The following is a 56,753-nucleotide window of genomic DNA, read 5'->3' as shown; positions in this document are numbered from 1 at the left end:
CGGCGATGCGGAGCGCGTCGGCGACCGCCGTGAGGCGCGGGGCCCGCGGCGACGCCTCGACGCACCGGGCCCCGAGGCGCGCGGCCGCCTCGCGGTGAGACGAGAGCCGCGGCAAGAGCGGGAGCGCGTCGTCGACGCGCTTGCGCTGGAGGATCGCCCGCGACCGGGCGACGTCCTCGGCGTCGAACGGAGCCACGGCCTCCGGCGGCGGATCGACGGGTGAGGTGAGCAGCTCGGCCACGCGGGCCTGGACCTCGGCGAGCGCCGATGCCTCGAAGGGTGAGACGTCGGCAGAATTTTGCACCAAGGCGGCACGAGAGACGGGCAACCCCGGTCGGGTCGGCGCCAACGTGGATGCGGCCAGCGTGGGTCGGGGCAACGTCGGTCGGGTCAACGTCGGTCGGGTCAACGTCAACGTCGGTCCGGCCAACGTCGGTCGGGACGGCGCGGACCGGGCGATCGCCCTCGCGGTCGCGATCTCGGCGGCGAGCGCGGCGAAGGGCGGGAAATCGCCGTCGCGCTCGAGGAGGATCGGGAGCGGGCCGGTGCGAGCGACGACCTGCGCCAGCAGCTCGAACACCGGCGCGGGGACCGGATGGGCATGCGTGTCGAAGTAGAAGCCGTGCTCCAGGACGCCGCCGGCGATGTGGATCATCGCCACGCGCTCGAGCGGGTAGGAACGGACGAGCTCCCCGGGATCGACGCCGGCGTTGACGGCGTTCGCGTAGACGTTGCCGACGTCGAGGAGCAGATCGCACCCGGTGCGGCCGACGACCTCGGCATAGAAGTCCCCCTCCCCGAGGGCGTCGTCCGGGAACCGCAGCGTGCACGCCGCGTTCTCGAGCAGCAGGGGGATGTCCGGGAGCGCCCGACGGGCGGCGGCGACGTTCCGCGCGACGGCGCGCGCCGCCTCGAGCGTGTACGGCAGCGCGGTGAGGTGGCCGATCTCCCGGCCGCCGCCGCGCACGAACGCGACGTGCTCGCTCACGACCGGGGCCGAGAGCTCCCGGCAGAGCGCCCCGAGGCGGCGCGCGCGCTCCATGTCGATGCCCGAGGCGCTGCCGAGCGAGAGCTTCACGCCGTGGGGCACCACCGGCCAGATGCGCGCGATGGCCGAGGCCTCGCGCCGCGCGGCCGGGCTCGCGAAGCAGGCCTCGGCGACGACCTCGACGAAATCCACGGCGCCGGGCGCAGACAGGAGATCGGCCGCGATCTCGGGGCGGAATCCAACGCCGACGACGCCGACGCCGGCGAGGGGCGAGCTGGGAGCGGGCACGAGCACGCGGGGACCTGCCTCAGTCTGCCCTCGCGGAGGGATCCGGAACAGAGGACATCACCCATCCATGGCACGGGCATCAAATCTCGCCCTGCTCGATCCGGCCCCCCACCCCGAGGTGCGCGCCCATGACGTGGGCGACGGTCGCGGTGCCGAAGAAGGATCGAGCCTGCGGCGGGAAGGCCAAGACAGGTTCGGGAGCGCATCGCTCCGCATGCTCGGGGGAGATCTGCCCCTGATAGCTCCCATAGGAGCCCTGCATTCGCGGCCCGCGCGTGCTTTCTTGGCCCACCCTCCTGCCGTGTGGTTCGGATGACCGGAACAATGGAAGCTCACCTGGACCGGCCGTCCGCCGGCCCTACCGCCGAGCCGGTGGTGATCGAGCGGGGATCACGGCTCTCCCGGTCCATCCTGTGGAAGCTCCAGCGCGACTATTTCGAGCGCGCCGGCGTGGGCGCCTGGCGCACCGGGCAAGTCCCCCACTACATCACCAGCAACCCCTTCGTGGCGGGCGCCTACGCGCGCATCGTCACGGCCTTCCTGCGCGATCTCGCGGCCGCTGGAGCGCTCGCGCCCGGCGAGCCGCTCACCGTGATCGAGCTGGGCGCGGGATCGGGGCGCTTCGCGTATCACTTTCTGCAGAAGCTCCTCGCCGAGCCACGCATCCCGCTCCTCCAGGGGGCACCCATCCGCTACGTGATGACCGACGTCTCGCCGGCGAACCTCGCCTTCTGGCGGGCCCACCCGCAACTCCGCCCCTTCTGCAACGCCGGCGTGCTCGACATAGCCCGCTTCGACGCCGAGCGCGACACGTCGTTGATGCTCGAGATCTCGGGCGTGACGCTCTCGCCCGGCGGTGCGCAGCGGCCGCTCGTGGCGATTGCCAACTATGTTTTCGATGGGTTGCCGCAGGACGCGTGGGTCCTCCGGGGTGGCGTCCTGCACGAGAGCCGCGTCACCCTCGCCGCGCCCGCCGGGACAGGCGATCTCGCCGACCCGGCCCCGCTCGATCAGCTCGACGTCGCCTACGAGCACGAGCCCGTGGATGGCGCGCCGTACGTCGATCCCGACCTCGAGTTCCTCGTCGCCGAGTACCAGCAGACCATCGGCGAGGGCGCCCTCCAGCTCCCCATTGCCGCGCTCGAGTGCGTGCGCGCGCTCTCGCGGCTCGCGGGCGGCGGCTTCCTCCTGCTCTCTGCCGACAAGGGCTATTGCCACGAGGAGGAGCTGCTCCACCGCGATGCGCCGCGCATCGCGCGACACGGGAGCATCTCGCTGGACGTCGACTACCACGCCATAGGTCGCTTCGTGGAGCGCCTCGGCGGAGAAGCGCTGTTCCCCGCGCACGCTCCGCGGAGCCTCTGCTTCGGCGCCTTCTTGCTCGACGCGCCCGCGGGAGGCGCCGAGACGCGCGCCGCGTTCGCGGCGACCGAGGTCTTCGGTCCGGGCGACTGGTTCATGCTCAAGAAGGGTGTCGAGGCTGCCGCTGCCGGGATGGACTTACCCCACGTGCTCGCCGCGCTCCGCGCGGGCGGCGACGACGCGAAGCTGTTCATGGACGTCTTCGATCGGCTCCTTCCGCTCTCGCGCTCCGCCTCCCCCGCCGAGCGGCGCGCCTGCTTCAATCTCGGACGGCGGCTGTGGGAGCTGCACTACGAGATCGGGGAAGAGCGCGATCTGGCGTTCCACCTGGGCGTGTGGATGCGCGAGCTGGACTATCGCGAGGAGGCCATTCGCTACTTCGAGCGCTCGCGCGCGACGCGCGGGACGAAGGGGGTGACGGCCTTCAACCTGGCCTATTGCCACCTGGGCCAGCAGCGCGCCGCCGAGGCCCTGCGCTGCGTAGAGGAGGCGATCGCGGCCGATCCCACGCTGCCCGAGGCGCGGGCGCTGCGCACGGAGATCCGGGCCATCCTGCGCGACGAGGCGGCGTGAGCGACGAGAAGCTACCGCCGCACCCCGCGACCGTACGGGTGTCGAGACCGGCGCACCCGGCGACGGTGCAGAGGAAAGCAGCGCCGTTCTGGATGCCGAGGGCGCCGCCGCCGCACCCGGCGACGCTGCCGCGCGTGGTGGTGCAGCCGAAGGCGATCCAGCAGGGGCCGCCGCACACAGCGACGGTGCAGAGGACGGCGGCGCGAGCGCCGGCCTCGGACACGAAGGACGTGCCGGACGTCAAAGCACCGGCGGCAGCGAGCGACGTCACACAAGCTCTGCTGAAGATGCTCAAGAACGCTTACCAGATGAAGACCTTCAAGCGTCAGGGCTTCACGAAGGACCAACGCCTTGATGCCTGGCTGGCCGAAGCAAAGAAAGACGCCGAGGCGCTCAAGGCAGATTTCGACAAGAAGGCGGCACAAGAAGCGATCACGAGCATGAGCGAGACGCTCGCCGTCAAGGGGATGCACCTGCGCCATGTCATCCCGTATTCCGACATCGCCGGTGTGTTCTACATCGCGACATCGGACGCATCCTTCAAGCTGCTGGGCGAAGACAAGTACAGAGAGCTTCGCCAGCTCGTCACGACGCTCGTCGACCTCCTCGGCGAGAAAGAAGATCAGGCGACGTGGAGAGGCCTCGTCAGCGCGACCGGCCTCCTGACGAAGAGCGCCACGCGATCGGCGGTGAGGGTGCTCTGCCGCAGGATCGCGAACGCCAAAAAGAACCTCTTCGAGGGCAGCGGGACGGTCAACATGGCCATCCAAAACAGGCTGGACCCCAGCGTCTACGCCGCAGCGCTCGAGAGTTCTCATCTGGAAAGCCTGTGCAAGTGGTGGTTCGACTGCTTCACTCTCTTGGGTATGAACCCGCGTCTCGAGAAGGCGCGCATCTACAGCATCACAAAGAAGACATACATCGATACCGAGGTCTACTCGCACGAGGGCTCGCGCCCCTTGGGGACTGTGTACGAGCCGGATGAGGAGCTAGAATGGTTCGATTTCGATCTCAAGGAATTTGATGCATGAGCAAGGTCATGCCCTCCGCGACGTCACGCGAGATGAGCGCGCCCACGCCCGGTAGCGGCGTGTAAGTGAGGGATTTTGCGCGCTGCGAACTGAGGGAATTTTGCGGCCGACTGGGGTACCTCCCTCACTCCCCGCTGCCGAGCGAGAGCTTCGCGCCGTGGGGCACCACCGGCCAGATGCGCGCGATGGCCGAGGCCTCGCGCCGCGCGGCCGGGCTCGCGAAGCAGGCCTCGGCGACGACCTCGACGAAGTCCACCGCGCCGGGCGCGGACAGCAGATCGGCCGCGAGCTCGGGGCGGAATCCAGCGCCGACGGCGCCGGCACCGGAGAGGGGCGATCTGGGGGCGGGCACGAGCACGCGGGGACCTGCCTCAGTCTGCCCTCGCGGAGGGATCCGGAACAGAGGCCATCGGGATCGGCTAGAAGTCGAGCTCACCCGAGATGCGAGAGGCAGCACCCATGCGCGTGGCGATCCTCGACGACTACCAGGGCGTGGCGCTCCGGATGGCCGACTGGCGGAGCCTCCTCCCGGCGGCCGAGGTGCAGGCCTTCACCGACCACCTCGACGACCTCGAGGCCCTGGCCGCGCGGCTGCGCCCCTTCCAGGCCGTGGTGCTGATGCGCGAGCGCACGCCGTTCCCGCGCGCGCTGTTCGAGAGGCTCGACGGCCTCCGGCTGCTGGTCACGGCGGGCATGCGCAACGCCTCGATCGACCTCGCGGCCGCGACCGAGCGCCGCGTCCAGGTCTCGGGCACCGACATGCTGCCCTACCCGACGGCGGAGCTCACCTGGGGGCTCATCCTCGCGCTCTTCCGGCACATCCCGGCCGAGGACCGCGCCGCGCGGGCGGGCCGCTGGCAGACGACGCTCGGCCTCGGCCTCAAGGGCAAGACGCTCGGGCTCGTCGGGCTCGGCAAGCTCGGCGGCCAGGTCGCGCAGGTGGGCCGCGCCTTCGGCATGGAGGTCATCGCCTGGAGCCAGAACCTCACCGCCGAGCGCGCCGCCGAGGTGGGCGCCCGCCTCGTCCCGAAGGACGACCTCTTCGCCGGCGCGGATGTCGTCAGCATCCACCTCGTGCTGAGCCCGCGCACCCGCGGGCTGGTCGGCGCGGCCGAGCTCGGGCGGATGAAGCCGACCGCGTTCCTCGTCAACACCTCGCGCGGACCCATCCTCGACGAGGCGGCGCTGCTCGCCGCCCTGCGCGCGCGGCGCATCGCCGGCGCGGCGCTCGACGTCTTCGAGCCCGAGCCGCTGCCCGCGGATCACCCGCTGCTCGCGCTCGACAACACGGTGATCACGCCGCACCTCGGCTATGTCACCGAGGAGGGCTATCGCCTGGTCTATGGCCAGGCGGTCGAGGACATCCGCGCCTTCCTCGATGGCAAGCCGCTGCGGCCCTTGAACCAGCTCCCCGTCGATCCGGCCCCGCTCGGATAGACGCCGCCGCCGCGCCCCGCGCGTCAGAGGAACTGGCTGCTCCACTTGCGGAACGTCATGATGCCTTTCTCCCCGGCGCACAGGACGGGCTGAGCGCGGTAGATCTTGTTCTCCCAGATCGGGATGTCCTCCTCGAGCTGCCGGCAGATCTCCGCGGCGAGGGCCTGGCCGAGGCGCTGCGCGCCGTCGTTGCGCAGCCAGAACGCGAAGCGGATGTCGACGAGCTCGTCGTCGATCGGCGTGACCGTGTTCACGAAGAGGAGCTCGACGATGCCGGTGAAGCGGATCGTCCCGTACCCCATGCCGTGGCCTTCCCATGTGATCGTGCCGTCGACCACCCGCCCTCCCGGGCCCTTCTGCTTCACCGCGGACCTGGATCGGATGATGTGGCCCTCGATCTCGATCTCGGTCCGGGGCGGCTCGAGCATGCCGTGGACGGTGACGAAGTGGGCCGGATCCACGATGTTCTCGAGGGTCTCCTGGATGTGCGTCCGGACCCTCCAGCGCTTGATCAGGTTCAGGGACCACTCCGTCGAGCGCGCCTCGGCGAGCGGCGGGATCTCGAAGGCGGCGGGCTCGCCGCCGAGCGCGTGGTGGACAAGGATCAGGCCGTCGAGCTCTCGTACCTCCCAGGCGCGGGTCCTCGCTTTCGGCGGGATCGTGTCCGCATAGGGGATGTGCACGCACTTCCCTTCGCCGGAGATCACCCACCCGTGGAACGGGCACCGGATGCCGCCCTGCTCGACGCGGCCCCCCACCCCGAGGTGCGCGCCCATGTGAGGGCAGTGGGCGTCGAGGACCCGGGCCTGTCCGTCCTGCGTCCGGAACAGCACCAGATCCTGCCCGAAGCAGCGGAGCGAAACGGGCCCGCCCGCGGGCAGCTCGTCCGAGGTGGCGACCTGGAACCAGCCTTGGGGGAAGGGCTGCAGAGGGATTCGAGCGCTCACGTGGGTCTCCTCGGCTCAACGTCTGTCGGGGTCGCCCGTACGCTCATGCAGCGCGGGGCGGAGGGGCCTTGTCGTACCGGTGATCGCGGCATGAGCTCGTCATCTTACGAGACCCGGACGCGCCGAGGTACTGCCAAGCTGGCTCCTGCGGGCCTCGCGCGCCCGAGCGGGCGGCCGCGCTCCTGCGGAGGCCGCTTGTCCGCCGCTTGCCCTGCCCGCCCGCGAGCTCTCCGTCGATCGCCGCCCGCGGCATCCCCGGCGCTCACCGCCCGCGGCTCGTCCCCCTGTCAGCGCGCCGCCGAGAGCTGGTCCAGCCCCTCTTCCACGCCGATCACAGGCGCATACCCGAGCTCGGCGCGGGCGCGGTCGGTCTTCACGGTCACCGAACGCGACATCATGGCCGCGGCGAAGCGGGTCATCGGCGGTGCCCGGCGGACGCCGAGGAGGCGCCAGGCGCCCTCGATCGCGGCCGCGAGCGGGAGGACGACGGCGCTCGGGATGCTGCGCCCGGGCAGCGCCACCCCTTGCGTCCGCGCCAGGGCCGTCAGGAACTCGCGAAGCGTGCGCGTGCCGTCGTCGGCGACGAAGTAGGCGCGCCCGCCCTGGCCGCGCTCCAGGGCGAGCAGCAGCGCGTGCACGAGGTTCGCGACGTGCGTCGTCGACGTGCGCGCGCCGCCGCCGTCGAGCCAGGCGAAGCTCCCCTCCCGCGCCATGCGCAGCACGACGGGCAGCACCGTCGCGTCCCGTGGGCCCCAGACGAAGCGCGGGCGAATGGAGACGGTGGTCATGCCTCCGGGTTCGTGCGCCGCGAGCACGCGCCGCTCCGCCTCTGCCTTCGTCTCCGAGTACAGGAAGCGCTGCCTCTCGGGATAAGGGTGCGTCTCGTCGATATCGATGAGATCGTGGCCATCGAAGAGCGCCGCCTCGGTGCCGACGTGGACGAACCGGCGCACACCGGCGGCGCGCGCCGCGGCGAGCACCCGCCCCGTCCCCTCCACGTTGCCCTCCCAGAACTGCGCGCGCGTCCCCCACTCCTCGACAACCGCGGCGCAGTGCACCGCGGCCTCGGCGCCCGCGAGGTCCTCGCCCTTCAGCGTCCCGAGGTCGGCCGCGACCGGCGCCGCCCCATGACGTCGCACGACATCGGCGCTCCTCGGCGAGCGCGCCAGCGCGCTCACCTCGTGACCGGCGCGCACGAGCCCCTCGATGAGATGGCCTCCGATGAACCCCGAGCCCCCTGTAACGAAGACCTTCATGGCCGCCACGATGCCCCCTCGCCTACCGGATGTCCAATGCGGCCTGCGGCGAGGCGGGGACGGGCGCAGCGGTCGCGTCGGATCGAACTACGGGGAGGAGTTGACTGGATTGCTGTGCCCGCGGCCAATCGGGCATCTCTCCCGGACGCATTGTCACAACGTCTCCCCGCATGACGACCTGGGCTTCTGCCGCGCGCGGCCCAATGTCGTCGGAACCACCCGCCGCGAGCGGGTAGAAGTGATCAATCTCCAGCTCGCCTCCCACCGACGTTTCGGAAACGCCGCAGTAACCACACCGTCCACCGAAGGTGGCCCGCACGATTGCGCGCGCTTCAGTGGAGACGGCCATTCATGCAGCGGGGAGCGGCCCGCCGGCGACGCGGGCAAGTCCGTCGAGGATGGACGCGCGGCGCCGATCGAGCTCTTCGAGGAACCTGCGCGTGTCGGTCACGAGGGCCTGTTGCTGTGCCATGAGCTGGGCCAGTTGCTCGTTCTCGCCCTCGACGCTGGCCAGCTCGACCGCCAGCTCGCCGGCCTCGGCACGCAACCGAGCCATCTCCGGGGCAAGCACCGCCGCCTCCTCCGCCTCGATCCGGGCCATCAGCGCCGCGAGCTCCTCCTGCTCAGGCTGTGTCAGCGTGCCGGAAAGCTCCCTGTCACGGAGGCGGTCGAGCTTGCTCTGGTCGTCCTCGGTCCAGCTCATGGCAGCCACCCTACCCATACCAGGCTGGGAGCGCAGGGGCAACGGCAGGCGCTCGCGACGTGTGGCGACGCAAATGGCACAGCCGCCGCCATCTCCAGTCTGGCAGCACGCGCATGCAGGCTGACTGCACACGCACGTGGCCCCCGGTGCCGACTCGTTGGTCGCGACCCACTTATCGTCGGCGGGATCGTCGGAGGGAGTGCTCCGGCGCCAAGACCGGTCCTGCCGCCGAGCTGCGCAACCCGAGCCATTTCGCCTGGTTGCACGAATGTACAACTTCGTGTACATCTATGGAATGGCGCATCGCTACTCCGTCGCAGAAGCTCGGGCCCATCTCCCCTCTATCATCGAGCAAGCGGAAGCGGGTGAGGTCGTCGAGCTCACCCGGAGAGGTCGCCCCGTGGCGGTCGTCTTGTCCCGGGAGGAGTTCGAGCGGCTGCGCTCGGATCGACCGAGCTTCGGCGACGCGTACCGTGCATTCCGGAAGAGGCACGACCTCGATGAGGTGGGCCTGGAGCGCGACTTCGCCGCGTCCGTTCGCGACCGTTCGCCGGGTCGACAGGTCAAGCTGTGAGCCCGCGCTTCTTGCTCGACACCTCCACGATCTCGGAGCCGATGAAGCAGGCGCCCGACGAGGCGATGCTCGCGAAGATCGAGGCCCACGCGCACGAGAGCGCGCTCGCCGCCCCCGTGTGGCACGAGCTGTGGTACGGCTGTCGGCTCCTGCCCTCAGGCAAGCGGCGCACGGCGCTGGAGGCGTACCTGCGCGAGGTCGTCTACCTGTCTCTTCCCATCCTGCCGTACGATGCCGCGGCCTCGGCATGGCATGCCGACGAGCGCGCTCGGCTTGATGGAAAGGGAACGCCGGCACCGTTCGTGGACGGCCAAATCGCCGCCATCGCGAAGAGCAACGACCTGATCCTGGTAACGGTGAACACCCGAGATTTTCGGCGATTTCAGGGCCTGCCGATCGAGAACTGGTCGAGCAGAAAGAAGCAGTAGGCGCCGAGTCATCGTATCGACAGCGAAGGCAGGTGCCGCCGCGCAGCCGCGCGCGACAGCCGCTCAAGGGCGGCGCGGCTCAGCCGAGGAAGTCGAGGACATCCTCGTTGAACTTCTCGGGGTTCTCGAGCCACATGAAGTGGCTGCCCCCCTCGTCCGCGCCGAAGATGAGGAGCTCGGCGCCGGGGATCTGGTCGGCGACCCACTGCTGGGAGATGGGGTTGAAGATGCTCGCATCTCCGCCGACGACGAGCGTGGGCACGTCGATCCGCGGGATCACGTCCCTCCAGTCCTGCTCGGCCTGGTTTACGAGCAGCTTGGCGGCGTACTCGCGCGGGAGCTTCAGGTTCTGCTCGACGACCAGGGCGAGCTGATCCGCCGGGTAGCCGGGGGTGAACATGGTGGCCACGAGCCCGTAGGTCGTGGCGATCCCGTCGGGCCCGCGCAGCGCGGCCGCCGTCTCGTGGAGCGTCTGCGGGGTGAACAGGGCCCCCGCCTCGACCGCCTCTTCCGCGGACCAGTCGGGCCAGGCCGTCATCGCAGGGCCCACGTCGACAAGGATCAGGCGGTCGATGTAGCGTCCCCCGTAGTTGTCCCAGTAGCCGTAGAGCGCGCCGCAGCCCATCGAGTGACCGAGGACGGAGAGGTGCTTGAGCCCCATCCCGCGGATGAATTCGTAAAGATCCCTGCTGAAGCGCGCCATGCGGTAGCCGTGCTCGGGCTTCTCCGACTCGCCATGTCCGCGCCAGTCGAGCGCGAAGACATGGTGGTGCCGCGCGAAGGCGAGGATCTGCGCCCTGTACAGCGCGGCCGACTGAGACCACCCGTGCAGGAGCAGCAGCGGCCTCCCCCTCCCCGCCTCCAGGTAGTTGAGGGCGACCCCATCGCTCGTCGTGAAGGTCCCGGAGCGGATGCGCGGCGCCGCCGACGCCTCGCCACCGAGCAAGCTCGTGGCGGCCAGCCCCGCGCCGAGGCCCACCGCCTGCTTCAGCACCTGGCGACGGGTAGGGGTCGAGCTGGACGAAGGTGCACCTTGCTTCTTGTCGGTCATGGCTCTTGATCTCCACTGCCGGCCGCGCGCGAGGCTGCCCCTCGATCACACGCTGCCACAGCCAAAAGGAAGAGTCTCGACGCGACCGCGGCGATCGCCCGGATTGACGATCATCTCGACCGCGCCGTCGGGCAGATTGTTCACGAACGGACCAAGGCCGCAAGTAAATACAAATTATAAACGGCGCAAGCAAATCTCCGACGCCGGGGCGTGTCCACGCAGGAGACAGGCCGCGCGGCGCCGCGATCGCGACGGCGCGCGCTGTATCATGCCATGAACCGGACGCGATAAATCGGAGGGGGGTGGCTTGAGATCAGCTGCCATGAATCGCCTTGATCTTTTCTGCGCGGTAGCGTCGCACGCCCGTGACATGTCACGGTCGCGGCGTGACACGTCACGGTCGCGGCGTGACATGTCACGGTCGTGGCGCGTGGAGCGCCGCGGTCACCCCCGAGGCGCCGGCAGAGCGCTGGCCCTGCGCGCGGGATGGAAAGCGCCTTCTTCGGTCGATATCCCCAGCATCTGCGGCGTGCGGCGCCCCGAGCGCGTCCGCCAAGGCACCAGAGCCGCCGAGCAGAACCACGGCGGGCACGGCCGTTGCTAACGCGGTTGCTAACGCTGCTGACGACAGTTCAGGAAGCGGATTGACCGGCGCTTCCACGGTATTCTGAGCCATGCAACACGACCTCCTTGCCCGACGCGCGGCGCGCGCCGTGCCATTCTTCTTCTCCCTCTCGGCCCTCTCGGCGAGCTGCTCTCGCGGCGCGCCCGAGCCTCCGAGCGTCGACGGCACCGGCGGCACCGGCGGACATCCGGCGACCGTTGACGCGACCCAGGCCAGCACGCACGGGTCCGGGACTGCAAGCGAGGCGGCGGCCGGCGCCGGCGTCCCGGGTGACGCTGGCCCGGACGCTCCCCCCGATGCGCCTCAAGATCCAGGCGACAGCACCTGGAGAGCCACAGGTTGGCTCGAAAGGTGCCAGGTCGACGTCGCCGACGAGCCCAGCAAGGCGCTGCCGTCGTTGCGCTGGGAGCAGTGCCCGGGCAGCGCTCCGGGCTGCACGTCGCTCGTCGTCGACTGGGACGCCGGCAAGTATCCGTGGACCGCCTCGCCGACCGTCGTTCGATGGGGCGACGGCTACCGCGTCGGGCTGTATTTCGAGTACCGGGGTGAGCGACGGACCGGCGTCTACGACGCCGACGGGACACCGCTGGCCGCATGGCGCTACAAGGACCTCGAGCCGACCGTGCCCGAGACCAACCCGAGACAGGAGTACTGCATACCGACGGTGCCCAGCGTCGGTCATGAGCGGGTCTGGCTCGGCGCGCAGAGGGTGAGCGTCGAGGCGCCCGGCTCGGCCTACCTCGTCTCCGGCTACGACGCGCTCGCCACCGCGAGCCAACCCATCCCGGTCGACGCGCCGAGCCACGGCCTCTACACGACCGACGACACCCTCGCGCTATCGGGGCCCGGGTCCGGCACGGTCAACATCTACGACAGGATCAGCGGCCAGGCCAAGAGGTTCGGTCGCCAGTCAGGCAACGACGCGCCATCGTTCCGCCAGATGGTTCCAGTCGGCGATCATGTGCTCGGCCTGGCGACCCTCGAAGACGCCACGTCCGAGGGGTGGATCTGGAGCCGCCAGACCCACACCGTCGAACCGCTGCTCCGGGCGGAGTCGCCTCGGGTCATCGCCGACGTCAAGAGCGACGGCCAGACGCTCGTGTGGCTGGAGGCGGAGCCCTACTCCGACGACGGGCTCTACGGGGCGTCCAGCCTCTGGACCAGCCCCTTCGCGGCGACGAAGGCGGCTCTCGCTCCGGAGGAGCGCCGGCCGGGCCCGATCATCGGATACCCGATCTCGGCCGCCGGGGAGGGCTTCTATGCCGTCTATGCGATCGGCGAGGACGTGATCCACGTCTACCGCCTGTCCGACGCCCATCACTGGTCGTTCACGACGCCGCCCGAGCTCTTCGCTATCCAGAACATCGCTCACGTGGACTCCCGCGAGGTCTGGGTCTGGGTCCGGGGCGGTATCGTGCGCCAGGCGATCTCGGGGCTCGGCGCCGGCGATCCCGCCCCGTGATGTCCGCCCCCCACGCCCGGGACGAGCCTGGACGATAACGCGGCAAGTCCCATGGCGCGGCCCGCATGCCCGTACCAGGGCGCACCCCCTGGCGCCTGCGGCCGCGCAAGCGGCGGCACGGGTTCGCACGGGTTCAGGGATCGCGCGCTCCCGCGACACCTGGCTGGCGGGAAGCCTGCCTGGCTGGTAGTAGCCGAGCTGGTAGCAACCTCGTGAGCCCCCTCCTCTCCGCCGCGGCGTCGTGGGAATGCGCATCACGCCGCCTGTCGGCTCGAGCGGAGCGGGGCTATTGCCCTGGAGAGCAGACATGTTGAAGGTGGCGATCATCCTGGGGAGCACGCGGCCCGGCCGCAACGGCGAGGCCGTCGCGAAGTGGGTGCACGACGTGGCGACGAAGAAGGGCGGCGCCGACTACGAGCTCGTCGATATCAAGGATTTCGACCTGCCGTTGCTCGACGAGCCGGCGCCCCCGTCGATGGGACAGTACACCAAGCCTCACACCAAGGCGTGGGCGGCGAAGATCGATTCGTTCGACGCCTTCGTGTTCGTCACGCCGGAGTACAACCACGGCACCTCGGGCGCGCTCAAGAACGCGATCGATTACCTGTACAAGGAGTGGAACAACAAGGCGGCTGGCTTCGTGAGCTACGGCAGCGCGGGAGGCTCACGCGCCGTCGAGCACCTCCGGCTCGTCATGGCCGAGCTCCAGATCGCGGACGTGCGCTCGCAGGTCATGCTCTCTCTGTTCGACGACTTCGAAAATTTCAGCGTGTTCAAGCCCCGCCCCCGCCACGAGAAGTCCGTCGGCACCTTGCTCGATCAGCTGCTCGCGTGGGCCGGAGCGATGAAGACGCTGCGCACCGGGTGAGCAAGGCGCGCTCGCGGAGCCTCACGGGCCCGACGACGCCGACCCGCAGCGATTCTCGTGGCGTTCGCCGATTCTACCGCGGACGTTGCAGGAGGGTACCAGGAGCACCCCGTGGAGGGGAAATCGGCGCCTGAGACCGCCGACAGGAAACCAGCGCCGACCTCGATTGTGTAGGGTGTCAGATGGCGCAACCCTTGGTCGGCTCGTGGGGCTTCACGGCGGACGGGACCCTCGCTCGGAGGCGCCGGTGAACCTCGCCGCGCGGCCTCATTTCGAGGGCCAGACCCGGGCGGAGGAGCTGCTCCCCCCTCCGGCGGACGGAGGCCGGAGCGCTCCGCCGGACGACATCGCCGTGCCTCCGGAGCGGAAGCTCCCACCCGCCGTGACGCAGCGCTCCGGCGAAGAGGCGCACGAACTCGGCGCGCTCTACCGCAACCACCATCGCCTGGTGTACCGCCTCGCGCTCCGCTACGGCCGCGGCAACGTGGCCTGGGCAGAGGACGTGACGCAGGACGTCTTCCTCGACCTGATGAAGGCGCTCGAGACCCTGACCGAGCGAGACAACCTCGAGGGGTGGCTGTACAGGACGACCTCGAATCGCTGCCTGAACCGCCTGCGCCGGGACCGATTCCTCGCGCTCCCGCCCATCCGCTGGCTGCTCGGGCAAGGCGAGGGCGAGCGCAGCCCCCTCGATGAAGTGACGATCGCGCGCGACGATCTGCGCCGCGCGCTCGAGACGCTGGGCACGCTGCCTCCCAAAGAACAGGTCGCTTTCTCGATGTTCTATCTCGACGGCAAGGAGCAGGAGGAGATCGGGAAGATACTCGGCCACTCCAAGGGATACGTCTGCAAGCTGATTCAAAAGGCGGTTGCGCAGCTCCGCGACGCCGGATGGGAGGTGGGCCATGACGCGAAACCGTGATCTGCTCGCGTTGCTGCGCGAGGTGGACGAGCAGCTCGCCGCGGTGAAGCCGTCGCCTCGGCTCGAGGCGCGCCTCGTCGCGGAGCTCGACCGGCGCGGGCGGCGGCCTTTCATGGGCGGGAGCGGGGGGCGCTCGCTCGTGCTGGCGCTGGGCGCCAGCGCGAGCGTCGTCGCCCTGGGCACCGCGCTCCAGGGCCTCACACCCGGCTCGATCTTCACAGAGCGCCCCGTCGAACAAGCGATCGAGCTCGCCGGCGATCCGCCTCCCGCGGACGGCGGGCTCCTGGAGCGCACGCCGGCCCACGGCCCGACAGCGCCGCCTCCCCGGATCCGCGCCCCGCTCCTCCAGGAACCTCCCCGCCGGCTCGCTCCGGCGCCGCCCGTGCCGCGCAGCGCCGTGCCGCCGCGGGACGCGAACGACACCCCAGGGCTCCTGGACGACAGCCGGCTCCCTGTCGACCGCGCCTCGCCTCCGCCGGCGCGCGGGCGCGTCGAGCCGCTGACCCCCCCGCACACGCTGGGACGGAGATGGGTTGATGGCCCGGAAGGGCTATCTCCTCTCGCGCAGCGCGGCCCTCACGCCGCGCTGCGCCGAGGCTCCGGAGGCGTCCCCGCGGAAGCGGCCGCGCACGAGGGCGAGAGCGGAGAAGGCACCCGTGCCACGGACGCCCAAGCACCCACGACCGAAGATCCGGCGGCCCCGCGGGACGAGGCGCTCTGCCAGACCGCGGACGCGTTGCGGCGTGAGGCCAGGGCACGGTGCGAGGCGCAGGGCCTCATCGTCGCGGATTTGACGCTGCTCGATCCCTGCGATCACGGGAGCTACCTCGACGCCGAGTACACGTGCGGGAGGATGGCGCTGACCACGTGCTGGAAAGGGGTGCTCGGCGACGGCGTCACGTGCTTCGACACGACGTATGTCAAGGACGAGGTCTACATGATGTGCAGGGAAAGGGACACGGAGCTCCGCTCCCTCGATCAGGAGCAGCCCGACGGGGCCTGCGGTGATCACGAGACGACCAGGGTCTACTACGAGTGCTGTCCCCTGGGGGATCCGCTGCCTTCGCCGTCGTGCTGGACGAGCGAGATCGACTTCGGTGAGGCATGCCAGCCGTACGAGAAGCTGGATGCCGAAGCCACGGCGCTCTGCAGGGGCAATGGCCACTATCTCTTCCGTCGCGTGTTCGGGGACAAACACGTCGCCTGCACCGACGCCACGGCCACGAGCCTGAGCTACACCTGCTGCCCCTTCTGATCGCGAAATCGCCCGCCCGAGGAAACCGCCGGCCTCGTCGCGGTTGATAGATGGAGAGCGACACGACGGAGAGGGCGCGCTGACCCGAGCTCGAGCGGCGCGCGCTCGGAGCTGTCCGGCGCAACGCCGGCTTTCACGGAGGATCACGATGCGGACTTCCCTTGCGATAGGTCTATTGCTCAGCGTCTCGATATCCAGTCTCCTCGTCGGCTCGGGGTGCACCATCACCCTGGCGCCGGATCCCGATCCACCAGCGGGCTCGACGGGCGGGGAAGGCGGGGACGCCAATCCTGGGACGGGCGGCGGCGAGGACCCGGGGTCGGAGGGCGGCGGGGGAACGTTGCCTCCCCCGCCCTCGGCGTGCTGGCTCGGGGACATGGGCGACGGGTTCACGTGCCACGACACGGCCATGCTCCGGGATCACGCCCAGGCGAGGTGCGCGAGGATGGGCGCGGAGCTCGCGAGCTTCGTGAGCGACACCCTCAACCCGAGCTGCGCCGAGCACGAGAGCAGCGAGGTGGTCTTCGAGTGCTGCGGCGGCGAGCCGCCACCTCCGCCGCCGCCGCCGAACTCGTGCTGGAAGGGCGAGCTGGGCGACGGGTCCTCCTGCATCGACCTGGGCGCCATCAAGGATCGGGCTTACGCGATGTGCGTGAGCGCGGGCGCCCAGCTCACCTGGCTCGACGCCCTGCCGGACCCCGGGCGCTGCGGCCCGAACGAGGCCACCAAGGCCACCTTCGAGTGCTGCGGCTCCACGCCGCCGCCCCCCCCGCCGCGCGCGTGCTGGAAGGGCGAGCTGGGCGATCGCAGATCCTGCGTCGATCCCTCCGCGCTCAAGGATCAGGCCTATGCGGCGTGCTCACGCTCGGCCGCAGACCTCACCTTCTTCGATTACGAGCGGAACAACCCGAGCTGCGCAGCCCACGAGACCACCTGGGGTTACTTCGAGTGCTGCGGTAGCGAGCCTCCTCCTCCGCCGCCTCCTCCGTCCGGCGCATGCTGGAAGGGCGAGCTCGGCGATGGCCTCTCCTGCGTCGACCGCTCGGTCATGAAGGATCGGGCCTATGCGACGTGCGTGAGCGCGGGCGCCAGGTTCACCTCCTTCACGTACGAGGAGGACAACCCGCGCTGCACCGGCTACGAGACCAGCAAGGCCGTCTTCGAGTGCTGCGGCGCCGAGCCTCCTCCTCCTCCGCCGGAGGCCTGCTGGGGTGGTTCTCTGGGCGACGGCACCTCGTGCATCGACATGGCCGCCCTCAAGGAACGGGCCTACGCCACGTGCGCGAGCGACGGCGCGGATCTCTCGGCGTTCGACTACGGGTACGATGGCCGCTGCGCCGCCCACGAGTCGAGCTACGCCAAGTTCACTTGCTGCGCCTCGAAGACCCCGCCCCCTCGGTAGCGCCGGCGCGACCGCGCGGAACCCCGGGCTCGCACCTGCACCGCACAGCTCGCCCGGCGCGGCCGGCCGCGCAACGTGTTTGCACATCGGCGCGACATCGGCTCTGATGGCCGAACTTCTTCCGAGGTTCTCATGGCCGTGGCCCCGCCCCTCGTCCGCGCACGACTCACGATCGATGGACTCAAGACCTCGCTCGAGGTGAAGGAGCTCTCAGGCGCGGAGGCGATGTCGGAGCTCTACGCCTTCGATATCACCGTCGAGTGCGCCGACACCGACCTCGACCTCGACGCGCTCGTCGCCGAGTCGGCCGTGCTGACGCTCGATCACGGCGCCAGCGCCCGCCACCTGCACGGGATCGTCAGCCGGTTCGAGCAGGTCCACACCTCGGAGCACCACGCCGCCTACCGCGCCACGCTGGTGCCCGAGGTCTGGCTCCTCGACCAGCGGTACGATTGCCGCATCTTCCAGGGCGTCACCACGGCCGAGGTCATCGAGCGCGTGCTGAAGCTCGGCGGCGTCCGGCGTTACCAGATCGTGCTCCAGCGCGGCTACGAGGCGCGCGACGTCTGCGTCCAGTACCGCGAATCGGACTGGGCGTTCCTCGGCCGCCTCATGGAGGAAGAAGGCATCTTCTATTACTTCGAGCACACCGACGCTGGCGCGACCCTGATGATCTCCGACACGGCGCAGGTCCACTCGCCCATCTCCCCGAAGGAGCTCCGGTATCGGCCGGTGACGGGGGCGATCCACGCCGGAGAAGGCATCGATACGTTCCGCTTCGCGCAGCGGGTCCGGCCGGGGAAGGTCACGACGCGCGACGTGCCGTTCGAGAACCCCGCCTCGGTCGTGGACACGGCGGCCGAGAAGGGGCGGCACACGGACCTCGCGGTGTTCGCGTACCCGGCCAGCCCCGCGGCGGAGGTGCGCCTCGACGCGCTCCAGGCGACCGCCGCCGTGGGGCAGGGCGAGGCCTTCTCCGTGCGGCTCGCGCCCGGCGCGCGGTTCCGGCTCGAGGATCACCCGAGGGAGAGCTTCAACGCGGAGTACCTCGTCACCCGGCTCCAGCACGCGGCCCGGTTCGACAGCAAGGAGGGGTACCGCTGCACGTTCGAGTGCGTCCCGGCCGGCGTCGCCTTCCGGCCCCCGTGCAGGACGCCAAAGCCGCGCATCGCCGGCCCGCAGGCCGCGACCGTGGTCGGGACGCAGGGGGCCGAGATCGAGACGGACAGCGACGGGCGCGTGAGGGTCAGGCTGCACTGGGATCGCAACGGCAGCGCCTCGGAGAACGCGTGCTGGGTCCACGTCGCGCAGATGGCGTCGGGGGCCGGCTACGGGGCGATGCACATCCCGCGCGTCGGGAGCGCTGTGCTCGTCGAGTTCCTCGACGGCGATCCGGACCGGCCGATCGTGACCGGGCGGGTGTACACGGTCGTGAGCCCCTATCCGTACGCGCTCCCTGCCGAGAAGACCAAGTCGGCCTTGCGGACCCAGACCACGCCGGGAGGCGGCGGGTACAACGAGCTCCGCTTCGAGGACCAGTCAGGCCGGGAAGAGGTCTACCTCCGCGCCCAGCGCGACCTCAAGGTCGAGGCCCTGAACGACGCGCGCCGCAACGTCGGCGGCGACGACGCGCTCGCGGTGACGGGCGACCGCACGAAGACCGTCGGCGGCGCGGAGACGGTGACGATCGCGGGCGCGCGCACCGTGACCGTGGGTGCGGCCGAGACCAGGACGGTGGCCGCGGATCGGACCACCTCGGTCGGCGCCGACAGCTGGCTCTCGGTCGCGGGCGATCACACGGCGAGCGTCGTCGGGGACCGCCGCGACATCGTCGCCGGGGACCGCAGCGCGTGCGTCGGCGGGGACGAGTCGGTCAAGGTGAGCGGTGATCGGACGGTCATCGTCACCGGGGCGCACGCGATCTCGTCCCTGGACGACGAGTCGAGGCGCGTGGCGGGCAACCTCACCCTCGCGGTCGGCGGCACGATGCAGCAGGTCGTCGACGGGCACTGCACGCTCAGCGCGGGCTCGCTCGAGTGGGCGATCACCGACGGCGCGCTGGAGATGACGTGCGCCGGAGAGGTGCGCGTCGAGTCCGAGCAGGAGGTCCAGATCGGCGGACCCGATCTCGCCCTGTTCGCCGACTCGACGATCCGGATCCGCGCCCAGAAGAAGATCGTCCTCGAGATCGGCAATTCGACCGACGCCGAGGGCAAGTCCGCGAAGATCGAGATCACCCCGGACGGGATCTACGTGACCAACGGGAGCGCCACGGAGAAGCTCGACGGCGGCACCGTGCGCCTGAACTGCTGAGCGCGGCGCCGCGGCGGAGAGGGCTCGATCCGTGAAGCTTCGCAACGAGACAAGGCACCTGGCGCGCCTCCTCAGGACGGCGTCGGCGCGCAGCGACGACCACATGCTGGGCTGCGCGATCGCGCGGCCCACCTTCCGGGTCGCCGGCGGCGCGCTCGTCGCCACGCCCGACGAGCCGTGGCCGATCTCGGGCGAGCCCGTCGCGACGGCGCTCGGCAAGATGCCGGGGGACAAGCCGTTCTACATGGGCGGGATCGACGTGCTGCTCGGCGGGAAGGTGCGCCAGCCCGGCGGCGCTGCGAGGCCGCGCCTCGACGTCGAGCTCGAGGTGGGGCGGAGCTTCCGGCGGCGGATCGCCGTCTTCGGCGACCGCTCCTGGGTGCCCGGGGCCGGCGGCGCCCTGGTCCCGAGCGAGCCGGAGTCGTTCGTCTCGATGGAGCTCGACTACGGGCGCGCCTTCGGCGGGACCTGCCCTACCGACTACGGGCTCGACATGCCCTTCACGCCCAACCCGGCGGGGCGAGGGTTCTACCTCGACGCGAAGAGCGCGCTCGGGAAGCCGCTGCCCAACCTCGAGGACCCGAACCGGCTGCTCCGCTCGTTCGGCGACTCCCCCGATCCCGTCGGCCTGGGGTATTACCCTGGCGAGGGCGCGCTCCGCGTGAAGGCGGCGACGAGCGCCGCCGCGCCGGACCCGAGCCGGCTCACGCCCGACAGGGCGCCTGAATTCAAGGTGGGGCACAGGGACATCCTCCCCACGTTCTTCAACATGGGGCACCCGGGCATGATGATCGAGGCAGGCGGCGAGCCGAGGCCGGGCGACGGGATCCGGCTCACGCACGGCCTGCGCGGCGGGGAGCTCGCGTTCGCGATGCCCGACCTGCGGATGCACATCCATGTGCAGCTCGAGGAGCGAGAGGTCGTCTTTCCCATGCACCTCGATCAGATAGGGATCGTCGCGGGGGAAGGCCGGGTGTTCTTCTCCCTGCGCTGCGTGTTCGAGTACCACGTCCGCAAGGAGGAGCGGCGCACGGCGACGCTGTACGACGGGCCACCGCCGGCGGTGATCCCGGGGAGTTACCGGATCGCGCACGACCGGTGAGGCCGGCGGTCGAGGCTCGTCTCGAGGCTCCAGAGGTGGACGGTGTCACGGCGCAGCCTGGCATGTGCGTTCGGGCCCGCTTCAGGACCCGACTCGAAGACGGAACGGCGCGCTTGCGGACGACGATGCACCGGGCTAGGATGCCCTCCTCACGATCGTCCCTGGCCCTCTATAACGACGCTTTCCCTCTTCCCTCTCTCGTGGGGGAGATTGCAGCTCGCTCGGACGACTGGACGACGCACCGTGTGCTCGCGCGGGAGTTCCGCGCCGCACGTCTCCGTTCGATCCGTCACGGCTTCGTCGGATGGCAGGCCGAATGCGCCGCAGAGCGCACCAGAAGGCCGTAAAAGAGCAGGATGGCATGGGAAATCGTCTCTACGTAGGAAATCTTTCGTTCAACACCACCCGCGAGACCCTCGAGGCCGCGTTCGCCGCGGCCGGCGAGGTCCGTGAGATCGCGATGCCGACCGACCGCGAGACGGGGCAGCCGCGCGGCTTCGCGTTCGTGACCATGGGCTCGGCCCAGGCGGCGAACAGCGCCATCTCGCAGCTGAACGGCGCCATGCTCGATGGCCGCGCGCTGAAGGTCAACGAAGCGCAGGAGCGTCCGGCGCGCGGCTTCGGCGGCGGCGGCGGCGGCGGCGGTCGCGACCGGTACTGATCACGGGCGCGGCGTGGCGGCGCTCGTGCGCCGCCACGCCTGCGCTTTCAGGACGCACCCATGAGGTGCTGAAGAACGCGCCCGGAGGCGCCGAAAGGCCGGTTCGGCATGCAGAGACAGGGAGCATTGAAGCGGCAGAAGGAACGCGAGAGGCAAGAGAAGCAGCGCGAGAAAGACGCGAACCGTCTCGCGCGCCGCACGGGAAAGGGCTCCGCCATCAGCGGGACGCCGGGAGAGGATCCGGACATCGCAGGGATCGTCCCGGGGCCTCAGCCTGCGGTCACCGAGTGAAGCGCGCAGCGCCGAGCCAGGGCGCCGAGCGCGCCCCGTCCGAGCCAGGAGCCGACCAGGACGGCTCGGCGCAGGCGGCCGTACGGCAACGATTCATCGAGCAGAGCGCAAACGCGCTGGGCCAGGCGTGGGCCAGGCGTTGGCGTCAAGACCTCCATCGAGAGGGCCGCCCCGCCGCCGGCGGATGGCCCGGCACGCTGCGTGAAGCACGAACGCAGGTGGAGATCACCCTTCCCGGGGAGCTGTGCCATCGCAAGATGCCCGCCATCACCGGCGTGGAGCGCGAGCTCGCCGCCCGGACCGCCTACTCAAGCGCGCGGGACGAGTGGCGAAGGCACACCGACCCCGAAATCCCCTAGTCGGGTAGGCCGGGGTCGACTACCCCCCGGCCCCTCCACAGATCCGGACGTGCGGAACTCCCGCATCCAGCTCGGCGCGTGCTGCGCATCGAGGACTGAGGGCGCACGCCGGGGAAGCGTCGAGCGCACCTGGTCGAGCCTGAGATCCAGCCGGATCGAAAGGCGAATGCGCGTGAGTACAGTTTGTTAGGCTGGTCGCATGATTCCAACGAAGAACAGCTGGCTAGTTCTCAGTCTTGTTGCGATCGCCGCGGGCTCGACGTCGGCGTGCACGATCGAGACCGCGTCGCCCACCGGCACATCGGGCACGTCCGGCGGCGCGGGCACCTCCGGCGGCGCGGGCACCTCCGGCGCCGGGGGCGCTGGTCCCAGCGGCTCCTCCGGCAGCGCCGGCACATCGGGCGGCACGGGCGCTTCCGGCAGCGGTGGCTCGTCCACCGGCGCGGGTGCCCTCCCCGCCGGCACGTTCCTCTACGTGCGCGCGGAGACGGCCGATCACGATCACCTCATCGCGCGAGACTTCGCGACCGGCGCCGAGCGCGTGGTCACCGATCTGCGCGGCGACGGCAGTGAAGGTTGGGAGATCTGGGGCCACACCCTCTCGCCCGACCGCACCCGCATCGTCCTCGCTTCGCTCTACGGCCCCACCAAGGAAGACAACGACACCCGCCTCGCGACCCGCCGCCTCTGGAGCCTCGCCACCGACGGGACCGATTTCCGCCGCCTCACGCCGGTGTTTCCCAACGACGGCGAGGGCCTTACGAACTTCCAGATCTCGGTGGACGCACCGATGTTCACGGCCGACGGCACCGGCATCATCTACGACTTTGGCAACTGGTGGTACGAGGGAACGAGCCTCCAAGGAGGCTCGTTCCCGTGGCGCGTGGCGGCGGGGGGTGGCTTGCCGGAGCCCTTCCCCACGGTGTTGAGCTGCACGGTGATAGAACCTTCGGTCAACCCGGCCACCGGCGAAGTCCTCCTCATTCACAGCGTGTGCGTGAATTCGGAAGATCAGGGCATCTTTCTCTATCCGAGAGCGGGTGGCACCAGCCCCGTGAAGCTCGTGGATGAGGGCTACGGCGCAGGCCAGGTGCGGCCCTCCCTTACGCCAGCGAGCTGGCTCGGCGACGGAAGCGGCTTTGTCTTCGCCGGAACCATCGATATCCCGGCCGACGACACCACGGTAGCCACAAGCGCCCTCCTGGTCTACGACATGGCCACAGCCATGATGTCCCCCCTCGTGCTCGCCGAGCCCGGCACCTACATCGATAGCGTGACGATCGCTCCCGACGCGACGTCCCTCGTCTACTGCCTGCGCCACGACGACGTGACGGATCTCCACGCCATCGACCTCACGCAGGCCGAGCCCGAGGACAAGCCGATCACCACCGACGGCAAGAGCTGCTCCCCGGCCTTCTGAAGCGTCGCTGGCCTAGCGATCTCCCGCGCCGTGGGTCACGTCGATGCCTCGCAGCGCCTGCTGGGCGATGCTCAGGAAATCCGTCTCGGTGATGATCCCGACGAGCTGCTCCTCGTCGCCGACCACGGGCAGACAGCCGATCTTGTGATCGAGGAGGATCTGGGCTGCATCGGCGGCCGGGGTCGTCGCTCGCACGGTGCGGACACGCCGGGTCATGATCGACTCGATCGGGATGGGCTTGCCGTCGAGGCGGCTCACGTGGCGGAGCAAATCGCGATCGGAGACGATCCCGACGACGTGCCCCTTCGCGTCGACCACGGGAATATGCCGGATCTCCGCGAGCTTCATCTCGAGGTTTGCGGCGCTGATCGTGTCGGCCTCCTTCAGCGTGATGACCGCGGTGCTCATGTAATCCTCGACCCTGCAGTTCTTCTTGGGCTTCATCGAACAGGCTCCTTGCGCTCTCGGCACGCATGAGTACGCCCGCCCCCATTGCGAGCTCCGCTCCCCCGTGCCCGCTCGACGGAGCATGCAAGAGGCCGACCAGCGTGCACCCGCGCCCCGGAGCCGCTGCGCCGCCACGTCGCCGGGGCGCGGGCGCAAGGCCTGCGGACGCGGTGAAATTGCTGCGCCTCGCGCCTCACCGGGCGCGCCGTCTGCCGGGGCGCGGCCAGGGAGCGAGCGCTCGTGGAGATCATCGGATGGAGTCTCGGAGTCGCGAGCCGCAGCATGCGTCTCCCGACGTTCTCCTCGCTCGAGGTGCTCGCGGCCGAGCGTCGTGCGGTGGCCGCAGAACGCGGATAAGACGAAATCTAGAAAGGCAGGCAGCCAGCCATCGCGATGGGGTTCCCGACGCGGGGTTCGTCAGGGTCGAGCGGCAAAGATCTCGACGTGCGCTCGCAGCGCCTTCGAGGCGAGCAGCGGCGCCACGCATCGCACAAGCGGCATCGAACCGCTGCGCGTCTCGTGGTGGGTCGGTTTGCCGCAGCGCTCTCGGCGCCGCGACGCGGAGCGCTCGCGCGCCCGCGACGTCCATCGCCAACACTGGAGTAGCCTCATGGAAGACTTTATATCACACATCGACGGAGAGAAGGGAAACGAGCCTCACCGGCCCTTGACAGGACTTCGCGAGAACCCGCACATCCAGCGGCAAACCCGGCTCACCTGGATTCGTCGCATCATGCTGCTCATCACGACCGACCCGGACTCGAACGCGCGCGGCGTGGCGGTGCACGCGGGCGCGGGCGTCCCGATCGCGGAGCAAGATGACGTGTCGCTGCTCCTCGCGGCGCTCCTGGATCGGGTCAAGCTTCGCCGGGACATCTGGGTCCCTCTGAGCTTCGGGGTGCTCGGGTTCATGCCCATCGTCTGCCTGGCGCTGGCGATGTTCGAGATCGTCCCGCTGCACCTCTCGGGTCCTGGCGTGGCGCTCCCCGCAGCGTTCGCTGCGATCGCGCTTGGCGTCCGCTTCCCGCGCTACGGGCGGCTCGCCGCCCGCGGGTACCTGATGGCGCTCGTCGCGGTGTGGATGTACGACGTCACGAGGGCGCTCTCGATCCTCACCGGACAATGGAACGACTTCATCCCGAACATCGGCGCGCAGCTGCTCCATCGACACGAGGGCCACGCGCCGCTCGGTTATGCCTGGCGCTGGCTTGGAAACGGGGGTGGCATGGGTGTCGCGTTCTTCATGGTCTACCCCGTCTTCGCCAGAGGGCGTGAGGTCGTCCAGGCTGCCGTGAAGTACGGCGTCTTCGTCTGGACTTGCCTCATCATCACGGTGCTCGCCGCGCCCCATGGCGAGGAGCTGCTCTTCCGGCTCACGCCGAAGACGTTCGTTCTGAGCCTCATCGGTCACCTGGTGTTCGGCGCCGTCCTCGGTTACCTCATGCGCTGGACCGGCCTGAACGTACGTCCGTACCCGGCGGATCGCGCGTCCCGATCGAGCCAGGGCTAGCCGGTCCCGGCGCGCTGCGCGGGACCGTCGCGCTCCAGGCCGGGCCGGAGCAGCGCCGCGGCGCCGCGGGCTCGAGCGGCCGGGCCTCCCGTCGGAACCACAGCAGCGAGCAGAAGGCGCGTTGCTCCGCTGCCAGAAGGTTTGTTACGCTGGCGAGCACGATGGCCCGTGTTCTCCTCGCATGGATCGGGAAGACCGATATCAAGGCGGCGTCGGGCGACGCCACGGTCGGCGAAGGCCCCATCGCGCACGCCGTCGCCGAGCGCGCGTTCGACCACCTCGTCCTGCTGAACAACCATCCAGGAGAGGAGGTCGCGCCGTTCACGCGATGGCTCAGGACCAAGACGAAGGCGAGCATCGTCCTCCGGCAGGAGGCGCTCTCCACCCCGGCGCGCCACGCGGACATCTACCGCGCCGTCATGGAGGCTGTGGCCTGGTCGATCGAGCAGTACGGGAAGAGGGCCAAGCGGACCTTCCACCTGAGCCCGGGCACGCCCGCGATGGCGGCCATCTGGATCCTCGTCGCGAAGACGCGCTTCGAGGCGGAGCTCATCGAGTCATCGCCCCAGACCGGCGTCCAGACCGCCGACGTGCCCTTCGAGCTCGCCGCGGAGCTGATCCCCTTCGAGGAAGAGCTCGCCCGCCTCTCGGACGGCTTCCGGCCCGACGAGCCGGCGTTCTCGGACATCGTCCACCGGAGCGAGGTGATGAAGCGGCTGCTCGACCGCGCGCAGCGGGCCGCCGGCACCATGGCGCCCGTCCTCATCCAGGGCGAGTCCGGGACTGGAAAGGAGCTCCTCGCCCGCGCCATCCACCAGGCGAGCCCGCGCGCCGAGGGCCCGTTCGTGGCCGTCAACTGCGGCGCCCTGCCCAGGGAGCTCGTGGACTCCGAGTTCTTCGGGCACACCCGGAACGCCTTCCCGGGCGCCGTCGCCGACCACCAGGGGCACCTCGGGCGCGCGACCGGCGGGACGCTCTTCCTCGACGAAGTCGGCGAGCTGCCGCTCGATGCGCAGGTAAAGCTGCTCCGCGCCCTCCAGGAGAAGAAGATCCGCCCCGTCGGCGGCAGGCAGGAGGTCCCCGTCGACGTGCGCGTCATCGCCGCGACCAACCGGGATCTGATGCGTGAGGTCGGCCAGGGTCGATTCCACGAGGATCTCTTCTACCGGCTGGCGATCCTGGTCCTGCACACGCCGCCCCTCCGCGAACGCGAGGGCGACGTGGGCCTGCTGATCGACCAGTTCCTCGAGCGCCTCAACAACGAAGCGGGCCCCGGAGGCACCCAGAAGAAGCTCTCTCCCGCCGCGAGGAACCACCTGCTCCGTCACCCCTGGCCGGGGAACGTCCGGGAGCTCGAGGGGACCCTCTGGCGCGCCTTCGTCTGGGCGCGCGGGCCGGTGATCGATGTCGTCGAGGTCCGCGAGGCGCTGTTCGTCCGCGAAGACACGCCGCGGGATGCGGTGCTGGGCCAGCCGCTCGGCGAGGGCTTCAGCCTCGAGGAGACCATCGCCCACGTCGTCCGGCACTACCTGGAGCGGGCCATGAAGGAAGCGAACCAGAACAAGACGCGCGCGGCGGCGCTCATCGGCTTCAGGAGCTACCAGCGCCTGAAACAGTGGCTGGCCAAGTACGGGGTGGAGGCGTGATGGGACGGGCCGCGCTCGGCCGAAGGCGTGGTCTCCGCACTGGTGCGGCGGAGGATTGGACGCTTTTCTAGCGGTTTGCCGCTCTAACCGTAGGTCGCGACGCCATTGGCGTAGGTGTTGCGACTTTGCGCCTTTGCGTTAAAATCTCTCTCCGGATCCCTGGCCTGACTCCTGGTGGGTGGAGCTACGCGCCGGACGCGGCGGCGTCGCCCACCGTCCAGGCAAAGCGGTCGTCCACCCCCGCCCTCGCGCCGCTCTCCTCGCTCTGATCGGACCACGAGAAGCGCTCGCTCACGCGCGCCGTCGCGCTCGCGTCGCCCCTCCAGGCGAACCGATCGCCAACCACGGCCTTGGTGGTCTTGTCATCATCGTCGTCGTCATCATCCGTGTCCCCCACGGGGTCCCCGAGGTCGTCGTAGACGCCGCTCCTGCTCCCGAGCGCGAACGGCCCGAAGCTGTACCCGTCCGACCCAGCGTCGAGATCCCCGGGGTCGTGGTACTGCGCGTCGATGGAGCTGTAGAGTTTCCCGCCGACCTTCTTCGAGTATTTGAACCCGTTCGCCAGGGCCGTGTACTTGAGGATGCTGCTCACCTTCCGCGACTGCAGGAGGTTCTGCTCGGTCACCTTCTTCCACGTCTTCACGGCGATGATCGTGTCCTTCACCGACTTGGCCGCGGCGCCAAGGCTCTTCCCGAGCTTCTTCATGCGATCGGCGGCGCTCTCGCCGAGCTCCGCGGCGCCCTGCTTGAACGACTTCCACACGCTGCCGTCCGCGGCCTCCGCGAGCTCCTCGAGCAGCTCGTCGCTCTGCGATCGCAGCCGGCTGAGCGAGTCCGAGAAGCTCTCCGCGGCCTGCTTGCCCACCTTCGACGCGACGTCGTCGGCCGCCTCCTCGGCGGACTCCTTGAGGATCTTGGCGAGCGTCCCCTCGGCGCTCTCCCGCGCGAGCGCCTTGCCGGCCCGCTTGAAGAACGGCTGTGCGAGATCCGCGCTCTTGGCGGCGGCCATCTTCGCGCCCTTCACCAGCCCCTTCCCCGCGGCCTTCGCGCCCTTCCACAGCTTGCCCGCGATCTGGCCGCCGAACTTCATCAGGATGTCCATCGCGATCTCGATCGCGATGTCGACGAGGCACGCGATGAAATCGGTCCAGGTGAAGCCGGCCTTGGCGGTGCCCCAGACGATGGTGAAATCGAGCGGCAGGCTGATCGGGCTGTTGCACGCGAGGTGGAGCGAGAACGGCACGGTCTTGAACGGCGAGCACGCGAGATCGCAGGTCGTCTCGCCGAAGATCGGGTTATCGCATCCGATCGTGACCCCGCTCGTCCCCCAGACCGAGATGGAGCTCCCGAAGAGGATGGTCCAGGGCAAGAGCGGATTCCACCCCTGGACCACGTCCACGTGCGGGACGACGAGGCTCGCGTCGCTCCCCCGCCCCATCCAGTGCACGCCGTCGAGCTGTATCTCGTGCTTGTTCTGCTCCGACCAGAACGAGAAGAGGTGTGTGCCGCTGACAAGCCCCGTCTGGAAATGAGGCCAGTACTTCTGGGGCACGTAGGCCCCGGGCGGCGGCATCGGCCACCAGAACAGGGCCTCGTGCCACGAGAGGCCGAGGAACACGTTCCACCGCGTGACGGTCAGGCAGCCGTACGACATTGTTCGCGCTCCTTCATCGAGTCGATCGAGCCGCCGAGGTCCAGCGCACCTCGCGCCGCAGGTTCGTCATCTGCTCCTCGGTGAGATCCAGGGCCACGGGGGCGCGGGCGCTCCAGACCACCACGACCTCGCCCGGGACCGGCCGCACGACCACCGAGCAGAGGTGGGACTCCGCCTCGGTGAGCGCCCGGCCGGGCGCGAGCTCCAGCATCACCCGGGGCACCTCGCCGGGCAGGTGGAAGGAGTAGACTTGCCGGTTCGGGTGCACGTGATGCAGCTCGAAATACTCGTCCGGCGCGAGGTCGGAGACGCTCATCCCGGGCGACGCGACCTGCGCGTACTCCGGCCGGAGCGGGCCGCCGGGGTCCTGATAAAGCGGCGGAATCGAGAGGACATCCCGGGCGGCCCAGCCGCGCTCGACCTCGGCGGGGAGCTTGCCGTCGCTCTGGCAGGTCGGGGCGAGCCCGAGGTAAGCGAGCCGGGGAAACCAGGCCATGGACTGGTAGTCCCAGCCTGCCGGCAGCGGCGCATGGATCCACCGGTACGGCTTGCCCACGGCGAGGCGCTGCGGCGTCAGCGGGTCGAACGGGAACTCGAGGTTGGGGATCGGTCGCCCCGCGAAGCTCTCGGCGTCGATCTCCATCAAGTACCCGTAACCACAAGGATTTCTCGGGTAGTGGTACACCGTGTCGGCGAGCCGATCGATGCCTCGGCGGGCATCCTGGACGAGCTGGCCGAGGAGGTCGCCGTTCCGGCCGAGCGCCGTCAGATCGACGCCGCCGTACGCGTAGTCGTAGCGGATCGGGACCACCTCGATCGGCGCAGGCTCGGAGAAGCGCGGCCGGCCCGCGCGGTCGATCTCACCCACGCGGTCGCCGTGGACCACGATCTCGCGGTGGTGCTTGCCGAACCGGACGCTCGCGGTGAGCGTGCGGGTGTCGGGCTTGTAGGCGTGGGCGAAGGCCTGGATGACGACGTCGGTCGCGCGCCGGAAAGGGAGCATCTCGTCGACGGCGATCGGCGGAGAGACCCGCGGCGGCTTGCGATCCTCGCTGTACGGGATCTCGTCGTCGTGCAGGACCTCCTGCTGCGCGGGGGCGTCGAGCTCGCAGCGCCCGTTGTGGATCCGGTAGGTGCGCTTCGAGATCCAGGCGATCCACCGCCGCCCGTCGGGCTCGCCTTGCAGGAGCAGCTCGGTCTTGCGGCGCGGTCTGCGCGCCGGGGCGCGCGCGGCGGGCGGCGTCGGGTCGTTGCTCACGGCCGCTGCTCCGCGCTCACTCGGCCTCGTAGATGCGCCACCGGCCCCGCCAGAAGTTCTTCTCCGGCTCCTCCGCGTCGCCTGGCTGGCGCCGCGTGTCGGTGAGCAGGGGCTCCATCTGATCCCAGAAGCCCTGACCCACCGCGGGGCCGAAGATCGCCATCACCGTGTCGCGCATGAGCTCGTGGCGCTGCGCCTCCGGCAGCACGTGAAAGGGGTCGGTGAGCCGCTTCATGCGGTCATGGTACTTGGCGCGCGCGGGCGGCCACTCGGTATTTTGTTTTGATCTCCCGCCGCCGGCGCGCACCCCTGGCCGAGCTCGTCGGCCAGGTTCCGAAGCCATCCGCGCACCGCCACACACCGACGACGACTCCAAGGGTCGTTGCGGCCCGCGATCGCTGGATGAGCTCTTGACCTCGGGAGGCGCGGTTGCGACCGTGCATGACGGGGACATGAGCGAGCCGAAGGGGACACTCCCGGTCGACGACGCGCAGGCCGCGCAGTTCGCGGCGCGCGCCTTGCCGTTCTTGCCAGGCACCGCGGGCGGCGTCGCGTGTGCGTCGCTCACGCCGGCGGCGTCGGCGACGGCGGCGCAGGCGACCGTGGACACGGTCCCCTGGCGCCACGAGGGCAAGCTCCGGTTGACGGTCGTCGTGAAGGCCAGCTTCTCGCTCGACGCGTCGCCGATGCGGCCGGCGGAGGTGGCGGCGCCGTTCCAGGCGAAGGATGTCCACGACCGCCGCGGCCCGATGACCCACGTGACCGCGGCGAGCGATCGGGTGCCGTACCGCCAGTACGTGGACGTGACCGCCCTCGGGCACGCCGCCGCGCCGGGCGGCCGCCCTGTCGCGGAGATGAGCGCGCGGTTCGCGCTCGTCCAGCGCGAGGGGCAGGGCCTCGACAAGACGGTGCGCGTCGTCGGCCGCCGCAAGGAGGCCGGGGCGGCGCCGGAGCCGTTCGTGCGGATGCCGATCGTGTACGAGCGCGCCGCCGGCGGCGTCGGCGTGCCCGAGAACCCCCTGGGGTGCAGCGAGCGCGACGGCGAGCTGCCGAACGTGCTCGACCCGGTCGACCCGCAGAGGCCCGCCGGCTTCGGTCCGCTCGCGGCGGCGTGGCCGGCGCGCAGCCGCCGCCTCCCGGCCGGCGCCCGCGCCAGGCTCGACGCCGAGGTGATGGAGGTGCCGGGCGCCTTCGACTGGTCGTACTTCCAGTGCGCCCCGCGCGACCAGTGGGTCTCCGCGCTGCAGCCGGACACGGTCGTCGTGCTCGAGGGCTTCCACCCGGATCGCCCGCGCATCCAGAGCGCGCTGCCGGACGCGCGCGTCGCCGGCGCGGTGTACGGCCTCGACGACGCCGATCCCGACGCCCCGGCGCGGCTCGCGTTCCACGCCGACGGCCTCCACGTCGACGCGGATCGGCGGCTCTGCACGATCACCTGGCGCGCCCACGTCGAGCTGCGCGACCCGGCGCAGCGGGAGCGCCTGGTGGCCGTCGCCGGCGTGGGCATCGGGAGCGCGCCAGCCGTCCCGCCGCGGCGCCCGCCGGTGCAGCGCCCCGCGGCGGCCGCGCCGGCCGCGCCGGCCGCGCCGTCGCGCTCCGGCGAGCCGCGGCGGCGGGAGGCGTCCGCGGGCGGCACGCTGGCGCTCGACGGGCCCGGCAGCGCGCCGGGGTCGGGCACCTTGCCCGCCACCCCACCCGCGGCCACGACGCCCGGCCCGGCGGCGGGAGCGGTGCTCGCGGCGCTCGACGTCGACGGAGCTCCATCGCAGCCGCCCGCCCCCGCGAGCCCCGCGCCGCGCGCCCCGGCCCCCGCCCCGGCGCCGCAACCGCCGGCCCCGCTGAAGGCGCCGCCGGCGCCGAGCGCAGCGCGCCCGGAAGAGCCGGTCACGATCGAGCGGTACGCCACCGTCTGCGCGGAGCTCGCCGAGCGGGGCGCGCTGCGCGGCGAGGTGCTCTCCGCGCACGACCTCGACGAGGCCACCTGGCGGAAGGCCGAGCAGCGCTGGCGTGACGAGCTCGAGCGCGCGCTGAAGCACGGGGATCGCGCGCTGCGCGAGCGCTTCGACGACGCGTACGCGAGCACCTGGGAGCGGCGCCACCCGGACCGGTTCGGGGCCGAGCAGTACGCGCGCCTCGTCAGGGCCGAGCGGCGGGGCAAGCTCTCGCTCGAGATCGCGGAGCAGGGGCTCGACGCGCCGCTCGGCCTGCGGCTGAAGCGCGTGTGGCAGCGGCGCGTCGCCGCGCAATCCGCGCTGGCGGAGCAGGTCGAGCGCGCCCTCTCGGCCCTCTGACGCGCGGTCGACCCCGCCCTCGCCGCCCGCGGCACGCTGTCGGTGAGCGCAGACGCCGCCCGCGGTACGCCCTCGGTGAGCGCGGGCGCCGCCCACCGCGCCCCACGCCGCGTGCGGCGCTCAGCAGTTCAGCTTGATCCGCTCGCCGAGCAGCTGCACGTCATCGTTCGCCGCGATCTGCACGTCGCCGCACGTGGCCTCGAGGTTCACCTGACGGGCCTCGGCGCGCAGCTCGCCGCGCGCCCGCGTCGTCACGTCGCCGGCGACCGTCTGCGCGAGGTCGCCGCCGGTCTCGTGCACGATCCCGTGCTCGGCGCGCACGTGGAAACGATCGCAGTCCACGCGCACCGCGCCCGCCGACTCGAGCTCGAGCTCCGCCGCCCGGATCCGCAGCACCGGTCCGCGCTCGGTGAGGCGCACGTCGAGCTCGATCTCCCCGGACGCGCTCCGGATCGTCACCCGCTCCTCGTCCCCTGCCGCGGATCGCACCTCGACGACGCGCCCCGACGGCAGCTCCACCCGCCGGTCCTCGACGTCGCGCCGCGTCTGCTCCGCGATCCGCTCGATCAGCGCCGGCAGCTGATCCACCTGCTCGGGCTCCGTCACGATCTCTGGTGCACGAGCTTCGTACAAGGGCTTCATCGCGGCGCGCTCGCGGGAGAGTCTCCCGCTTCCTGCATCGAAGGAGAGCGCACCCGGGCGCGCCGAGCAATCGCAATCTGAACGTCCCGGTTTGCGACCGCGGACACCACGGCGCAGGCCCCTTCCACCGCCTTGCTGCTCCCCGCATGGTCGAACGCTGGCACACAGCACGTGGAGGATAACGAAGCGTCGTTCAGTGCGACGCACGCCCACGAGGCCTGGACCGCCGCGGCTTCCAATTTGTCCAATACGTCGGCGCGCGCGGGCAACAGGATCGGCGCATGAAGATCATCGTCAAGATCATCCTCATCCTTGTCATTCTCTCTCTCGGAGGTTGCATGTCCCGTACCACCGGATCGACCTCGGCCATGGAAGGCCCCAATGCCACCGCGGCCGTCGTCCGCTACCAGGTCACGGACGTCGATCGCGCCGTTCGCTTCTACACCGAGCGACTCGGCTTCACGCTCGACCTGCAGGCCGGCACGGCGTTCGCGACGGTCTCCCGCGGTGACTTGCGCTTGCTCCTGAGCGGCCCCGGCAGCTCCGGCGCGCGCCCGATGCCCGATGGCCGCGCTCAGGTCGCGGGCGGCTGGAACCGCATCGTCCTCTACGTCGACGACCTCGCCGCGATCATCGAACGGCTGCGCGCGGCCGGGACCCCCTTCCGAAACGACATCGAAAGCGGTGTGGGGGGCGCGCAGATTCAGCTCGAGGATCCCGACGGCAACCCGGTCGAGCTTCACCACGCGCCGGAGGAATCGACCTCGGCCGCGGAAGGCCCCGATGCCAACTCGGCCGTCGTCCGCTACCAGAACACGGACATCGATCGCGCCGTTCGCTTCTACACCGAGCAACTGGGCTTCACGCTCGACCTGCAGTCCGGCACGGCGTTCGCGACGGTCTCCCGCGGTGACTTGCGCTTGCTCCTGAGCGGCCCAGGCAGCTCCGGCGCGCGCCCGATGCCCGACGGCAGCGCTCAGGTCGCGGGCGGCTGGAACCGCATCGTCCTCTACGTCGACGACCTCGCCGCGATCATCGAACGACTCCGCGCGGCCGGCACACCCTTCCGGAACGACATCGAACGCGGCGTGGGGGGCGCGCAGATTCAACTCGAAGATCCCGACGGCAACCCGATCGAGCTTCACGAGCCATCGGCGGGGTAGCTATCAGGACTGCGTCTTCGAACACTTGGCCGACGCCTTCCCTCGGATCGTGCGCCATTCTCGCTTCGTCGAGCTCGAGAAGCGCGCCCTGCTCCTGATGTACGCCTTCGCTCGCAGCCCGTTCGGGCTGCGAAGCTCACCGGACCAGCTCCCGAACTGGCGTCAAGCCGCCGGAACACGCCCTGGAGGGGCAGGAACCGCAACACGGGCGCTGACCCGGCACCATGGCCGGGTCAGCCGGTCAGCCGCTGCGGTGGGAGCGGGCCAGAGCCAGTCGACCGAGGACCATGCCGATCAGCCCCAGCACCAGGGCCACCATGGCCCCGCCTCGCCCATTGCCGGTGCCGATACCACCGGTGGAGGTGGCCAGGTGCAGCCCAGCGAGGACCATGCCGATCAGCCCCAGCACCAGGGCCACGATGGCCCTGTCTCGCCCGCTACCGGCGCCGGTACGACCGACGGAGTGGGCCAGAGCCAGCCCGCCGATGACCACGCCGAGCAGCCCCACCACCGCGGCCACGGTGGCCCCGGCTCGCCCGGAGCCGGTGCCTATAACACCTTGCGCGGCCGCCGGTGCGGCAACCCCGACCCCCGCGAGCAGGGCGGCGGCAGCGGCGGCGACTCGGATCAGCGATCGGGTGCGTGTCATGAAGCTCTTCCTTCCCCCGATCACCCTGATGGCCTCGCGCAGCCGCGCGTCCGCCTGCGGAACTACGTTGCACTTCTTGCCAGGATCGCCGACCTCTGTGTCAACTTGGACCGAGCATTGCGTCATGACCCACGTCTACCCACGGCGGGCAACCCGGTCTTGGACGAATTGGAAGCGGCCGGGCTCGCCACCGATCGCGCTGCGGTGCGTCCCGGCACCGCGCTGATCCTCGCGGTCATCGGGTCGAGACACTTCGAGATCGCGCGTGTTGCCGGTCCGTTCGGCGCGCCCCGTCCGGCGCGGCTGGCACCGCGATGGCGATGTGGTGCAGCTTGACGCGTTCGCGGGAGGAGTGGGCGACGAGCGCGGTCGGCGAATTGCCGGAGAGCGCCACGAACTCGCGGATCAGGTGCGACTGGTCGCAGAACCCTGACACGGCAGCGAGCCGGGCCCAGTCCGGCTCGCGCTCCCTCTCGGCCTGCAAGAGCGCCCGCCGAAAGCGTGTGATCCGGGCGAAGGCCTTCGGGGCAAGGCCGGTCTCGGCGGTGAACACGTCGACGAGCCGGCGGTGGCTGATGCCGAGCGTGGCCGCCACGTCGGCGACGCGCCTTTCGCCTCCATCGAGCGCCGCGATCGCGTGCGGAACCAGGGGATGACCGGGGCGCGCGTTCGAAAGGCGGTCGAGCAGCGCGCGCTCGAGCAGCGCGAAGCGAGCGCGCGGCTCCGGCGTCGAGCACAGGCGTTCACGGAGCTCCGCCGCTCGCAGCCCCCAGAGGTCCGCGAGGTCGGCGTGCGTGTCGGTCAGCGCGCCGAGCGGCGCGCCGAGGAACGGCCACGCGCCGCCGGGGCGGAACTGGACCCCGACCATCGACGCGTGCTCGCGTGTGTCGACGCCGAAGGCGGACTGGTACGCGCCCGAGACGACGGCACCGGAGTAGCCGCGAATGGTGGGGCCGTCGTAGACGCGAACCTCGTCCTGGTCGAGGTTGACGACCAGCTGGAGGGTACCGGAGGGCAGGATGCGCTCGGCCGCGTGAGGCGGAGCAGCCGAAAGGTACCAGAGCTCGGCGACGTGCGCCGAGAGCGGCGGACCCGGCACGTGGCGGACATACAACACGTGGACACTATGGCCGACGATCACGCCGCCGGCCACATCGCCGCGCGGCGGTCGCGAGGCCCGAGCGCTCCCGTCGCACCTTCGCCTATGTCGGCGTGAAGCGCGCGAGGTCGGCAATCCCGAGCGCGGCCTCGAGCTCGTCAACCTCGGCGACCGCCTTCTCGAAGCCCCCCTCGCCGAGCATGGGGTGACTTCGCCGCCTTCGCCAGCGCCACTGTCCAGTTTCGCTTCCCGGGATGGATCACGATGCCAAGGAGCGCCGAGCCGGCCAATGCGGAGGCGCCGGATTCGATTGTAGTACCGAGCCGGAAGGCTGCAGGCCGCGTCCGAACGGCAGCGGGTCGCGATTGACGGGATTACGAAGATCGTCTACGCGCTTCGAACCATGATCTCGACGGCGGATCGTGAGATCCGGGCGGGCCTCTGGAAGATCCACATCCACACTCCCTCGACAGGGGCTGGAACGAAAGTATGAACCACCTGCGCAAGATGCTCGATTCCGAGGCGCCTTCGGCGACGCTCCTTGTCCGCCTCTCGGTCGGGGCCGTCTTCTTGTCCGAAGGGCTCCAGAAGTTCATCTATCCAGCGGAGCTCGGCGCCGGACGGTTCGTCAAGATCGGCATCCCCTGGCCGGAAGCCATGGGACCTTTCGTCGGGGTGGTCGAGATCGTCTGCGGGGCGCTCGTGCTCGCGGGGCTCCTGACCCGGTTCGCCGCCGCTCTGCTCGTCATCGACATGGTCGTGGCGCTGATCTCGACCAAGCTTCCGATCCTGCTCGGCCGAGACATCCTCGGCTTCCACGTGCGCAAGCTGCCGCAATACGGCTTCTGGAGCATGGTCCACGAGGCGAGGACGGACTGGGCGATGCTGCTGGGCGCGCTCTTCCTCGTCATCGTCGGCGCGGGGCGCTGGTCCTTCGACGCGCGTTTGGCACGGCGCCGGAGCGCGCCTAACACTCCGGCAGATTGACCCCCACCTCCACCGGCAGCTCGAGCACGTTGACCGCGAGCCCCCCGCGCGCCGTCTCCTTGTACTTCGACTCCATGTCTGCCCCGGTGTCGCGCATCGTCTTGATCACCTTGTCGAGGCTCACGAAGTGCGCCCCATCGCCGTGCATCGCCATGCGCGCCGCGCTGATGGCCTTGATCGCGGCCATCGCGTTGCGCTCGATGCACGGCACCTGGACGAGCCCGCCCACCGGATCGCACGTCAACCCGAGGTTGTGCTCCATCGCGATCTCGGCCGCGTTCTCGGCCTGCGCCGGCGTGCCGCCCAGCCCCTCGGCCAGCGCGCCCGCGGCCATCGAGCACGCCGAGCCCACCTCGCCCTGACACCCCACCTCCGCGCCGCTGATCGACGCGTTCTCCTTGTAGAGAATGCCTATCGCGCCCGCCGTCAGCAAGAAGCGGATGACGCCCTCGTCCGTCGACGTCGGCACGAAGCGCCGGTAATAGTGCAGGACCGCCGGGATGATCCCCGCCGCGCCGTTCGTCGGCGCCGTCACAACGCGGCCCCCGGCGGCGTTCTCCTCGCTCACCGCGAGCGCGTAGAGGCTCACCCAGTCCATCGCCGTCAGCGGATCCCGGAGCCCCGCCTCCGGGCTCTCGATGAGCTTGCGGTACAGGGCCGGCGCGCGGCGCACCACCTTGAGGCCGCCGGGCAACACGCCCTCTGCCCGGAAGCCGCGCCGCACGCAGTCCTGCATCACCCCCCAGATGCGCAGGAGACCCGCCCGGGTCTCCGCCTCCGGGCGAAACACCTTCTCGTTCTCCAGCATGACCTGGCTTATCGACAGGCCGCTCGCCGCGCACGCCGCGAGCAGATCCGCGGCGCTGTGAAACGGATACGGCAGCGGCGTCGTGTCCGCTTCGATCGGGTTCTCCCCCTTCGCCGCCGCCTCGTTCACCACGAAGCCGCCGCCCACCGAGTAATACACGCGCGCGCGCAGCAGCGCGCCCCCCTCGTCCAGCGCCGTGAAGCGCATGCCGTTCGGATGAAACGGCAGGCTCCGGTGCAGGAAGGCCAGGTGTCCTTTCACCTGGAAGCCGATCTCGTGGCGGGAGAGCAGCGACAGCCGGCCGCTCTGCCGCACGCCCTCGACGATCGCGCCCGCCCGCTCGACGTCCACCCCGTCCGGCGTCTCGCCCATGAGCCCGAGGATCACGGCCTTGTCGCTGCCGTGGCCGCGGCCCGTGGCGCCGAGCGACCCGAACAGCTCCACCGACACCGCAGCGGTGCGGGCGAGCAGGCCCGCCTCGTCGAGATCCACCGCGAACATGCGCGCCGCGCGCATCGGCCCGACCGTGTGTGAGCTGCTGGGCCCGATACCGATCTTGAAGAGGTCGAAAATGGTGACTGCCATGTGACGTGGAACGCCGTTCAGCTGGATCTCCGGCGCCTTTGCCGGAGCGCGCTCGACGCTCGACGGTACACCCTACACCGGTGCAGGCCGGCGCGCAGGGCAGCTCGCGCCGCGAACACACGGCACATCACCCCGCCGCTCCACGACGCGCGCCTTTTGGTATGCTCGGGGACGTCTTCCCGCATTTCCCTCACCCTCCAGAGATGGGGATCCCCATGCGCCATGCCCCGGCCGTGCTCCTCGCCGCCTCCCTGCTCGCCCCCGCCGCCGCGCGCGCCGACGGCCCCTCGCCCGCGCCCTCACCGCCGCGGAGCGCCCAGGCGAGGCCGCCCGCGCTCGAGGTGACGATCGACAGGTCCAAGGTGGACGTCAAGGGCCGCCAGATCGAGGTGAAGCTGTCGCGCGCCGCCAGCAAGGTGCGCATCAAGGTCCTCGGGCAGTCGGGCGCGGTCCTGGCCGAAGAGGAGAAGCCGTTCGGCGGGGCCGCCGCCGGCTCGCCGCTCGCCGTGACCTGGTCGCCCTCGAGCGACGAGCCCGTCGCGCGCATCGAGGTGTACGGCCACGACACCGAGGGGTACTGGGCGGGGATCGCGATCATCCCCTGGAACGTGAGCATCCCCCACGAAGAGGTGCAGTTCGAGACCAACTCCGACGTCATCCGCGCCCCCGAGGTGCCCAAGCTGGAGGCGAGCCTCCAGAAGATCTCGGAGGTCGTGGCGAAGACCAGCGAGCTCGGCAAGATCACGCTGTTCATCGTCGGCCACACGGACACGGTCGGCGGCGTGGAGCACAACCTCACCCTGTCGCGGAAGCGCGCCCGCGCGATCGCCGCCTGGTTCAAGGGCCGCGGCGTGAAGCTCCCCATCGCCTTCGAGGGGCTCGGCGAGTCGGCGCCGCTCGTGAAGACCGCGGACCAGGTGGACGAGCCGCGCAACCGCCGGGTCGACTACATCCTGTCGGTCGAGCCGCCGCGGCTGCCGTCGGGCGACGCGTCCTGGAAGGCGCTCTGAGGCGAGGCGGCCCGATGAAGACCACCATCCTCGCGCTGGGCACCCGGGGCGACGTCCAGCCCGCGATCGCGCTCGGCAAGGCGCTCGCGGCCCGCGGCCACGCGGTCCGCGTCCTCGCCGGCAAGAGCTTCCAGCGCTGGATCGAGGCGCACGGGCTCACGGCGATCCCGGGGAGCCTCGACATGGTCGACATCATGGAGAGCGACCTCGGCAAAGAGTGGGTGTCGCGCGGCACGGATCCGATGGCCCAGTCGCGGATCCTGCAGCGGCTCATCGATCGCTTCGGCGCGGAGATGACCGACGACGCCCTGCGCGCGTGCGAGGGCGCCGAGCTCATCCTGAGCAGCTTCACCTCGGACACCTACGCGGCCTCCATCGCCGAGGCCTCGGGCGCAGTGCAGGTCAGCATCCCGTTCCAGCCCTCGATCCTGGCGACGCGCCACGGGCCCACCGCGGTCGCCGCCCCCTTCCCGCGCCGCGACAGCGTGCTCAACCTCCTGTTCGGCAGGCTCCTGATCGAGCCGACGGTGTGGCGCTGGTACGGCGGCGTGACGGCCCGCGTGCGGCAGCGGCTCGGCCTGCCGCCGCAGGATCGGCGGGCGTACATGGCCGCGCTGCGCCGCATGCTGGTCGTCCACGGCTACAGCGCCCACGTCGTCCCGCACCCGCCGGACTGGCCGCCCAGCTACCACACGGCGGGCTACTGGTTCCTCGACGAGGGCGAAGAGTACCGGCCGCCCGAGACCCTCGAGCGGTTCCTCGCGGCGGGCGAGCCGCCGGTCGCCCTCGGCTTCGGCAGCATGACGTCCCACGATCCCGGCGCCACGACGAGGCTCCTCGTCGACGCGGTCGCGCGGAGCGGCCAGCGCGCCATCCTGCTCTCCGGCTGGGCCGGGCTCGGCGACATCGCGCTGCCCGACAGCATCCTCCAGATCGACGCCGCGCCGCACGACTGGCTGTATCCGCGGGTCGCCGCGGCGGTGATTCACGGGGGCGCGGGCACCGTGGCCGCGTGCCTGCGCGCCGGGCGGCCTGCGGTGGTCGTCCCGCACCTCGGGGACCAGCTCTTCTGGGGGCGCCGCGTCGAGGAGCTCGGCGTCGGCCCGCGCGCCATCCCGCGGCCGCGCCTCACCGCCGACGCGCTCGCGGCCGCGATCCGGACCGCCGCCACCGACGCGGGCATGAAGCAGCGCGCCGAGGAGCTCGGACGCAAGATCCGCGGCGAGGACGGCGTGGGCACGGCGATAGGCCACATCGAGCGGCACCTCGCGGCGCGCGGTCGCGTGACAGCGTAGGAATACAACGTCCGGGGACATCGGCCCTCGGGCGCTCGCGCCGTCGCTTGGGCCTCGCGCGTCCACACTGTGGGCGGTGAGGGCGCGCTGCGAAGAAGCATTTCCAAAGTCCTCGTCTCCGGGGTCCGGGCTCATGTACTCTCGTCCGATCAGCGCAGCGGGCGCCCTGTCCGCCGAGCGGCTCGGATACCGCCGCTCGATCGGATACGCCCCTTCCCTTGGCGAGGCCATGATGCAGCCGGATCTTCTCTCCAGCACACCCGCCCGCGCCACCGCCGGCGCCGCCCCCCGCGCGAGCGCGCCGCCGTCGGCGCGCGGCTTTCCGCTCGTCGGCGTGCTCCCGCACCTGCTGAAGGATCGGCTCGATTACCTCGTCTCGGCGAGAGAGCAGCTCGGCGATCTGTACACGATCGATCTCGGGCTCGCGCGGATCGTCGCGCTGAACCACCCGAGGCACGCGCAGCACGTCCTGCGCGACAACGCGCGCAACTACTCCAAGGGAGGGGCTCTATGGGAGAGCATCCGCGCGCTCATCGGCAATGGGCTGCCCACGAGCGAGGGTGACCTCTGGCTGCGGCAGCGGCGGATGATCCAGCCGGAGTTCCACAGGGACCGGCTCGCCGCGATGTGCGACCTCATGGTGCAGGCGATCGACGACGGCATGGCCGGCTTCGGCGTGGCCGCCGCCGCGGGGCGCCCTGTCAACGCCGAGCGGGAGCTCCCGCACATCACGATGAAGGTCATCCTCAACACGATGTTCGGCTCGGGGATCACCAAAGAGGAGGCGGACGCCGTTGGCGGCTCGATGAAGTACGCGATCGACTACATGCTCCTCGGGGCCGCGCTCCGGGCGCTGCCGGGCTGGATGCCGGCCCCGGGGCGGCGCCGCTTCGAGCGGTCGGTGAAGACGATCGATGAGAACGTGTTTCGCTTCATCGCGCAGCGCCGCGCGCAGCCGGGGCGCGGCGGCGATCTGCTCTCGATCCTCCTCGCCACGGTGGACGCCGAGACCGGCGAGCAGATGTCCAACCAGCAGCTGCGGGACGAGGCGGTGTCGATGTTCCTCGCGGGGTACGAGACGACCTCGGTCACCCTCGCGTGGGCGCTCCATTTCCTCGTCGAGAACCCCGACCTCCTGCAGGCGCTCGCGGCGGAGGTCGACGCGGCGCTCGGCGACAGGCGGCCCGGCTTCGCAGATGTTCCCAGGCTGCCGCTCGCGCTCGCGGTCGTGCAGGAGGCCCTCCGGATCTACCCGCCAGCGTACTGGATACCTCGCACCGCGGTCGAGGACGACGAGATCGACGGCTTCCACATCCCCGCAGGCACCCTGGTGGGCATCATGAGTTATGTCCTCCACCGGCACCCGGACCACTGGGAAGCCCCGATGCGGTTCGACCCGGGCCGGTTCACGCCCGAGCGCGCGCGCGCCCGGCACCCGCTCGCGTTCATCCCGTTCGGGATCGGACAGCGGCAGTGCATCGGCAAGGAGTTCGCGCTCATGGAAGGGCAGCTCATCCTCGCGCGGCTCCTCCAGCGCTACCGGGTCAGCGCGGTGCCGGGGCGGACGACACGGCTGCATGTCGCGACAACGCTGCGCACGTCCGGCGGCGTGTGGCTCCGGCTGGAGCCGCGCGCGGGCAGATGACCGGCGGTGCGGCCAGGTCGGCCGCGGCGACCGGCGCCGTCGCTGGCACCTTGAGCGGCACACTGAACAACCCGACGGTGCACCGCGGGCCGGCACCGGGGCGTCAGCGCCCCGCGCGCCGGCGACGATCGATGAGCGCGGTCGCGATCGGGAACAGCGGCAGCGCCATCAGCACGTAGAACCCCGGCTCATCGAACGCGGGCCCCCGCGGCCGGTAGATGCCGCCGCTGAGCAGACACGTCGCGACGTACGCCACCAGGATGGCCGCCCCGCACAGGCTCCACAGCCGCAGGTCGATCGGCGCTGGTGACGAGGCACGCGCGGCCCGCGGCGCGGCGTCCGGCGCGTCGAGGACTCCGCGCCACCGCTCGACGTCCCACAGCGCCAGCCCGACCAGGCCGGCGAACATCAGCGTGACGACCGTCGCCGTCGGGACGACCGCCGTGCTCCAGCAGAACGCCAGGATCGCGCCCGTCACCGGCAGCGCCAACAATGCGCCGGCCGTCGCGAACCGCTGCGTCATGAGCAGCGTCGCGGCCACCAGCTGGACCACGCCCACGAACGTGTAGAAGTGCCCGGTCGCGTGGAACGCGTGCAAGAACTCATGGAACGGGCCGCGACTGCCCGGATCCGTGAACGGCTCGCCGAGGATCTTCTTCAGCCCCGCCGGCAGGAACGCGAAGCCGATCAGGATGCGCAGGTTCACCACGGCGAGGTGCGCCCACCGGCGCTGCCGGAGCCAGGCGACCATCGCCTCGATGCTGTCCATCACGGAGTCCACGGGCCGCGCAGTGTAGCCGCGCCGCGCGCGCCGCGGATCTGAAACCGTGGAACTGGAGCGTACCATCTCAGCCTCCGTCCGGCGTGAGAAGCATGCCACAGGAGGGATACCCGCCGCCCGCGTACGCCACGCCCCGCCGCCCGACGGCTGGCGCGCTGGCCCACGGCAGCCCGGGAATCACGGCCCGGGCACGAAGCGCACGTCGCGGCTCGTCTGGTATGGGTGGAAGCACGTCATCGTGCTCGGCGGGAGTCTCCTGCTCGTGCCCGTCGCCCTCGGCGCCGAGACCCCTGAGATCCTCGTGGTGAGCCTCAGCGGCATGGTGGTCCCGTACGAGGAAAGCGAGCCGGAGAGCCATCGTTCCACCCGCCTCCGGCTCGAGCCCCAGATCGGCTTCGCGCCCGGCGGCGCCACCTTCGGCCTCGGCGGCACCTTCTGAGTCGCGAGCCGCTCGGGCTGTGGGGCCAGGGTCGAGAGGGTCCCCTGGGCAACGGGGAAGTCCCCCGCGCGCTCCTTCTCGCGTAGCCGCGATCGGACGGCTCTGCTCCACGACCATGTTGAACGACTTACCGAACTGTCCACTGGACAGACCTCGTCCTGCGGCCTCGGCCGACCAATCGACGGATAGTTAGACAAACTAACATCTGGCGACTGGCGTCCCGGACTGGCTTGCAAGGGCCCATGGATCGACGTGGTCCGTCACGTGGCACCTCGATTACGAAGCCAGCTCCCAGTCCTACCGCAAGAGCGATGCCCCGGTTCGTTGCGAGAGAACTGACGGTGTTCAGCGCGCCCTCGGAGATCCAGGCCCGAATGCCCGAGCCACGCTCATCCCCGATACCTCATGCCGACCTTCGTACTGGCAGAGGAACGCGTAGCGCATCGTGCAGGTGAGCACGTGCCGTCCAACCCGGCGTTGCCACCGATGGGCCCTTCGCTTACGCTCGGGTCCCACGGCCGCACGCTCTCTGCTAGGCGAAAAAGGACAAAAGCGGGACTCTGCTTCGGCCGTGGATCTGGAGATTCTCATGACGACGCTGCAGGAGCTCCTTGCGATCGATCTTCCAATCATCCAGGCGCCCATGGCCGGCGTGCAGGGCAGCGCGCTCGCGGTCGCCGTCTCCAGCGCTGGTGGGCTCGGCTCGCTGCCCGGCGCCGTGCTGGGCCCGGACGCGCTGCGCAAGGAGCTGGCAGCCATCCGAGCGCAGACCACGAGGCCGTTCAACGTGAACTTCTTCTGTCACACGCGGCCCGAGCCCGACGCCAAGCAAGAAGCGATCTGGCGTGCCCGGCTCTCGCCGTACTTCGCCGAGCTCGGCGTCGATGCAAGCGCCATCCCGACCGGCCCCGGCCGGTTGCCCTTCAGCGATGAGGCCGCTGATGTGCTCGACGAGCTCAGGCCTGCTGTGGTGAGCTTTCACTTCGGCCTGCCCTCGGAGGCCTTGCTCTCGCGGGTGCGCCGCTCGGGCGCGAGGATCCTGTCCTCTGCCACGACGGTCGACGAGGCGCGCTGGCTGGAGGCGCGCGGCGTCGACGCGGTCATCGCCCAGGGCATCGAGGCGGGCGGTCATCGCGGCAGCTTCCTGTCCGACGATCTCAGCGTCCAGCTCGGCACTTTCGCGCTGGTGCCGCAGATCGTGGACGCCGTGAAGATCCCCGTCATCGCCGCGGGCGGCATCGCGGACCCGAGGGGTGTCGCAGCCGCCATCGCGCTCGGTGCGGCCGGCGTGCAGCTCGGGACGGCCTACCTCTTGTGCCCGGAGGCCACCACGAGCAGGGTGCATCGCGCGGCCCTCGCGAGCGGCGCAGCCAGCATCACGGCGCTCACCAACCTGTTCACCGGGCGACCCGCTCGGGGCATCGTGAACCGCCTGATGAGGGAGCTTGGGCCGATGAGCGGCGCCGTGCCAGCTTTTCCCTTGGCGACGTCGGCCATCGCCCCCCTGCGCGCCAAGGCGGAAAGCGAGGGCAGCGGCGACTTCTCGCCGCTCTGGGCGGGGCAAAACGTCAGCGGGTGCAAGGAAGTGCCAGCGGCCGAGCTCACGCGACAGCTCGCGGGTGCACTCCCAGGTGCACGCTGACGCCGCCCGACCTGCCGGAGGAAGCGATGAAACGCACGTGGACAATCATCGGTGTTGCTGATGTTGCTCGTAGCTTCAAGTGGTATCAGTCGCTGTTTGGTCAACCGGAGACGAAGCCCGCTCATGATGATTTCGGGCAAATACTGGACTCCGATGGAACGGTCTTGCTCTGCCTTCACCAGTGGGGTGCCCACGAGCATCCACCGCTGATCAGCCCCGATCACGTTCAGCCTGGCAACGGGCTGCTCTTGTTCTTCCGTGTGGACGACTTCAATGAGACGCTGCTTCGAGCACGCGCCCTCGTCGCCGGACTGGAAGAGGAACCCCGTTTGAACCCCAGTACCGGCACCAGCGAGTTCGCGCTCCGTGATCCTGATGGGTATTACGTCATGGTCAGCGCGCTCGCCGCGGCCTGACAGTTCACTCCCGGCGTGCCGCCAGCGCAGGGGCGCCGGCTGGACCCGCGCGCGGGCAGGTGACCGGGCGCCGCGCCGGGGCCATGGGGTGAACGGCTCCTGTTCGTGTATCCTGCAGCGACCATGTGCTGCACCTTCTCCCCCGCCACGCTCTCCAGCACCCTCCTCTATGCCGGCGATGCGCAGTGGAACGGCCTTTACGTCCACGTCCTCGCCTACCAGAACACGGCGTCGACCTCCGGCCCGAACGCCATGATCCTGCCGATCCCGGCCACGCGGCTCGGCCCGCAGAACGCGGTCGACACGCGCCCGTTCCGCACCTTCCTCGAGGACATCCGCGAGGCGACGCGCCAGCCGATCCCGCGAAGCTACGGCACGCTGCTGGGCGGCACGCTCGAGGCCGCTCGGGCGGTGGTTTTCGACGTGGGCAGCTATGCGGTGGTGCTCGCGGAGTCGCCGCGCGCCGTGCTCTCCGTCCTCAGGCAGGTCCCGAAGCCCAAGCGGCCTGCACTCAACGACCGCATGCTTCAGGCGTTCGAGGCCTATTACCCCGGCTGGCCGGTGGCGGTCTGTTGCTGGAACGGCAACCTCCAGCCCGAGCCGCTCCTGTGGTGGTATGAGCCCAGGTACCCGGAGTGGCTGTTCGCGCCCGCGCTCGACGCCCACGACGGCAACCCGCCCGATCTCCGGGCGACGGTCGAGGTCGATCACCACATCGCCTTTGGCTCGGCCCTGAAGCCCGAGGGCCAGCCGGTCCTTTACCGCGATGATGCGGGGGCGAACCGGCCGCTCTTGCCCTCGAGCGCGCACGGCACGGAGCTGCAATCCCGGATGATCAACGGCGATTTCTGGTTGCGCCGCGACCAGCTCGGCGGGCCGGCGCTGCGTTGCGTGCCGGGCGACAGGGCAGGCGTGCCCATCGCGCTGAACGGCTGGGAGGAACCTCCACCGTCCTGGCTACCGCCGGAGCCCATGGTGTCAAACTGGAATCCGCCGCCCCCCCGCCGGCCGATGCCGCCGCCTCCCGGCGGAAAGAGGTACTGCTCGAACTGTGAGTTCTTGCTCGATGCCTCGGTGAAGCTCTGCACCATGTGCGGAGCGTGGATCGATGTCGAGGGAGCAGCCCAGCGCTGAGCTCGACGGCCACGGACGAGCGATCTGAAAGCCGTCGACCCCGAGCAAGCAGACGCGAAGGATGGTCCCCACCTCTCGCCTCTCCACCTTGGTCTCTCGATATATCTCCTCCCCGTCTCCCCGTCTCCCTGTGTACTCTCTCTTGCTCTCTCTCCCGCCCGACAAGCCGACGGGGCCACCTCCGAGCTGAAGATCGCGCGGTCATCGCCCGATCTACACCCTCGTGACGACCATCGCGCCGTCAGATAGAGTCTGCGAGATGCTCCCCGCCCCGCTCGTCCTGTTCCCGAGCAGCCCGCTGCACCCGACCGCGCCGGACAGCGCCTTCGAGGAGGAAGCCGGGCATGCCGCCAGCGCCGGCTTCGACGTCGGCCTCATCGACCTCGAGGTAGTCCTCGGCGGCGACGTGAAGCTCCGCCGGGTGCCGGAAGGCCCGGGCGACGTCATCTACCGCGGCTGGATCCTGGGCCTCGACGCTTATCGATGCATGAGCGAGGTCGTCGCCGCGCGTGGCCGGCGGTTGATCACCGAGCCGGCAGCGTACCAGCACTGCTATCACCTGCCCGAGTGGTACGAGGCGATCGGCGGCGCCGAGCACACAGCGCGGTCGATCTGGATCCCGGGCTCCACGTTCGACCTCGAGGCCGTCGTCGTTCACGTGCGAGAGGCGTTCGGCTCGGGCGCCGTGATCCTCAAGGACTATGTGAAGTCCCGCAAGCACGAGTGGTTCGACGCGTGCTTCATCCCGGCGGCGGACGACGAGGCCAACGTGCGGCGCGTCGTGGGCAACTTCCTCCGCCTCCAGGACGACCACGTCGTCGGCGGGCTCGTCTTCCGGGAGTTCGTCGAGCTGCGACGCATCGGGCTGCACCCGAAGAGCAGGCTTCCGCTGGTGAACGAGCATCGCTTCTTCGTGCTCGACGGCCGGCCGTTCTACTCGGCGCCGTACTGGGCCGACGGTGCCTATCCGGGTGAGCCGCCGAGCGCCGACGTCCTCGCGCCCGTTCTCGACCGCGTGCGCAGTCGTTTCTACGCGGCCGACGTCGCCGAGAAGGAAGGGGGCGGCTGGATGCTGGTGGAGCTGAACGATGGCGGGTCGGCGGGCATCCCCGAGGGCGGGGCCGCGGACGCGTTCTACCGGAGCCTGCGCGCGGCGCTCGGCTGAGCATGGCGCAAGAGACAGCGTTCGCTCTGTGGCTCATCCCCGGCGGAGCGCCGGCCGCGCGGCTCGAGCAGCTCATCGAGGCGCTCGCCCGGGAGACCGGGGGCCCGGCGTTCGCGCCTCACCTCACCCTGCTCGGCGGGCTGCGCGGCGACGCCGGCGCGCTGGCCGCGAAGCTCGGCAGGCTGCGCGGCGACGGCGGCGCGCTCCGCCCCGTCGCGCTCGAGGCGCGGGGCCCCGCGACCGGCGACACCCGCCACCAGTGCGTGTTCCTCGACGTGACGCCGTCCGAGCCGCTGGCGGCGCTGCGCCGCGCGGCCGAGGCGGCGCTCGGCGCGAACGCGAGCGAGGCCCCCTTTCGCCCGCACGTGAGCCTCGCGTACGGCGAGCTGCCGGCCGCGCGCCGAAAGGAGCTCGCCGCGGATCCTCGGGTGCTTGCGCTCGCGCACGGGGTGTGGTGGGCCGACCGGCTCGAGCTGTGGGCCGTGGAGGGGCCGACCGACCGCTGGCGCTGCGTCGAGGGCGTCGCGCTGGAACGCCGGTGAGATCTCGCCGGCGCGGGTGTCATGCCTGCCCACCACGCGCCCAGACGCACGGTTCCGCCGCAGGGGAAGCGTCGACGAGGGATTTCCGCCCTGCGCGCAGATCGCGGCGCGCCGAAGTATGTGATCTCGTGGATCTCGGCTAGCCTGGGGCCCATGGCGATGGCTCCCGTTGCTGTGGGCGACGTCCTCGCGGGCAAGTACCGCGTGGAGCAGATCGTTGGCGCCGGTGCGATGGGCACGATCGTCGCCGCGTGGCACCTGGAGCTGGAGCAGCGGGTCGCGATGAAGTTCCTGCACTCGCTGCGGTCGGACGGCGGCGACCCGGCGGAGCGGTTCCGGCGCGAGGCGCGCGCGCTGGCCAGGATCAAGAGCGAGCACGTGGCGCGCGTCCTGGATGTCGGCTCGCTGGAGGGCGGGATGCCCTACATGGTGATGGAGTTCCTGGAGGGGAACGACCTCGCCCACGAGATCCGGGCGCGCGGTCCGCTGCCCGTGATGGAGGCCGTCGGGTACATGCTCCAGGCCCTCGACGCGATGGCCGAGGCGCACGCCACGGGGATCGTGCACCGCGATCTCAAGCCGGCCAACCTGTTCCTCTCGCTCCGGCCCGACGGTGATCGGGTCATCAAGGTCCTCGATTTCGGTATCTCGAAGTCGCTGCTCGGCATATCGCGCGACCAGGTCGCGCTGACCCAGACGGCGTCGCTCCTCGGGTCGCCGCTCTACATGTCTCCCGAGCAGGTGCGCTCCGCGCGGGACGTGGATACCCGCGCGGATATCTGGTCTCTCGGCGTCATCCTGTACGAGATGCTGACCGGGCGGACTCCGTACGACGGCGAGTCCGTCGCTCAGCTCTTCCACGCGCTGCTCTACGAGAACGCGGCCCCGGTCGCCCAGCTGCGCCCCGACGTCCCGCGCGAGCTGGACGCCGTGGTGATGCACTGCCTCGCCAAGGAGCGCGAGCAGCGGTGGACGAACGTCGGCGATATGGCGGCCGCGCTGCTCCCGTTCGGCCCCGCCACGGGCCACATGCACGTCGACCGGGCGCGCCGCATGCTCGGCAGCTCCTCGGACATCGCGCGGCCGTCCCTCCTCCACACCGGCGTGCCGAGCGGGGGCGCTCAGGGCACCGGATCGCGCCCGTCCCTACCGCACGGGGGCCCGCCCTTCGCGTCGGGCACGCCGTCTTCACCGTCCTTCGCGTCGGGCACGCCGTCTTCACCGTCCTTCGCGTCGGGCACGCCGTCCTTCGCGCCGGGAACGCCGTCTTCGCCGTCCTTCGCGCCGGGCACGCCGTCCTTCGCGCCGGGCATGCCGTCCTTCGTGCCGGCCTCGCCGACCGTGCCCAACGCGGAGACGGGGCCCACGGTCAACTCGTGGAGCAACTCGGGCCATCCGGTGCGAACGGTCCACAAGGGGGCGCGCGTCGTCCTGGCCATCGCCGCCGGCGCCTTGCTGGCAGGGGCCTCGCTCGGCGCCCTGTTCTTCCTGCGCTCCGGGCTCTCCACCGACCAGGCACAGCCCCCCGCTGCCGCGGCTGCGCCCACCGCCGAGGCCACGGCGGCGCCCACCGCCGAGGCCGCGGCGGCGCCCGACTCCGAAGCCACGGCGAAGGGCGACGCGCGCGAGGCTCCCGCCGCCACCGGCGCCGCGCCCGAGGTGGCCGGCGGTTCGCCGGCCCCGACCGCGCCGGTGGCCTCCTCCAGCGCGCCCGCGGCGCCGCCGGCGGCGTCCTCCGGCCCGGCGGCGCCGCTCGCCGCGCAGCCAGGCGCGCCTCGGGCGACCGCCACGGGCCGGCCCGTCGAGCGCGCGCAGCCCGACGCGGGGGCGCGCCCGGAGCCGACGCGGGGCAATTCGATCAGCGACTTCGGCGGGCGGCGCTGAGCGTGGCGCTCGCGTGGATCCGGCGACGGCCCCGAGGCTCGTCGTGGCCAGCTTGGAGGAGAACACGGGACGTATGAGGCGTACGAAACGTCGTCAGCGAAGCATCGCACACTGCGTCGGCCTGGGTCTGTGCGCGGCGTTGATCTCCGGGGGGCTCCCCGCGCGGGCGGAGCCGAGCGCCGCCGACAAGGCGACGGCGGAGGCGCTCTTCGACGCGGCGCTCGACCTGATGAAGCAGGGGCGCAGCGCAGAAGCGTGCCCGAGGCTGGAGCAGAGCCAGCGCATCGATCCGGGCATCGGCACGCTCCTCTACCTGGCCGAGTGCTACGAGAACACCGGCCGCACGGCGAGCGCGTGGGCCACGTTCCGGCAGGCCATGTCGGAGTCGCAGGCGGCGGGGCAAGCCGACCGCGCCCGCAAGGCGCAGGCGAGGGCGGCCCGGCTGGAGCCGGCCCTGTCGAAGCTGAGCATCGGCGTCGCCGCGGAGAACCTCGCGATCGAGGGCTTCAAGGTGCGCTCCGCCGGAAAGGCGGTCGATCCCGCGGTCTTCGGCGTCGCGATCCCCGTGGATCCGGGCGAGATCGCGATCGAGGCGAGCGCCCCGGGCCACGAGACCTGGACGGCGACCGTGAAGCTCGGGGGCGACAGCAAGGGCCCTGCGAGCGTCGATGTCCCGGCGCTCAAGCGGCTCGAGGGGCCGCCGCCTGCGCCCGGCGATGCGCGGCCTCCCGAGGCGGCGGGCCCTGCGCCGGCGCTCGGCGCCCCTGCGCCGGCGCCCGCGGCGTCCGGGGGCAACACGGCGCGCTTGATCGGCCTCGTCGTGGGCGGCGCGGGCGTCGTGGGGCTCGGCGTCGGGACGTTCTTCGGCGTGAAGGCCATCTCGAAGAACAGCGACGCGGAGGCCTACTGCAAGGGCGGCAGCACGTGCGAGGACGAGCGCGGCGTCACGCTGACCGAGGAGGCCAAGAGCGCCGCCACCGTGTCGAACGTCGCGTTCGGGCTCGGGGCGGCGGCGGCGATCGGCGGCGCCGTCCTCGTGTTCGTCGTCGCGCCGAGGCAGGCCCCGCCCGTCCAGGTGGGGGCGTTCGTGGACGCGCGCAACGTCGGGGTGCGCGTGGGAGGTACGTTTTAATGAGACGCATGACAGGGCTCCTGTCGCTCGCCCTGCTCGCCCCGCTCTCGAGCCTCGCGTGGCTCGGCTGCCAGGCCATCGCCGGCATCGAGGACCGCACCTTCGACCCGGGCAGCTCGGAGACGGGGGGCGGGCAGGCGCCCGTGAGCGAGCAATGCGCGTCGTACTGCGCCGACGTGATGGCGAACTGCACGGGAGAGCACCAGGTCTATGCCACGCTGGAGACCTGCCAGGGCGTGTGCGCGCTGCTCCCGGCGGGCGATCCCCTGGAGCCCGTGGACAACACGGTCGCCTGCCGCGCCCGCCAGGCGGAGCTGGCGGGCGCCACCGGCGAGGTCGGGGTGCACTGCCCGGCGGCCGGCCCGGGCGGCGACGGCGAGTGCGGGAGCAACTGCGAGAGCTACTGCGCGCTGCGGGCCGCGGCGTGCACGCTCGAGGTCGCCACCGAGGAGGAGTGCGTCGCCATGTGCGCGGGGCTCAAGGACGTGGATAAATTCGACGTCATCGAGAACCACGACGGCGACACGCTGCAGTGCCGCCTCGTGCACGTGAGCTCCGCGACGGTGAACCCCGAGGAGCACTGCCCGCACGCGAGCCTGACGCCGGTGCAGCCCTGCGGCGATCCGGAAGGGACGGCGCCGAGCTGCGAGGACTTCTGCCAGGTGGTCATGACCTCGTGCACGGGCGATCTGGCCGTGTACGAGTCGAGAGCGCAATGCCTCTCGGTCTGCGCGGCGCTCCCTCCCGGCGCGACGGAGGACCGGGTCGAGAACACCGTGGGCTGCCGCAAGTACCACGCTTACAGCGCGATGCTGGCGCCGACCACCCACTGCCCGCACGCGGGGCCGGGCGGAGACGGCCATTGCGGGGTCGAGGAGCCGGGCTCGGGCACGACGGGCAACTGCGTGTCGTACTGCACGCTGTTCGAGGCGGCCTGCAAGGAGGCCCTCGGCGAGGCGTACGATGGCTGGGGCGCGGCGTGCCAGGACGAGTGCAGCACGATGGCGGGAGCCGCCCACGATTCCCACTACGCCGTCGCGAGCGCCGAGGGCGGCGACACGGTCTCTTGCCGGCTGCTCCACGTGAGCCGCGCGCTCGAGAACCCGGAGGAGTGCGCGGCGCTGGCCGACGGGACCGCCTGCCAGTAACAGCCCGCGGTGGGCCCCACCGCGTTCCGGAGGGCGCGGGTGGTGCGGTCATTTGCTCAGAGAGGTTCCACATGAAGGCGGGAAGATCATCGAGGGTTTCTTACCGCCTTCATGTTCAAATCCGGCCACCACCCGCAAGGTTGCGGAGCGGAGGTGGCCGCTACTGCAGGCCGAGCAAGAACCCCCGTATGCGGGCCGACACCACACCCCCTGCCTCGAGGAGCATCGCGTGGCCTGTGCGGGGCACGATCATCCACTCGGCACCCGGGATGAGGCCGCGCAGCGTGTCGAGATCGGCCCGCAAGGCCATCACGTCGCGCTCGGGCGCGATCACCAGGACCGGCACCCGCACATGGGGCAGGACGTCCGACGCGCGTGCCTCCATCAACGACCGCAGAGACGCCCAGTAAGCGCGAAGGTCCATGGTCCCGACGGCGCGGAGGAAATGCTCCAGCTCCTCCCGAGGCGCCTCGGGCCCGAAGACGCCCGCGGCCTGGCCCAGGGGGAAGAGGGCCCTGGACGCCGTGACGCGGCGCACGACCGGCGCCATGCGAGGGATGATGGGGGCCGCTGTCCGCAGCGCCACCCGGAGGGCCGTGCGCGCGCCGGGGATCCTGAAGGCGGCGCTCGACGCGTAGGGGTGATCGGCGCCGCCGGCGATGAGCACCATCGCGCGCACGAGATCTGGGCGGCGGCGATAGAGCTCGAGCAGCACCGTGACGCCCATGGAAAAGGCGATGTGCACCGGCGCGTCGGCGAACGTGCCACGAGCACGGACCGCCTCCGTCACTCGTAAAAGGTCGTCTGCGTGGGTCCGAATGGCGTAGTCGCCCGAGCGCGCTATCTCGCTCTGCCCGTGACCCCGGTAGCTCCAGTGGACCAGGTGGGTCGTCATTGCGAGGGCGCTGACGAGGTGCTTCCAGAAGTTCTCCGTCGTGCTGAGGCCGTTCGTGAGGACGACGGGCGCTCGATCTCGCAGCTGCACCTCGTCGCCTGGGCGCTGGTGCGTGTGCCACGCGATGCGCGTCCCATCGCTTGCAACGATGTGCCGCAGAATCGAACCTTCCATCATCGGAACGGACAGTAGCATGCGCGACCTCGCGACCAGCGATCGACAAGGGTAGCGTTCCACCTGCCGCATGGCGTCCCAGGTCCGTGTCGCCGTGGTCGGCCTGCCGTGCAGCGCAGCCTCGAGCGCCATGGTGCCCGCCGTGAGCCGTACGTTCCGGTCGCTATCCCTGAGGGCGCGGCGAGGCCTCGCTGGCGCGTTCAGGCGTGTGCGCGCCCCGGGAGGCCCCGCGCACCGCGACGACGTCGGCGCGCCCGTGAAGTCATTGAAATTGTCGACCTTTCCGTTGTCCGCTGTCCGGCACCAGGGAAGAAGCCCAAGTTCGTCCCTGGTTCTGCATGCGCTGTAGGCTGCCCGGCGTCTCGGCAGGACCTCTCGCTCGCAACCAGGGACGACCCCAGCGAACCCGGTGCTGGTCTGCCGGATCGGACGAGAGCCTGTCTCTTTCCTCGAATTTGCGTCTCCAGCAACGGATCGCCCGCATGGCCCTCGACCACCGAGCGGCTGCGACCACCCCTCGTCACGCCCTCCGGAAATCCCGGGAGCACCGACGGATGGCGGCGGTCCGGCGCCACGAATTCGTCCCTGGCCGACGAGGTATTCGCGCGCTCGCCACCCGCGAACCGACCGGAGCCCCCGGTCCCGCGACGCCCGCGCTCCGCCGTGGGAACGTGCCGTCATCCTGCTGCCCAGGACGAGGCCCCGCCATGCGTCCGCGCGATGGATTAGTGATCCCGGCGGCAGGGGGCGATGGACGAAGGAGGGGCGGTCAGGTCATGAAGAGCGCGGAAGCGAGACGGTGGCTTGCCCTAGTAGTGCTCGGGCTGGCGGCGGCGGGGATCCTGGGCCTCGTGTTGTGGCTCCGCGCCGGAGAGGCGCCGGCGGACGGCCCCGCGCGTCCGGCGAGCGCCGCTTCGACGCGGGGAGCGCGGCGCCTCCGCGCGAGGGACGCGCCGCCCCCGCAGCTCGGGAGCATCGCGGGGCGGGTCGCCAATGCGGCCGGCTCGCCCGTCGCCGGAGCGCTTGTATGCGCCAGCGCGAGCGGCGGAGCGAGCGGACTGACGCCGTTCGATCTGGGCGAGCCGACGTGCGCGCCCGCAGGAGAGGACGGCCGCTACCAGATCGCGGATCTCTCCCCCGCGCGCTGGACGATCTTCGCCTCGGCGCCGGGCCACCGCCCGGCGAGCTACACCTCCCCTGCCCCGGACCGCGCCGGCTGGCTCGATCTCCGCCAGGGAGAGGCGCGCACCGGCGTCGACCTGACGCTCGCCCGCGGCGGCGTCGAGGTCCGGGGCCACGTCAAGGACGTCAGCGGCGGGCCCATCGCCGGGGCGCTCGTCATGATTCATGGCTTCCTGGGGTCGCACCAGGGCGCCGCGGTGACCCGCTCCGACGCACAGGGCTCCTTCTCCGCGTGGACCGAGGAGGGCTACTGCCTGGCCCGCGCCACCGCCGACGGGTACGCCGAGGGGTCGCAGCACGGCATGGCGCCGGGGCCGCCGCTCGAGATCTTGATGACGCCCGGCTCGGCGATCGAGGGGCGGGTCGTCGAGGCGGGGTCGGGCGCGCCGATCGCCGGCGCGACGGTCCGTCCCGGGATGGCGCAGCGGTGGGGCCCCGGGGAGGTGAAACCCGTGTCGAGCGACGCGGAGGGGCGCTTCCGCATCCCGGGCCTGGCGCCCGGGCGGTACAAGCCCACGGCGCGCGCCGCGGGCGGCTATGGCCAGGCGCGCGCGAGCGTGGTGCTCGGGATCGGCCAGACATCGAGCGAGGTGGTGATCGAGATGCACCCCGCCAGCAGCGTGGCCGGCCGCGTGGAGGTCACGCCCGGGGGCGGGCCCTGCGCGAGCGGCTCCGTCACGCTGTTTCACGAAGGGAGCGGGTGGCTCCCGACGGTCCTCGGGGCCGACGGTTCGGCGCGCTTCGAGGGCGTGCTGCCCGGCTCGTACCAGGTGATGGTGTTCTGCCAGGATCACGCGTCGGAGCCGGCCTACCCCGCCGTGGAGGTCGGCGAGGCGGACGTCGAGGGCCTCGTGTGGACCGTCCGCGCCGGGCTGTCGCTCCGCGGCCGGGTGGTGGACCGCGAGGACAAGCCCGTGCGCGCCATGGTCCACGCGAGCCCGACCGACATGGGGGCGATGCAGCCCGGCTCCGTCGGGCAGAGCGATGACGACGGCCGCTTCGTGCTCCGGGGGCTCCTCCCTGGCAAGCACAGGGTCATGGCGCGCTCGAACGATCACATTCCGCCCGAACCGGTCGAGGTCGAGCTCGTCGATGAGCGCGCTCCCGAGATCACCCTCGTGATGGATAGCGGCGGCAGCGTCGAGGGCACGGTGACCGACGAGGACCGCCGCCCCGTCGCGGGCGCGGACGTCATGCTGAGCGCGCCGCGGCCCGGGTGGAGCGGCCCTCCGGCTCCGAGAACGTCCCTCGCGGACGGGACCTTCGTGTTCAAGGGGGTCGCGCCGGGCGCGTACCGGATCTGGGCCATGCAGGGGGGGATGCCCATGAGGGCGCCAGGTCAGGCCGACGGCGGCGATCTCGGGGTCGCGGTGACCGTGGAGGCAGGGGCGGCCGCGCGCGTGAGCCTGGTCGTGGAGCGCCAGAACGGCGAGATCCACGGGCGCGTCGTCGACGGGAGCAGCAGGCCGGTGGCGGACGCGTTCGTCAATGTCCAGCGGGAGCCCGAGGGCGCGGGGGAGCCGGGCGCACCGGCCCCTCCGCCCCCGCCGATGGAGAGCATGGGGCCCTACGCGCCGGTGCTCACCGATCCCGACGGGGAGTTCGTGATCGGGAACCTGGGCCGGGGCACGTACACGGTCCAGGCGCAGCGCCGCGGAGGGGGCCGCGCCGTCGTCGAGCACGTCACGATCGGCGGCGCCGTGACGCTCATGATCCAGGAGACAGGCACCGTCTCCGGCGCCGTCTCCAGCCCCGGCGGCGCGCCGCCCGATCAGTTCACGATCCGCGTCACGGACCGCGAAGCGCCGTTCTTCCGGAACGAGTCCTTCGCATTCACGGACGGGGCCTGGACGATGAGCGATCTGCCGGCGGGCAAGTACGAGCTCGCAGCCGACGCCCCGGAGGGGACGGCCACGGGCGAGGTGACGCTCGCGCAGGGGGAGCAGCGGAGCGGGGTGGTGCTGACGCTCGCCGCGCGCGTCGCGCTCCGGGGTCAGGTGGTGTCCCTGGAGGACGGCGCGCCCATGGCCGGGGTGACCGTGCACGCGTACCCGCGCGCCGGCGGAATGGCGCCCTCGCCGGTGCAGCAGCACGAGGTCACCGACGGAGCGGGTCATTTTCACCTCGACCGCGTGCCCGGAGGCCCCCTCGTGCTCATGCTCATGCCCGCGGATCCGATGAGCTCGGCGTTCGACGCGGCGATGATCCCGGT

At 70.9% G+C, this 56,753-nt stretch carries 50 protein-coding genes (2 of these 50 cut by a window edge); 34 read left to right on the top strand and 16 right to left on the bottom strand.

Annotated features, from left to right (window positions below; translation table 11 throughout):
• Positions 1–1,282: the 5' portion of a DUF692 domain-containing protein gene (locus tag WMF11_RS10610; protein WP_437977373.1), read on the bottom strand. The gene continues 215 nt to the left of window position 1, outside the view; only the first 1,282 of its 1,497 coding nucleotides appear in the window; the start codon lies at positions 1,280–1,282; the stop codon falls past the left edge of the window.
• Positions 1,283–1,600: 318 nt separating this feature from the next.
• On the opposite strand from WMF11_RS10610, the gene WMF11_RS10605 reads away from it, so the two are divergent.
• Positions 1,601–3,211, top strand: coding sequence for an SAM-dependent methyltransferase (locus tag WMF11_RS10605; RefSeq protein ID WP_437977372.1), 1,611 nt, complete (start codon positions 1,601–1,603; stop codon positions 3,209–3,211).
• Positions 3,208–4,242, top strand: a complete 1,035-nt coding sequence (locus WMF11_RS10600; RefSeq protein ID WP_437977371.1) for a hypothetical protein — start codon at positions 3,208–3,210, stop codon at positions 4,240–4,242. The genes WMF11_RS10605 and WMF11_RS10600 overlap by 4 nt, the downstream gene beginning before the upstream one ends.
• A gap of 124 nt (positions 4,243–4,366) precedes the next feature.
• On the opposite strand, the gene WMF11_RS10595 is transcribed toward WMF11_RS10600, so the two are convergent.
• Positions 4,367–4,600, bottom strand: coding sequence for a multinuclear nonheme iron-dependent oxidase (locus WMF11_RS10595; RefSeq protein WP_437977370.1), 234 nt, complete (start codon positions 4,598–4,600; stop codon positions 4,367–4,369).
• A 101-nt stretch (positions 4,601–4,701) separates the two neighbouring features.
• Between WMF11_RS10595 and WMF11_RS10590 the strand changes: the two genes are divergently transcribed.
• Entirely contained in the window at positions 4,702–5,679 is a 978-nt protein-coding gene (locus WMF11_RS10590; protein WP_437977369.1) for a D-2-hydroxyacid dehydrogenase family protein, read from the top strand.
• A 23-nt stretch (positions 5,680–5,702) separates the two neighbouring features.
• On the opposite strand, the gene WMF11_RS10585 is transcribed toward WMF11_RS10590, so the two are convergent.
• The 3 genes from WMF11_RS10585 to WMF11_RS10575 all read right to left on the bottom strand — a co-directional run bounded on the left by WMF11_RS10585 (position 5,703) and on the right by WMF11_RS10575 (position 8,585).
• Positions 5,703–6,626 (bottom strand): Rieske 2Fe-2S domain-containing protein, encoded by a 924-nt coding sequence (locus WMF11_RS10585; RefSeq protein ID WP_437977368.1) that lies wholly within the window; start codon positions 6,624–6,626, stop codon positions 5,703–5,705.
• Positions 6,627–6,913: 287 nt separating this feature from the next.
• Entirely contained in the window at positions 6,914–7,882 is a 969-nt protein-coding gene (locus WMF11_RS10580) for an NAD-dependent epimerase/dehydratase family protein (RefSeq protein WP_437977367.1), read from the bottom strand.
• Between the two features lie 349 nt (positions 7,883–8,231).
• Positions 8,232–8,585, bottom strand: a complete 354-nt coding sequence (locus WMF11_RS10575; RefSeq protein WP_437977366.1) for a hypothetical protein — start codon at positions 8,583–8,585, stop codon at positions 8,232–8,234.
• 268 nt (positions 8,586–8,853) lie between these two features.
• On the opposite strand from WMF11_RS10575, the gene WMF11_RS10570 reads away from it, so the two are divergent.
• Together WMF11_RS10570 and WMF11_RS10565 are read left to right on the top strand one after the other, a co-directional pair.
• Positions 8,854–9,159, top strand: a complete 306-nt coding sequence (locus tag WMF11_RS10570; protein WP_437908296.1) for a type II toxin-antitoxin system Phd/YefM family antitoxin — start codon at positions 8,854–8,856, stop codon at positions 9,157–9,159.
• Positions 9,156–9,587: a type II toxin-antitoxin system VapC family toxin gene (locus tag WMF11_RS10565; protein ID WP_437716767.1), complete on the top strand. Its 432-nt coding sequence runs from the start codon at positions 9,156–9,158 to the stop codon at positions 9,585–9,587. Before WMF11_RS10570 ends, WMF11_RS10565 begins: the two co-directional genes overlap by 4 nt.
• 79 nt (positions 9,588–9,666) lie before the next feature.
• Here the strand turns inward: WMF11_RS10565 and WMF11_RS10560 are convergent, their stop codons facing one another.
• Entirely contained in the window at positions 9,667–10,638 is a 972-nt protein-coding gene (locus WMF11_RS10560; RefSeq protein WP_437977365.1) for an alpha/beta fold hydrolase, read from the bottom strand.
• A gap of 674 nt (positions 10,639–11,312) precedes the next feature.
• Between WMF11_RS10560 and WMF11_RS10555 the strand changes: the two genes are divergently transcribed.
• From WMF11_RS10555 to WMF11_RS10505, 11 genes are all read left to right on the top strand, one after another.
• The gene (locus tag WMF11_RS10555) at positions 11,313–12,725 is read left to right on the top strand and encodes a hypothetical protein (protein WP_437977364.1); all 1,413 of its coding nucleotides are present in this window, start codon (positions 11,313–11,315) and stop codon (positions 12,723–12,725) included.
• A 307-nt stretch (positions 12,726–13,032) separates the two neighbouring features.
• Positions 13,033–13,593, top strand: coding sequence for an NADPH-dependent FMN reductase (locus WMF11_RS10550; protein ID WP_012234515.1), 561 nt, complete (start codon positions 13,033–13,035; stop codon positions 13,591–13,593).
• A gap of 247 nt (positions 13,594–13,840) precedes the next feature.
• Complete coding sequence (locus WMF11_RS10545; RefSeq protein WP_437977363.1) at positions 13,841–14,515, top strand: RNA polymerase sigma factor; 675 nt, start codon at positions 13,841–13,843, stop codon at positions 14,513–14,515.
• Positions 14,499–15,770, top strand: a complete 1,272-nt coding sequence (locus WMF11_RS10540; RefSeq protein ID WP_437977362.1) for a hypothetical protein — start codon at positions 14,499–14,501, stop codon at positions 15,768–15,770. The genes WMF11_RS10545 and WMF11_RS10540 overlap by 17 nt, the downstream gene beginning before the upstream one ends.
• Before the next feature lie 148 nt (positions 15,771–15,918).
• Complete coding sequence (locus WMF11_RS10535; RefSeq protein ID WP_437908291.1) at positions 15,919–17,172, top strand: hypothetical protein; 1,254 nt, start codon at positions 15,919–15,921, stop codon at positions 17,170–17,172.
• Positions 17,173–17,304: 132 nt separating this feature from the next.
• Positions 17,305–19,485 (top strand): type VI secretion system Vgr family protein, encoded by a 2,181-nt coding sequence (locus tag WMF11_RS10530; protein WP_437977361.1) that lies wholly within the window; start codon positions 17,305–17,307, stop codon positions 19,483–19,485.
• Between the two features lie 31 nt (positions 19,486–19,516).
• Positions 19,517–20,587, top strand: coding sequence for a DUF2169 domain-containing protein (locus tag WMF11_RS10525; RefSeq protein WP_437908289.1), 1,071 nt, complete (start codon positions 19,517–19,519; stop codon positions 20,585–20,587).
• 361 nt (positions 20,588–20,948) lie between these two features.
• Positions 20,949–21,248 carry an RNA recognition motif domain-containing protein gene (locus tag WMF11_RS10520; protein ID WP_437908288.1) on the top strand — a complete coding sequence of 100 codons (300 nt, stop codon included), beginning with the start codon at positions 20,949–20,951 and terminating at the stop codon, positions 21,246–21,248.
• Between the two features lie 108 nt (positions 21,249–21,356).
• Positions 21,357–21,539: a hypothetical protein gene (locus tag WMF11_RS10515; protein ID WP_437551531.1), complete on the top strand. Its 183-nt coding sequence runs from the start codon at positions 21,357–21,359 to the stop codon at positions 21,537–21,539.
• A 218-nt stretch (positions 21,540–21,757) separates the two neighbouring features.
• Positions 21,758–21,898: a hypothetical protein gene (locus tag WMF11_RS10510; protein WP_437716756.1), complete on the top strand. Its 141-nt coding sequence runs from the start codon at positions 21,758–21,760 to the stop codon at positions 21,896–21,898.
• A 199-nt stretch (positions 21,899–22,097) separates the two neighbouring features.
• On the top strand, positions 22,098–23,318 hold the full coding sequence (locus WMF11_RS10505; RefSeq protein ID WP_437977360.1) for a hypothetical protein: 1,221 nt from the start codon (positions 22,098–22,100) through the stop codon (positions 23,316–23,318).
• Between the two features lie 12 nt (positions 23,319–23,330).
• Here WMF11_RS10505 and WMF11_RS10500 read toward each other — a convergent pair whose 3' ends face one another.
• The gene (locus WMF11_RS10500) at positions 23,331–23,762 is read right to left on the bottom strand and encodes a CBS domain-containing protein (RefSeq protein WP_437551527.1); all 432 of its coding nucleotides are present in this window, start codon (positions 23,760–23,762) and stop codon (positions 23,331–23,333) included.
• Between the two features lie 670 nt (positions 23,763–24,432).
• Between WMF11_RS10500 and WMF11_RS10495 the strand changes: the two genes are divergently transcribed.
• The gene (locus WMF11_RS10495; protein ID WP_437977359.1) at positions 24,433–25,275 is read left to right on the top strand and encodes a hypothetical protein; all 843 of its coding nucleotides are present in this window, start codon (positions 24,433–24,435) and stop codon (positions 25,273–25,275) included.
• Positions 25,276–25,436: 161 nt separating this feature from the next.
• On the top strand, positions 25,437–26,921 hold the full coding sequence (locus WMF11_RS10490; RefSeq protein WP_437977358.1) for a sigma-54 interaction domain-containing protein: 1,485 nt from the start codon (positions 25,437–25,439) through the stop codon (positions 26,919–26,921).
• Between the two features lie 184 nt (positions 26,922–27,105).
• Here WMF11_RS10490 and WMF11_RS10485 read toward each other — a convergent pair whose 3' ends face one another.
• The 3 genes from WMF11_RS10485 to WMF11_RS10475 are packed head-to-tail and all read right to left on the bottom strand — an operon-like array spanning position 27,106 to position 30,068.
• Positions 27,106–28,575 carry a hypothetical protein gene (locus WMF11_RS10485; RefSeq protein ID WP_437977357.1) on the bottom strand — a complete coding sequence of 490 codons (1,470 nt, stop codon included), beginning with the start codon at positions 28,573–28,575 and terminating at the stop codon, positions 27,106–27,108.
• A 13-nt stretch (positions 28,576–28,588) separates the two neighbouring features.
• Positions 28,589–29,833: a DUF2169 domain-containing protein gene (locus WMF11_RS10480; RefSeq protein WP_437977356.1), complete on the bottom strand. Its 1,245-nt coding sequence runs from the start codon at positions 29,831–29,833 to the stop codon at positions 28,589–28,591.
• A 16-nt stretch (positions 29,834–29,849) separates the two neighbouring features.
• Positions 29,850–30,068, bottom strand: a complete 219-nt coding sequence (locus tag WMF11_RS10475; RefSeq protein WP_272101560.1) for a hypothetical protein — start codon at positions 30,066–30,068, stop codon at positions 29,850–29,852.
• 217 nt (positions 30,069–30,285) lie between these two features.
• Between WMF11_RS10475 and WMF11_RS10470 the strand changes: the two genes are divergently transcribed.
• The gene (locus WMF11_RS10470) at positions 30,286–32,124 is read left to right on the top strand and encodes a DUF2169 family type VI secretion system accessory protein (RefSeq protein ID WP_437977355.1); all 1,839 of its coding nucleotides are present in this window, start codon (positions 30,286–30,288) and stop codon (positions 32,122–32,124) included.
• A 120-nt stretch (positions 32,125–32,244) separates the two neighbouring features.
• On the opposite strand, the gene WMF11_RS10465 is transcribed toward WMF11_RS10470, so the two are convergent.
• On the bottom strand, positions 32,245–32,730 hold the full coding sequence (locus WMF11_RS10465) for a hypothetical protein (protein WP_437977354.1): 486 nt from the start codon (positions 32,728–32,730) through the stop codon (positions 32,245–32,247).
• Positions 32,731–33,047: 317 nt separating this feature from the next.
• Here WMF11_RS10465 and WMF11_RS10460 point away from each other — a divergent pair, with 317 nt between their 5' ends.
• On the top strand, positions 33,048–33,929 hold the full coding sequence (locus WMF11_RS10460) for a VOC family protein (protein WP_437977353.1): 882 nt from the start codon (positions 33,048–33,050) through the stop codon (positions 33,927–33,929).
• Between the two features lie 241 nt (positions 33,930–34,170).
• Here the strand turns inward: WMF11_RS10460 and WMF11_RS10455 are convergent, their stop codons facing one another.
• Positions 34,171–34,704, bottom strand: a complete 534-nt coding sequence (locus WMF11_RS10455) for a DUF6223 family protein (protein ID WP_437977352.1) — start codon at positions 34,702–34,704, stop codon at positions 34,171–34,173.
• A gap of 109 nt (positions 34,705–34,813) precedes the next feature.
• Entirely contained in the window at positions 34,814–35,731 is a 918-nt protein-coding gene (locus WMF11_RS10450) for an AraC family transcriptional regulator (protein WP_437977351.1), read from the bottom strand.
• 435 nt (positions 35,732–36,166) lie between these two features.
• Between WMF11_RS10450 and WMF11_RS10445 the strand changes: the two genes are divergently transcribed.
• Positions 36,167–36,664 (top strand): DoxX family protein, encoded by a 498-nt coding sequence (locus tag WMF11_RS10445; RefSeq protein WP_437977350.1) that lies wholly within the window; start codon positions 36,167–36,169, stop codon positions 36,662–36,664.
• Here WMF11_RS10445 and WMF11_RS10440 read toward each other — a convergent pair.
• The gene (locus WMF11_RS10440) at positions 36,645–38,057 is read right to left on the bottom strand and encodes an L-serine ammonia-lyase (protein ID WP_437977349.1); all 1,413 of its coding nucleotides are present in this window, start codon (positions 38,055–38,057) and stop codon (positions 36,645–36,647) included. The genes WMF11_RS10445 and WMF11_RS10440 overlap by 20 nt on opposite strands.
• 215 nt (positions 38,058–38,272) lie before the next feature.
• Between WMF11_RS10440 and WMF11_RS10435 the strand changes: the two genes are divergently transcribed.
• From WMF11_RS10435 to WMF11_RS10425, 3 genes are all read left to right on the top strand, one after another.
• Positions 38,273–39,067: an OmpA family protein gene (locus WMF11_RS10435; RefSeq protein WP_437908275.1), complete on the top strand. Its 795-nt coding sequence runs from the start codon at positions 38,273–38,275 to the stop codon at positions 39,065–39,067.
• Positions 39,068–39,081: 14 nt separating this feature from the next.
• On the top strand, positions 39,082–40,362 hold the full coding sequence (locus WMF11_RS10430; protein ID WP_437977348.1) for a glycosyltransferase: 1,281 nt from the start codon (positions 39,082–39,084) through the stop codon (positions 40,360–40,362).
• A gap of 133 nt (positions 40,363–40,495) precedes the next feature.
• The gene (locus WMF11_RS10425) at positions 40,496–42,007 is read left to right on the top strand and encodes a cytochrome P450 (RefSeq protein WP_437977347.1); all 1,512 of its coding nucleotides are present in this window, start codon (positions 40,496–40,498) and stop codon (positions 42,005–42,007) included.
• Between the two features lie 103 nt (positions 42,008–42,110).
• On the opposite strand, the gene WMF11_RS10420 is transcribed toward WMF11_RS10425, so the two are convergent.
• Positions 42,111–42,788 carry a hypothetical protein gene (locus tag WMF11_RS10420; protein WP_437977346.1) on the bottom strand — a complete coding sequence of 226 codons (678 nt, stop codon included), beginning with the start codon at positions 42,786–42,788 and terminating at the stop codon, positions 42,111–42,113.
• A gap of 238 nt (positions 42,789–43,026) precedes the next feature.
• Between WMF11_RS10420 and WMF11_RS10415 the strand changes: the two genes are divergently transcribed.
• The 9 genes from WMF11_RS10415 (at position 43,027) to WMF11_RS10375 (ending at position 52,290) form a co-directional block, all read left to right on the top strand.
• The gene (locus tag WMF11_RS10415) at positions 43,027–43,227 is read left to right on the top strand and encodes a hypothetical protein (RefSeq protein WP_437908269.1); all 201 of its coding nucleotides are present in this window, start codon (positions 43,027–43,029) and stop codon (positions 43,225–43,227) included.
• 589 nt (positions 43,228–43,816) lie between these two features.
• Positions 43,817–44,869, top strand: coding sequence for an NAD(P)H-dependent flavin oxidoreductase (locus WMF11_RS10410; RefSeq protein ID WP_437977345.1), 1,053 nt, complete (start codon positions 43,817–43,819; stop codon positions 44,867–44,869).
• Between the two features lie 26 nt (positions 44,870–44,895).
• The gene (locus tag WMF11_RS10405) at positions 44,896–45,285 is read left to right on the top strand and encodes a VOC family protein (protein ID WP_437977344.1); all 390 of its coding nucleotides are present in this window, start codon (positions 44,896–44,898) and stop codon (positions 45,283–45,285) included.
• A 123-nt stretch (positions 45,286–45,408) separates the two neighbouring features.
• Positions 45,409–46,419, top strand: a complete 1,011-nt coding sequence (locus WMF11_RS10400) for a hypothetical protein (RefSeq protein WP_437977343.1) — start codon at positions 45,409–45,411, stop codon at positions 46,417–46,419.
• Positions 46,420–46,678: 259 nt separating this feature from the next.
• On the top strand, positions 46,679–47,584 hold the full coding sequence (locus WMF11_RS10395) for an ATP-grasp domain-containing protein (RefSeq protein ID WP_437977342.1): 906 nt from the start codon (positions 46,679–46,681) through the stop codon (positions 47,582–47,584).
• 2 nt (positions 47,585–47,586) lie between these two features.
• Complete coding sequence (locus WMF11_RS10390) at positions 47,587–48,126, top strand: 2'-5' RNA ligase family protein (protein WP_437977341.1); 540 nt, start codon at positions 47,587–47,589, stop codon at positions 48,124–48,126.
• A gap of 153 nt (positions 48,127–48,279) precedes the next feature.
• Positions 48,280–50,010, top strand: coding sequence for a protein kinase domain-containing protein (locus WMF11_RS10385; RefSeq protein ID WP_437977340.1), 1,731 nt, complete (start codon positions 48,280–48,282; stop codon positions 50,008–50,010).
• A gap of 73 nt (positions 50,011–50,083) precedes the next feature.
• Positions 50,084–51,142 carry a hypothetical protein gene (locus tag WMF11_RS10380; protein WP_437977339.1) on the top strand — a complete coding sequence of 353 codons (1,059 nt, stop codon included), beginning with the start codon at positions 50,084–50,086 and terminating at the stop codon, positions 51,140–51,142.
• On the top strand, positions 51,142–52,290 hold the full coding sequence (locus WMF11_RS10375; protein ID WP_437977338.1) for a hypothetical protein: 1,149 nt from the start codon (positions 51,142–51,144) through the stop codon (positions 52,288–52,290). Before WMF11_RS10380 ends, WMF11_RS10375 begins: the two co-directional genes overlap by 1 nt.
• A 160-nt stretch (positions 52,291–52,450) precedes the next feature.
• Here the strand turns inward: WMF11_RS10375 and WMF11_RS10370 are convergent, their stop codons facing one another.
• The gene (locus WMF11_RS10370) at positions 52,451–53,362 is read right to left on the bottom strand and encodes an alpha/beta fold hydrolase (protein ID WP_437977337.1); all 912 of its coding nucleotides are present in this window, start codon (positions 53,360–53,362) and stop codon (positions 52,451–52,453) included.
• 812 nt (positions 53,363–54,174) lie between these two features.
• Here WMF11_RS10370 and WMF11_RS10365 point away from each other — a divergent pair.
• Positions 54,175–56,753, top strand: the 5' portion of a protein-coding gene (locus WMF11_RS10365) for a carboxypeptidase regulatory-like domain-containing protein (RefSeq protein ID WP_437977336.1). 400 nt of this gene lie beyond the right edge of the window; 2,579 of the gene's 2,979 nt are visible here — the first part of the coding sequence; it begins with the start codon at positions 54,175–54,177; its stop codon lies off the right edge, out of view.

This window comes from Sorangium sp. So ce295, from assembly GCF_051527405.1.
In the GTDB taxonomy this organism is placed as follows: Bacteria; Myxococcota_A; Polyangia; order Polyangiales; family Polyangiaceae; genus Sorangium; species Sorangium cellulosum_B.
Note: the sequence above shows the minus strand (reverse complement) of the source record. Positions and strands in the feature narration are given on the sequence as shown.

What these genes read in the sequence shown, in the direction of transcription:
- WMF11_RS10540 (WP_437977362.1), top strand. Translation starts at nt 14,499, where the DNA reads ATGACGCGAAACCGTGATCTGCTCGCGTTGCTGCGCGAGGTGGACGAG.
- WMF11_RS10475 (WP_272101560.1), bottom strand. Translation starts at nt 30,068, where the DNA reads ATGAAGCGGCTCACCGACCCCTTTCACGTGCTGCCGGAGGCGCAGCGC.
- WMF11_RS10375 (WP_437977338.1), top strand. Translation starts at nt 51,142, where the DNA reads ATGAGACGCATGACAGGGCTCCTGTCGCTCGCCCTGCTCGCCCCGCTC.
- WMF11_RS10505 (WP_437977360.1), top strand. Translation starts at nt 22,098, where the DNA reads ATGATTCCAACGAAGAACAGCTGGCTAGTTCTCAGTCTTGTTGCGATC.
- WMF11_RS10405 (WP_437977344.1), top strand. Translation starts at nt 44,896, where the DNA reads ATGAAACGCACGTGGACAATCATCGGTGTTGCTGATGTTGCTCGTAGC.
- WMF11_RS10550 (WP_012234515.1), top strand. Translation starts at nt 13,033, where the DNA reads ATGTTGAAGGTGGCGATCATCCTGGGGAGCACGCGGCCCGGCCGCAAC.
- WMF11_RS10575 (WP_437977366.1), bottom strand. Translation starts at nt 8,585, where the DNA reads ATGAGCTGGACCGAGGACGACCAGAGCAAGCTCGACCGCCTCCGTGAC.
- WMF11_RS10440 (WP_437977349.1), bottom strand. Translation starts at nt 38,057, where the DNA reads ATGGCAGTCACCATTTTCGACCTCTTCAAGATCGGTATCGGGCCCAGC.
- WMF11_RS10430 (WP_437977348.1), top strand. Translation starts at nt 39,082, where the DNA reads ATGAAGACCACCATCCTCGCGCTGGGCACCCGGGGCGACGTCCAGCCC.
- WMF11_RS10400 (WP_437977343.1), top strand. Translation starts at nt 45,409, where the DNA reads ATGTGCTGCACCTTCTCCCCCGCCACGCTCTCCAGCACCCTCCTCTAT.
- WMF11_RS10605 (WP_437977372.1), top strand. Translation starts at nt 1,601, where the DNA reads ATGGAAGCTCACCTGGACCGGCCGTCCGCCGGCCCTACCGCCGAGCCG.
- WMF11_RS10435 (WP_437908275.1), top strand. Translation starts at nt 38,273, where the DNA reads ATGCGCCATGCCCCGGCCGTGCTCCTCGCCGCCTCCCTGCTCGCCCCC.
- WMF11_RS10460 (WP_437977353.1), top strand. Translation starts at nt 33,048, where the DNA reads ATGAAGATCATCGTCAAGATCATCCTCATCCTTGTCATTCTCTCTCTC.
- WMF11_RS10410 (WP_437977345.1), top strand. Translation starts at nt 43,817, where the DNA reads ATGACGACGCTGCAGGAGCTCCTTGCGATCGATCTTCCAATCATCCAG.
- WMF11_RS10530 (WP_437977361.1), top strand. Translation starts at nt 17,305, where the DNA reads ATGGCCGTGGCCCCGCCCCTCGTCCGCGCACGACTCACGATCGATGGA.
- WMF11_RS10445 (WP_437977350.1), top strand. Translation starts at nt 36,167, where the DNA reads ATGAACCACCTGCGCAAGATGCTCGATTCCGAGGCGCCTTCGGCGACG.
- WMF11_RS10455 (WP_437977352.1), bottom strand. Translation starts at nt 34,704, where the DNA reads ATGACGCAATGCTCGGTCCAAGTTGACACAGAGGTCGGCGATCCTGGC.
- WMF11_RS10390 (WP_437977341.1), top strand. Translation starts at nt 47,587, where the DNA reads ATGGCGCAAGAGACAGCGTTCGCTCTGTGGCTCATCCCCGGCGGAGCG.
- WMF11_RS10385 (WP_437977340.1), top strand. Translation starts at nt 48,280, where the DNA reads ATGGCGATGGCTCCCGTTGCTGTGGGCGACGTCCTCGCGGGCAAGTAC.
- WMF11_RS10580 (WP_437977367.1), bottom strand. Translation starts at nt 7,882, where the DNA reads ATGAAGGTCTTCGTTACAGGGGGCTCGGGGTTCATCGGAGGCCATCTC.
- WMF11_RS10500 (WP_437551527.1), bottom strand. Translation starts at nt 23,762, where the DNA reads ATGAAGCCCAAGAAGAACTGCAGGGTCGAGGATTACATGAGCACCGCG.
- WMF11_RS10535 (WP_437908291.1), top strand. Translation starts at nt 15,919, where the DNA reads ATGCGGACTTCCCTTGCGATAGGTCTATTGCTCAGCGTCTCGATATCC.
- WMF11_RS10470 (WP_437977355.1), top strand. Translation starts at nt 30,286, where the DNA reads ATGAGCGAGCCGAAGGGGACACTCCCGGTCGACGACGCGCAGGCCGCG.
- WMF11_RS10560 (WP_437977365.1), bottom strand. Translation starts at nt 10,638, where the DNA reads ATGACCGACAAGAAGCAAGGTGCACCTTCGTCCAGCTCGACCCCTACC.
- WMF11_RS10490 (WP_437977358.1), top strand. Translation starts at nt 25,437, where the DNA reads ATGGCCCGTGTTCTCCTCGCATGGATCGGGAAGACCGATATCAAGGCG.
- WMF11_RS10555 (WP_437977364.1), top strand. Translation starts at nt 11,313, where the DNA reads ATGCAACACGACCTCCTTGCCCGACGCGCGGCGCGCGCCGTGCCATTC.
- WMF11_RS10380 (WP_437977339.1), top strand. Translation starts at nt 50,084, where the DNA reads ATGAGGCGTACGAAACGTCGTCAGCGAAGCATCGCACACTGCGTCGGC.
- WMF11_RS10520 (WP_437908288.1), top strand. Translation starts at nt 20,949, where the DNA reads ATGGGAAATCGTCTCTACGTAGGAAATCTTTCGTTCAACACCACCCGC.
- WMF11_RS10370 (WP_437977337.1), bottom strand. Translation starts at nt 53,362, where the DNA reads ATGATGGAAGGTTCGATTCTGCGGCACATCGTTGCAAGCGATGGGACG.
- WMF11_RS10570 (WP_437908296.1), top strand. Translation starts at nt 8,854, where the DNA reads ATGTACAACTTCGTGTACATCTATGGAATGGCGCATCGCTACTCCGTC.
- WMF11_RS10515 (WP_437551531.1), top strand. Translation starts at nt 21,357, where the DNA reads ATGCAGAGACAGGGAGCATTGAAGCGGCAGAAGGAACGCGAGAGGCAA.
- WMF11_RS10590 (WP_437977369.1), top strand. Translation starts at nt 4,702, where the DNA reads ATGCGCGTGGCGATCCTCGACGACTACCAGGGCGTGGCGCTCCGGATG.
- WMF11_RS10425 (WP_437977347.1), top strand. Translation starts at nt 40,496, where the DNA reads ATGTACTCTCGTCCGATCAGCGCAGCGGGCGCCCTGTCCGCCGAGCGG.
- WMF11_RS10485 (WP_437977357.1), bottom strand. Translation starts at nt 28,575, where the DNA reads ATGTCGTACGGCTGCCTGACCGTCACGCGGTGGAACGTGTTCCTCGGC.
- WMF11_RS10395 (WP_437977342.1), top strand. Translation starts at nt 46,679, where the DNA reads ATGCTCCCCGCCCCGCTCGTCCTGTTCCCGAGCAGCCCGCTGCACCCG.